Genomic DNA, 56666 nt, shown 5'->3' with positions numbered 1-56666 from the left:
AGCGCATCTGCATCGAGCGCATGGCCGCGTACCAGGCGGTGCCGCGCTCGAGCTTGTCCGCTCCGAACTTGGCGCGGATCGCGCGCTTTGCGCGCCATCCGGTCAGAACCATGTCGAGGATCACGAGCAGGATGAAGCCCCACAGGGCGATGAACGCGTAGTACTGGATGTAGGTGTTCTGGATGAAGGTCAGCAGGATCACCACGATCATGGCGGGCATCACGAACTCGGCGAGGTGCCATCCGCCGTCGACGTAGTCGCGCAGGAACTTGCGCTGCGGCCCCTTGTCGCGCGGGGGGAGGTAGCGCTCGTCGCCCTTGGCCATCCCTGCGCGGGCCTGGTCGCGCTTCGCCGCGAGTTCCGCGCGGGCGCGCTGCTTGGCTTCCTTCGTGTCGGCCACGAGCGGGCGTCGACGAAGGGCCTCCCGCTCGGCGCGCGTCGGCGTCGCGCGTCCCTTTCCGGCACCGACCGCGGCGGAATCCTCGTCGCTCGGCACGGGTGCGGGGGAGTTGGCCACGATGTTTCCTTGCAGGTCGGCGGTGTTGTACTCGCCCATAAGATTACCCGCATGCACGCATCGGAAGTCCCCGCCTCCCCACTCCGTTCCGCCGTCGAGGACGGGATCGCCCCGGCTCTCGCCGACCTCGGCGCCCTCGTGCGCATCCCGGGCATCGCGTGGCCGGCGTTCGATCAGACGCAGCTGGAGCGCAGCGCCAGCGCCGTCGCGAGCCTGGCCGAGGGTACGGGAGTGTTCGACCAGGTGCAGATCCTGCGGGCTGCCGTCCCCGGCACCGACGAGGTGGGGCAGCCCGCCGTTCTCGCGACCCGCGCCGCTCGCGGCGGCGCGCCGACCGTGCTTCTCTACGCGCACCACGACGTCCAGCCCCCGGGCGATGACGCACTCTGGGAGTCTCCGCCGTTCGAACCGACCGTGCGCGACGGACGGCTGTACGGGCGTGGTGCTGCGGACGACAAGGCCGGCATCATGGCGCACATCGCGGCGCTCCGTGCGCTGCGCGAGAGCACCGAGGGTGAGCTCGAGCTGGGGGTCGTCCTGTTCGTCGAGGGCGAGGAGGAGTACGGGTCGCGCTCGTTCGCGCAGTTCCTCTCCGACAACAGGGACGCGCTCCGCGCCGACGTGATCGTCGTTGCGGACTCGGGTAACTGGGATTCGGACACCCCGGCGCTGACCGTTTCGCTCCGTGGGAACGCGCGATTCACGATGCGCGTGCGAACCCTCGACCACGCATCGCACTCCGGCATGTTCGGCGGTGCGGTGCCCGACGCGATGCTCGCGACGATCAAGCTCCTCGCCACCCTCTGGGATGCCGACGGGACCGTCGCCGTCGAGGGCATGACGGCGCGAGAAGCGGAGACTCCGGAGTACACGGAGCAGACTCTGCGTGACGAGGCGGGACTGCTCCCGGGCGTCTCACCCGCCGGATCCGGAGACATCCTGTCTCGCATCTGGAATCGCCCCGCGATCACAGTCATCGGTACGGACTTCACGAGTGTCGAGGCCGCCTCGAACACGCTGACCCCCGAGGTCTCGGTCGTGATCAGTGCCCGCGTCGCACCGGGCCAGAAAGCCGCCGACGCGTACGCCGCTCTCGAGTCGCACCTCCGCGCGAACGCGCCGTTCAGCGCCGAGCTGAGCTTCTCCGACGTGGACTTGGGGGACGGGTTCCTCGTGGACACGTCCGGGTGGGCCGTCGCGGCGGTGCGAGAGGCCTTCGCGGAGGGATACGGCGTCGATCCCGTCGACATCGGGGTCGGCGGAAGCATCCCCTTCATCTCCGATCTCGTGCGCGAGTTCCCCGAGGCGCAGATTCTGGTCACGGGTGTCGAAGACCCGCATTCGCGGGCGCACAGCCCGAACGAATCCCTACACCTGGAGACCTTCCGTCACGCGATCTTGAGCGAAGCGTTGCTGTTGCGCGCCCTCGATGACCGAGGCCGCGGGTAGACTCGGGCCAGGAGGACTGACAATGACAGACACCACGATCGTTCCCACCGAAACGACCACCGAGGCTCGCCCGCACGGCGTCAACCTCACCGAGGCCGCGGCCTCGAAGGTCAAGAGCCTGCTCGAGCAGGAAGGCCGCGATGACCTGCGTCTTCGCGTTGCCGTCCAGCCCGGCGGATGCTCCGGACTCATCTACCAGCTCTACTTCGACGAGCGCTACCTCGATGGCGACGAGACCGTCGACTTCGACGGCGTCGAGGTCATCGTCGACAGCATGAGCATCCCTTATCTCGACGGCGCAGCCATCGACTTCAAGGACACGATCTCGGAGCAGGGCTTCACGATCGACAACCCCAACGCTGCCGGCAGTTGCGCCTGCGGCGACAGCTTCCACTAGACCCGCGAGCGCACCACGATCGGTGCGCAGGCTGGGCGAGTGTCCTGAATCGCATGTGAGCTTGCCCTAGACTTGGCGAGAGTCACACCCGCGTCCGAAAGGTGAATCGTGCGCTTGAAACGCCGCCTCCGCTGGGCCGCTATCCCGGTCGGGATCTCGGCAGCATTCCTCCTTGCAGGATGCACGACCGCCGAGTTGAACGGGTATCTCCCGGGCTTCACGGACGATGGGGTGCAGGCGACGGACCGCACCGAGATGGTGTCGGGGCTCTGGGTCAACTCCTGGATCGTCCTGCTCGTCGTGGGCGTGGTCACGTGGGGCCTCACGCTCTTCGCGATGGTGGCCTACCGCCGTCGTAAGGGCCAGACCGGACTTCCGGTGCAGCTCCGGTACAACATGCCGATCGAGATCTTCTACACGCTCGTGCCGTTCGTCCTGGTCCTGGGCCTGTTCGCGTTCACGGCGCGCGACCAGACGATCCTCGAGACGCAGTACGAAGATCCGGATGTGTCGATCACGGCCATCGGCAAGCAGTGGGCCTGGGATTTCCAGTACAACGGCGAAGAAGAGGACAATTCGGACGCGGTCTGGACGATGGGTGTCCAGGCGGTGCCCGCGGCCAACGGCGACGTGGACCAGGCGACGCTGCCGACGCTGGTTCTTCCGGTCAACAAGACCGTGCAGATCGAGCTCCTCTCGCGCGATGTCATTCACTCGTTCTGGGTCATCGACTTCCTGTACAAGAAGGACATGTACCCGGGGCACGAGAACTACTGGTCCTTCACGCCGACGCGTGAGGGAACCTTCTCCGGTAAGTGCGCCGAACTCTGTGGCGAATACCACTCGGCGATGCTCTTCAACGTCGAGGTCGTCAGCGAAGCGGAGTACGAGACATACGTCGACTCCCTGCGCGAGGCAGGTCAGACCGGTGACATCACGACCGACTACGACCGCAACAGCAACCTGCCCGGCACGGGTGCGAATACAGCCGACGTCGTCGGTACCGAGGAAGGCTGATCACCGTGGCCACGATTCTCCCACTCCAGGAATCCGGACGAACGACGACGCTCCCGCCGCGCCAGGCGGCGCTGCTCAGCTCGTCCCGGGTGGAGCAGAAGGGCAACATCGTCGTCAAGTGGATCACCTCCACTGACCACAAGACGATCGGGTACATGTACCTGATCGCCTCGTTCATCTTCTTCCTCCTCGGCGGCGTGATGGCCCTGATCATCCGCGCCGAGCTCTTCGCGCCGGGCATGCAGGTCATCCCGACGAAGGAGCAGTACAACCAGCTGTTCACGATGCACGGCACGATCATGCTGCTGATGTTCGCGACGCCGCTGTTCGCGGGTTTCGCGAACGTCATCATGCCGCTGCAGATCGGTGCTCCCGACGTCGCGTTCCCGCGTCTGAACGCCTTCGCGTTCTGGCTCTTCCTCTTCGGTTCGACCATCGCGGTCTCCGGCTTCCTCACCCCGCAGGGGGCGGCATCGTTCGGATGGTTCGCGTATCAACCCCTCGCTAGCACGACCTTCTCGCCAGGGGTCGGCGGTAATCTCTGGATGCTCGGGCTGGGAATGAGCGGCTTCGGCACCATTCTCGGCGCGGTGAACTTCATCACGACCGTCATCACGATGCGCGCTCCCGGTATGACGATGTGGCGCATGCCGATCTTCACCTGGAACACGCTCGTGACGAGCCTGCTCATTCTGATGGCCTTCCCGGTGCTCGCCGCGGCGATCCTTGCGGCCGGTGCGGACCGCGTCCTTGGCGCCCACATCTACGACCCCGAGAACGGCGGAGTGCTGCTGTGGCAGCACCTGTTCTGGTTCTTCGGTCACCCCGAGGTGTACATCATCGCGCTGCCGTTCTTCGGCATCGTCTCGGAGATCTTCCCCGTCTTCTCACGCAAGCCGATCTTCGGCTACAAGACGCTCGTCTACGCGACGATCGCGATCGCCGCGCTCTCGGTCGCCGTCTGGGCTCACCACATGTATGTGACGGGCTCGGTCCTTCTGCCGTTCTTCGCTCTGATGACGATGTTGATCGCGGTGCCGACGGGCGTGAAGATCTTCAACTGGATCGGCACGATGTGGCGGGGGTCCGTGACTTTCGAGACCCCCATGGCATTCGCGCTCGGCTTCCTGATCTCGTTCGTCTTCGGAGGTCTGACGGGAGTCATCCTCGCTTCGCCCCCGCTCGACTTCCACCTCTCGGACTCGTATTTCGTCGTGGCGCACTTCCACTACGTGGTCTTCGGCACGGTCGTGTTCGCGATGTTCGCCGGGTTCTACTTCTGGTGGCCGAAGTTCACGGGCCGCATGTTGAACGAGCGTCTCGGCTATGTGCACTTCTGGCTGCTGTTCATCGGCTTCCACATGACATTCCTGATCCAGCATTGGCTCGGTGTCGACGGGATGCCGCGTCGTTACGCCGACTACGCCCAAGAAGATGGTTGGACGTGGCAGAACCAGGTCTCGACCGTCGGTGCAATGATCCTCGCGTTGTCTATGCTGCCGTTCCTTCTGAACGTGTGGATCACCGCGCGGAAGGCGCCGAAGGTCACGGTGAACGACCCGTGGGGGTACGGCGGCTCGCTCGAGTGGGCCACGTCGTGCCCGCCGCCGCGCCACAACTTCACGTCGATTCCCCGTATCCGTAGCGAGCGCCCAGCTTTCGACCTCAACCACCCGGAGGCGGGCGTCCCCGTCGGGGTGGGTCCGGCGAAGGACGCGCCCGATGCTCCTGCGGTCGATCTGGCCGATGGAGAGGTGAAGTAGCATGCGCTCGAACGTCGGACTCTGGTGGCTGCTCTCGGGATTCTTCTTCCTCGTAGGGGCCATATACATCGCGTGGAGCATCGTCGCTCACCCCGAGCGCCCGTGGTACAACGGCATCGAGTGGGTCGGCGCGGTCGCGTTGGTCTTCAGCGCGCTGATGGCAGCGCTGATCGCCTGGTATCTGCAGCGGGTACACAAGTCTCAGGGCGGCGAGCTTCCCGAAGACATCCTGACCTCGGACGTCGATGACGGCGATCCTGAGCTCGGTGAATTCAGCCCGTGGTCCTGGTGGCCCATCGTGCTCGCTTTCTCAGCGAGCGTCGCGATCATCGGTCTCGCCCTCGGCTCGTGGCTGGTGCCGATCGGATTCGGCATCTTCCTCGTCGCGATCGTCGGCTGGGTCTACGAGTACTACCGGGGTTACTTCGCCCACTGATCCCGCTCCACCTGTCGAATGCCGGGCTCTTCCTCGCCCATGTCGGTGATTCACGCGCATACCTCTGCGGGACGGGGCGCTCACGCGACGGCGTCGCTCCACGGTGATCCTCGCGACGGTGATGCCGACACGGTGACCGGCGTCGAGGCGCGGCCCGGTGACCGCTGGCTGCTGTGCAGCGACGGGATCTCCGACTGCCTTCCCGACGACGCTATCGCCTGAGCCGTCTCGTGGTCAGTCGCGCCGGACGACCATCGTGAGCGGATCGAACGTGCGGGGGAGCGGACCGTCGTCGTTCTCCGTCGGCTGTCCCTCGCGCACCCAGTATTCGTAGCCGCCGATCATCTCGCGCACGTCGTAGCCGAGCTGCGCGAAGGCGAGCGCGCCCTTGCTGCCGGCGTTGCACCCGGGGCTCCAGCAGTAGACGACGACCGGGACCGCAGGGTCGAACTCGTTTCGACGGTGCGGGATCTCGCGATACGGCACGTGTACGGCGCCGACGATCCGCCCCTGAGCCCACGCCTCTTCACCGCGGACGTCGACGAGCACGAAGTCATCGCCGGTGCGCTGAGCGGCGTAGACGTCGGACGGATCGGTCTCGTGGGCCAGGCGGGACGAGAAGTACGCGATCGCATCGGTCATCCTCCGACTGTAGGGGTCGGGAAAGGTGGGCACGAGATGTCTCTCTGCCAACGACCACACGAACTCCGCCGTGTCTCCGACCCGGACGACGGATGCCCCGGCCCACCCGTGAAGGGTGTGCCGGGGCATCCGAGCAGTGCGGACGTCAGTCCTCGTTCGGCTTGCTGTCCTTCTTCGGCGCCTCGTCGGAGTCGCGCGCGACGATCGTCGACGGGCGGACGGCGGTCTCGGGGACGTGCCCCGAGGTGTCGGCGTACAGCGGGGCCTCGGGGTGTCCGGCGCGATCGTGCGCTCCCTGGATCTCGGCCATCTCTTCGTCCTCGATGTGTTCGAGGGCGTGGTGCTGGTGGGCGACCGCCGCGTCGATCTCGGACTGGGTGAGGGGCGCGAAGCGGTCCTCGAAGAACCAGCGCGAGATGGAGGAGCGGACGTTCTGATGCCAGGGAATGCGTCCCTGAGCGTTCGGGCGAACGACCAGCGGCTCGAAGGTCTCGTACGACGTGAGCTTCCAGCGCTCGTACTCGTCGACCGGCTGGTGCACCTCGATGAACTCGCCACCCGGCAGCCGGACGATGCGTCCGGACTCGTAGCCGTGGAGGGCGATCTCGCGGTCCTTGCGCTGAAGCGCGATGCAGATGCGCTTCGTGACGAAGTAGGCGATGATCGGCGCGATGATGAGCATCGCCTGCAGTGTGTGGATGACGCCCTCCATCGACACCCAGAAATGGGTCGCGATGATGTCCGAGGATGCCGCAGCCCACAGGACCGCGTAGAACGTCACGCCGGCCGCACCGATCGCGGTGCGCGTCGCGGCGTTGCGCGGACGCTGAGCGATGTGGTGCTCACGCTTGTCGCCCGTGACCCACGCCTCGATGAAGGGGTAGATCAGGACGAGGAGGATGAACAGTCCGATGACCGCGAGCGGCAGGATGATGTTCCACGACCACGTGTGGCCCCAGAAGACGGACTCGAGGTGTGGCGGCACGAGGCGCAGACCGCCGTCCGCGAATCCGATGTACCAGTCGGGCTGGGTTCCGGCCGAGACGGGGGAGGGGTCGTAAGGACCGTAGTTCCAGATCGGGTTGATCTGCACGAATGAGGCGATCAGGACGATGACGCCGAACGTGATGAAGAAGAACCCGCCCATCTTGGACATGTACACGGGAACCATCGGGTATCCGACGACGTTCTCGTTCGTGCGTCCGGGGCCCGCGAACTGCGTGTGCTTGTTGATGATCATCAACAACAGGTGGACGGCGATCAGAGCCACCACCAGCGCGGGCAGGATCAGGATGTGCAGCACGTACAGACGGCCGACGATGGCGGTGCCCGGGAACTCGCCCCCGAACAGCAGGAACGACGTCCAGGTGCCGATCAGGGGGATGCCCTTGATCATTCCGTCGATGATGCGCAAGCCGTTGCCCGAGAGCAGGTCGTCCGGCAGCGAGTAGCCGGTGAAGCCCTCGGCCATGGCGAGGATGAAGAGGATGAATCCGACGACCCAGTTCAGTTCGCGCGGCTTGCGGAACGCACCCGTGAAGAACACGCGCAGCATGTGCACGCCGATACCGGCCACGAAGACCAGCGCGGCCCAGTGGTGGATCTGGCGGACCAGCAGACCGCCGCGCAGGTCGAACGAGATGTGCAGCGTCGACTCCATGGCCGCCGACATCGGGATGCCACGCATCGGCGCCCACGCGCCGGTGTAGTGGGTCTCGACCATCGATGCCTGGAAGAAGAACGTCAGGAACGTTCCCGAGAGCAGGACGACGACGAAGCTCCAGAGCGCGATCTCTCCGAGCATGAACGACCAGTGATCGGGGAAGATCTTCCGGCCGAGCTCCTTGACGAGACCCGATACGCTCGTGCGCTCGTCGATGTAGTTGGCCGCTCCGCCGACGAAACGTCCGCCGAGAGGGGCCTTCTTTTCCTCAGTTGCGGTTGAGGTACTCAATGGCGCTCCCAGAAGCTCGGGCCGACGGGTTCATGGAAGTCGCTCTGTGCGATGAGGTAGCCCTCGTCGTCCACCGCGATCGGCAGCTGCGGCAGCGGACGGGCTGCCGGGCCGAAGATGACCGCGGCACCGTTCGCCACGTCGAACTGCGACTGGTGGCACGGGCAGAGCAGGTGGTGGGTGTGCTGCTCGTACAGAGCAACGGGGCATCCGACGTGTGTGCACACCTTGGAGTACGCGACGATGCCGTCGTACGACCAGGAAGCGCGCTCGGCGGTCTGCGTGAGTTCTTCGGGCTCCATGCGCATCAGCAGCACGATCGCCTTCGCCTTCTGTTCGAGGTATCCCTCGTCGTGGCCGAGATCGGCGAGCGGCTCGGGAATCACGTGGAAAGCGGAACCGAGCGTGACCTCGGATGCCTTGATCGGCGTGCCGGAGGGGTCGCGGGCGAGGCGCATGCCCTTCTCCCACATCGTGTGGCTGAGCAGCTCGACGGGGTTCTCGCCCTCGGGCGCGAGCCCGCGGAACAGGACGATGCCCGGGGCGACGGATGCGATGAGCGCGCCGATCAGCGAGTTGCGGATCATCGTGCGGCGTCCGAAGCCGGACTCCTCATTCGCCGTGGCGAGCGCCTCGACGGCCGCGGCACGCGTTGACTCTTTGCCGCGCGTGAGGTGGCGGGCCTCGATGTGCTCCTTGTCCGACATGACGGCCTTGGACCAGTGGATGGCCCCGATGCCGATGGCGAGGAGCGCGAGCGCGATGCCGATGCCGATGAAGAGGTTGTTGTTGCGGATCGCTCCGACCGTGCCGTCCTCGATCGGGAACAGCATGTAGGCCGCGACGGCCCAGATGCTCCCCGCGATCGACAGGTAGAACAGCGAGTAGACGGTGCGTACGGCTTGCCGCATCTTTGCGGGGTCCTGGTCCGTCACGCGCGCGCGATGCGGCGGAAGGCCCGGGTTGCGTACGGGATCGCTCACGGCGACCGCGAGCCCTGACGGAGGTTGGGGCCCCCGATCGTGCTCCGCTGCCTCGATCTCGTTTGCCATGCTGCTCCTCGTGCTAAAAGTTCTCGATGCGTGCGCGGGTCAGTTGGACTTCGCGGTGATCCACACGGTCAGCGCGACGAGCCCGCCGATGCCGAAGATCCAGATGAACAGGCCCTCCGAAACGGGGCCGAGCGAGCCGAGGGTGAGGCCACCGGCGCCGGCGTTGTTCTCCATGTACAGCAGGGAGGAGATGATGTCGCGCTTGTCTTCGGGCGACAGGTTCATGTCGTTGAAGACCGGCATGTTCTGCGGGCCCGTGACCATCGCCGCGTAGATGTGACGCGGGTCCACGCCCTCGAGGGAGGGTGCGTACTTGCCCTCGGTGAGCGCGCCCCCGGCCGCGGCGACGTTGTGGCACATGGCGCAGTTGACGCGGAACAGCTCGGCGCCGTGCGCGACGTCGCCCTCGCCGTCCAGCACGCGTCCCGAGGCGATCTCGGGTCCGGGAGCCACCGACTGGACGTACGCCGACAGCGCGGCGATCTGGTCTTCGGTGAACTGGACCGGCTTCTGCGGAGCCTGCGGGCCCTGCATCTGCAACGGCATACGACCCGTGGCGACCTGGAAGTCGACCGCCATGGCGCCGACACCGTACAGGCTGGGTCCGTCCTGGGTGCCCTGCAGGTCGAGACCGTGGCAGGTGGCGCAGTTGGCCTGGAACAGCTTCTTGCCGTCTTCGACGGTGAGCGTCTGGGCGGCGGCGGTGTCGTTCGTCGACGCCATCGCGGCGGATGCTCCCGCGTACAGTCCGCCCGTCAGGACGAGACCGAGGCCGATGAGAGCGGCGGCGGCAAGAGGGCTGCGTCGACCGGAGCGACGCTTCTTCTCACGAGGCATTCGGGTGTAGCTCCGCTCTATTTCAGGAAGTAGATCACGATGAACAGGGCGATCCACACGACGTCGACGAAGTGCCAGTAGTACGACACGACGATCGCGCTCGTGGCCTCTTTGTGTCCGAAATTCTTGACGGCGTATGCGCGCCCGATCACGAGCAGGAAGGCGATGAGGCCGCCCGTCACGTGCAGGGCGTGGAAGCCGGTGGTGATGTAGAAGGCGGAAGCGTAGGAGTTCGCCTGGATCGGCATCCCCTCGGCCACGAGCTGTGCGTACTCCCACACCTGACCCGATACGAAGATCGCGCCGAGGGCGAAGGTGAGGAAGAACCACTCGACCATGCCCCAGCGCTGCCAGAACGTGTTCTTCTTCAGCGTGTACGGCTGATTGCGCTCGGCGGCGAACACGCCCATCTGGCACGTCACGGAGGACAGCACCAGGATGATCGTGTTACCGAGAGCGAAGGGCACATTCAGCAGCTGGGTCTCTTGCGCCCACAGGTCGGGCGAAGTGTTCCGAAGCGTGAAGTAGATCGCGAAGAGCCCGGCGAAGAACATGACCTCGCTACCGAGCCACACGATCGTGCCAACGGCGACAGGATCCGGACGTTTGATCGTCCTCACTGCCGGGGCATATGTCGCAGAGGTGGTCACAGGTCCATTATGTCCGATCGTGAGGGCGAACGATCGCACACGGACCCATTCGCCACCCCGGGTCCCGACTTAGGATCTCCTAAGAAAGTGCACGGCGGGGGCTGTGTGAGTGACCGTCATGCGCCGTCGTTAGGATCGCAGTCATGACGGATGCGACGACCTGGCCGGACCTCATCGCGGCGCTGCTGGCCGGGCGGGACCTGAGTGTGTCCGAGGCCACGTGGGCCATGGGCAGGGTGATGGCGGGCGAGACGACACCGTCACAACTGGCGGGTTTCCTCGTGGCGCTCCGGGCGAAGGGCGAAACGGTCGACGAGGTCGTCGGATTCCGTGACGCCGTCCTCGACGCGGCCACTCCGCTCGACATCGACCCCGATGCCCTCGACATCGTGGGCACGGGCGGAGATCGTTTCGGAACCGTTAACGTTTCGACGATGGCTTCGATCGTGGCCGCCGCATCCGGCGTTCCGGTCATCAAACACGGCAACCGGGCGGCGAGTTCTTCGTCGGGTTCGTCGGACGTGCTCGGCGCCCTCGGCGTGTCGCTGACCCTCGCGCCCCAGGCGGTCGTCGAAACGCTGAGGCGGGCGGGAATCACCTTCGTGTTCGCCTCAGCTTTCCACCCGGGCTTCCGCCACGCCGGTCCCACGCGTGCCGAGCTCGGCGTGCCGACCGTCTTCAATATCCTGGGTCCGCTCTGCAACCCGGCACGGGCCGAGGCGAACGCCGTGGGCGTCGCGCAGCTGGATCGAGTGCCGCTGATCACCGGGGTCTTCCAGACTCGCGGCGCGACCGCACTCGTCTTCCGTGGCGACGACGGGCTGGACGAGCTCACTACCACCGGCCACAGTCGCATCTGGGAAGTGAGTCGCGGCGACATCCACGAACACGACCTGGACCCGCGCGACCTGGGCATCCCGCGCGCCTCGATCGCCGACTTGAAGGGTGGCGATCCCGCGCACAACGCCGAGGTCGTGCATCGCGTTCTCGCGGGAGAGCCGGGGCCCGTCCGGGACATCGTTCTGCTCAATGCCGCGGCGGGCCTCGTGTCGTACCGCCTGTCCCACGACGCGAGTCAGGTTCAGCGACCGATCGTCGAGCGTCTCGCCGAGGAGCGGGAACTCGCGGCCGGTGCCATCGATTCCGGTGCGGCGCGAGACCTTCTGGCGCGCTGGGGCGAGGTCTCGCGCGAGCTCAGCTAGGGCGCCCGGGGAGCGTCGCCGACCCGGCGTAGGGTGATCGCGTGGACCCCGTCGCCGCGTTGAACGAGATCGCGACCCTGCTCGAGCGGGAGCGTGCGTCGCGGTACCGCTCGAAGGCGTTCCGCTCCGCCGCGGACGCTGCCGCCTCGCTGCCCGAAGAGGTCCTGCGCGATCCGGCGCGGCTGCGGCGGGTGAAGGGCATCGGCGACTCCTCGCTCGCCGTCATCGGCCAGGCCGTGGCCGGGCAGGTTCCGGACTATCTCGCAGAGCTGCGGGCGCGCTACGACGTTCCCGCCGCGGGGAAGCTGCGGGCGGCACTACGTGGCGACCTGCACGCGCACAGCGATTGGTCGGACGGTCTCGCCTCGATCGATCTGATGGTGCAGGCCGCGCGAGACCTCGGGCACGAGTACCTCGCGCTGACCGATCACTCACCCCGGTTGCGCGTGGCGAATGGTCTGTCTCCCGAGCGGCTCCGGGAGCAGCTGAGGGTCGTCGCGGGGATGTCGGGGGGCGGATTCACGCTCCTGTCCGGCATCGAGGTCGACATCCTCGACGACGGCGCTCTCGACCAAGAGCCCGACCTGCTCGACGAACTGGACATCGTCGTCGCTTCGGCCCATTCCAAGCTGCGGATGGAGTCGCCCGCGATGACGCGGCGGCTGGTGGCCGCGGCATCCGATCCGCGTGTGGACGTGCTCGGCCATGTGACCGGACGACTCGTGGAAGGCGCGCGGGGGACGCGACCGCCCTCGACATTCGATGCGCGTGCGGTGTTCGAGGCGTGCGCGGCGAGCGGCATCGCGGTCGAGATCAACTCGCGCCCCGAACGGCAGGATCCGCCCGACGATCTCCTCGCCCTCGCGATGGAGATCGGATGCCTGTTCTCGATCGACTCCGATGCCCACGCGCCGGGGCAGCTGTCGCTGCTCGACTACGGTGCCGCGCGGGCGGAAGCTGCGGGCGTCCCGGAGGAGCGCATCGTCACGACCTGGAGCCTCGAACGGCTGCGTGAGTGGACGCGCCGGGCGCGTTAGCTCTCTGCGGCGCTGGGGTCCTGTGGTGCGGGGTCCTGCGGTGCGGGGGGTGCGGGGATGCTGCTCCGCCTCGCTCCCTAGACTGAAGGGGTGACAGGGCCCGCTGCATCCGCTGCCCGCGGCGCCGTCCCCTGGCTCGTGATCTCGGGTGTGCTCGTCGCGGCTCTCAGCCTGCGGGGCCCGATCATCGCCCCGACACCGGTGCTGCGCGACATCCAGGACGACCTCGGCATCGGCGCTGCCAGTGCGGGGCTGTTGACGACGGTGCCCATACTCACCTTCGCCGTGCTCACGCCGGTCGCCGCACTCGTGATCCGGCGTGCGGGCGCCGAGCTGGCACTGCTGCTGACGTTGATCGGCGTGGTGTTAGGCACGCTCGTTCGCGCGATTCCCGGATTCGGGTGGATGCTCGCGGGCTCGCTCGTCATCGGCGCGGCGATCACCATCGGCAATGTCGTCGTGCCCGTCATCATTCGTCGTGACGTCCCGCCGCGGCAGGTCAGCGCGGTCACCGCGGCGTATGTGTCGATGCTGAACGCGGGCTCGCTTCTCACCGCGCTCGCAACGGCGCCGCTCGCTGCGGCGCTGGGGTGGCCGCTCGCTCTTCTCACCTGGATCGTGGTGAGTCTGGCGGGAATCGTGCTGTGGGTCGTCCATCTGCGTCGAGCGCGTGGGGCGGACGCGTATTCGGGTGAGCCGACGGTCGTCACCGGGAGCGCTGCCGCACGAACCGCGCCCGACATCTCAGCGCTGACCGGGCCGTTACCGGTCGCCGGTGGGCGCCGCCGAGGCATCCTTCGGCGCCCCATCGTCTGGCTGCTCGCCCTCACGTTCGCCTGCCAAGCGGCGATGTACTACGGGTTGACGACGTGGCTTCCCACGATTCTCGGCGACGACCTCGGCGTCGACCGAACCACGGCGGGCACGATGGCATCGCTGTTCCATGGTGTCGCTATCGTGGGCGCGTTCGTCGTGCCGCTGCTCGCCCGACGGTTCGCGCCGCTCGTTCCGGCCCTGGTGATCTGCGCGTGCTGGCTGATCCTGACCGCGGGGATGCTCTTCGCGCCCGCGCACTACATCGTGTGGGCGACGTTCGGTGCGGTCGCGCACTCGGGGGGATTCGTCGTGATCTTCTCGACGCTCGTCGCGGTTGCCCGATCCGACGGTGAGGCCGCCGGGATGTCGGCGTTCGTCCAGGGCGCGGGCTACGGTGTCGCGGCGCTCGCGGCCCCCGCGATGGGCGCTCTGCACGAACTGAACGACGGATGGACCGGGGCACTCGTGCTGCTTCTCGCCCTGTCGATCGCGTATGGCGTGCTGATGCTCGCCGCGATGCTGCGGCTGCCGAGCGGCCGCCGCGCCTGAAACCCGCGAGCGCGCGCCTCAGCCGTTCGTGACGGCCGTGCGCGCGGCGAGGGCGCGGTCCATCGCGGTCCCGAGCGACCATTCCTCGGCCAGACGGCGCGCCTCGGCCTCGGTCTCCGGCATGAGCGGTCCGAGGGCTCCGGCATTGACGGCCGCGGCGAGCAGAGCGCCCTCGTCTCGATCCAGGTCGAGGTCGCGCACCACCTCGACGACCTTCGGCGCCACGGCCAGGTAGGGCAGCGCCGCGAGGATCTTGGCGCGCACGCCCGCGGACATGCCCTCTCCGTCCTCGGCGGCCGCGACGATCCCGGCCAGGTCGCCGTGGGCGGCGAGGAGGGTCGCCGCGGTCTTGTCGCCCACCCCGGGAACGCCCGGCAGGCCGTCCGAGGCATCCCCGCGCATGACCGCGAAGCCGACGTACTGCGCCGGAAGCACGCCGTACTTTGCGACGACGACGGCGTCGGTGACGATCTCGAGCTTGCTCATGCCCCGCGCCGTATAGACGACCCGGACATCCGTCTCGTCATCGACGAGCTGAAAAAGGTCGCGGTCTCCGGTCACGATGTCGACCGGAACGGACGCCTGGGCGGCGAGCGATCCGATGATGTCGTCGGCCTCGTGCTCGGCGCGACCCACGATCGGGATGCCGAGAACCCCGAGGGCCTCGCGGATCAGGGGGATCTGCGCTTCGAGCGGATCGGGCACCTCTTCGACATCCGAGCCGCCCGGCACGATCTCGGCGACGCGATGCGCCTTGTAGCTCGGGATCAGATCGACTCGCCATTGGGGGCGCCAGTCGTCGTCCCAGCACGCGACGAGGTGCGTCGGCCGGTACGTCGTGACGAGCTTCGCGATCATGTCGAGCAGGCCGCGGACCGCGTTGACCGGGGTCCCGTTCGGAGCCTTGACCGTGTCGGGAACCCCGTAGAAGGCTCGGAAATAGAGCGAGGCGGTGTCGAGCAACATCAGGCGCTGGGTCACCCGTTCAGTCTGGCATTCCGGCCAGGGGTGCGCGCCCCCGGGTTACCGTGGTCGGAGATGCTCGGGAGGTATCGACGGAGATGAACACGACGACGAGATCGACGCGCGGGATGCGCGGCCGGGCCATCCGCGCCGCTGCGATGCTCGCTGTCGCCTGCGGAGCGCTTGCCGGGTGTGCCGCCGGGCCGGTTGCACCGTCGACGCCGTCCGTGGCAGCTACCTCGCCGCGAAGCTCGGACGCCCCGTCCGGTCCGCGCGACGTCGTCACCGGACTCGCCGCGCCGTGGTCGGTCGTGCTCGTCGGCGATTCGGCGCTCGTCTCCGAGCGGGACGCGGCCCGGATTCTGGAGTTCACGCCGGGTGGAGACATCCGCGAGGTCGCCGCTGTGGAGGGCGTGGTGACGGGCGGCGAGGGTGGACTGCTCGGTCTGGCAGTTTCCCCGGACGAGAGCGCGCTGTACGCGTATTCGACCGCGGCCGACGGGAATCGCGTCGAACGCTACGCGCTCGAGGGCGGCTCCGGCGCTCTGAGCCTCGGGGTGCCCGAGACGATCGTCGACGGCCTGCCCAGAGCGGGAATCCATAACGGCGGGCGCATCGCGTTCGGCCCGGATGATGCCCTGTACATCGCGACCGGTGACGCGGGTGTGCCCGGCTCGGCGCAGGACCCGGACAGCCTCGCGGGCAAGATCCTGCGGCTCGAGGCCGACGGCGCGATTCCCGCCGACAATCCCGTCGCGGGGTCGCCGGTGTACAGCCTCGGTCACCGGAACGTCCAGGGGATCGGATGGTCGGACGACGGTCGGATGTTCGCGAGCGAGTTCGGTCAGGACGCGGTGGACGAGCTGAACGTGATCGAGCCCGGCGCCAACTACGGGTGGCCCGAGGTGGAGGGGTCCGGCGGTGCCGATCGCGGGTTCGTGGATCCGGTGCAGGAGTGGGCGACGGATGCCGCGAGCCCGAGCGGACTCGCGGTGATCGGCGACACGATCTACATCGCGAACCTGCGCGGGCGCGTCCTGCGGGCCGTGCCCGTGGATGACCCGTCCACGGCGAAGGAGTACCTGAGCGGGGAGGTCGGGCGGTTGCGGGCCGTGCTCGAGGGTTCCGACGGCGAGGTGTGGGTCGTCACGAACAACACGGACGGGCGCGGCGATCCCGCTCCGGGCGACGACCGGGTGATCGCGATCGATCCCGCCACTATCCCGTCATAGGGGCGGATCCCGGAATGCGGGCGAGGACCGTGAGGCGCCGCTGCCGCATCGCGAGGAACAGCGGGAACGTGAACGCGAAGGCGGTCAGGCCCGACAGCACGATGTAGAGCCAGGCTCGGCGCATCCCGAGCCTGCGCGCCTCGACCACGATGAAGACGCACCCCGCGACCGCCACGACGAGCAGGTCGACCGTGATCGACGACACGGCGGGGCCACTCGTGACGAGGTCGCCGAGATAGTCGCGGAGCTGGATGATCGCGAGGGCGTTGAAGGTCCAGGTGCCGACGAGGCCCGCGATCGCGAGCGCGAGATAGGCGAGGGGGAGCGGAGTCCAGTCACGGTTCATGCGTCGATCATCCGCCAGGCGAGGGGCCTTGCGGCGGCGACTCGGCCTCCGAACGGTCGCGACATGCCGTTCCATGCGTGTGTGGAACGGCGAGTCGCGACCGTTCGGGGCGGAGCCAAGGGTCTCGGCGTCAGGCGAGCAGAGCCACGCCCATCGCCGCCGTCGACGCTCCCATCGCGATCAGCTGCGCGCGCTCCAGGACCGATGCGCGCGCCGCGCCGCCGTGCGGTGCACGGGTCGCGATCACCGAGACGAGTCCGAAGAGCAGAGCGGATGCCGCGGCGACCAGTCCGAACGATGGCCCCGAACCATGGTGCCCGGCGCCTGGACCCGGGGTCGAGGCATCCGGAATCATCGCGAGCACGAGCGCCGCCATCACGACCAGGCCGAGCGTTGCGTGCACGGTCATGACCGTCGAGGGCACGAGCGCAGCACCGGGCCCGCGCTCGACACGTGAGCGCGCCGCACGGCCGCGCAGCGCCGCCAACGCGATCGCCGCGACGATCAGCAGGGCCGCCCACAGGATCGGGGCGACGACACCCCACAGCACGACGTCGAGCATCGCGACGAGCATCAGAACGGATGCGGCGAGCTCGGGCGCCCGCGCCCGGCGGCGATCGGCGGCTATGCAGCACGCCCCGATCGCCGCCGGTGCGAGCGCACCGAGGTGGAGGAGCTCACCCACGAAGCGACCGGCTCAGCGAGAGGCGTGGTCGTCGTGCGCGCCGTGCGCCGTGGCCTCGTGCGCGTGCCCCGCGTCATGCGCCGAGTGCGATGCGTGATCGGCGTGCCCCGCATCCATCGAGCAGTGTTCGGTCATGGCCGGGGCCGGCACGTTCAGCGTGGGGTTGCGCTCGAAGAAGTTGTACGGCTTGAGCGTGAACTTGGCGTAGTCCATCGGCATGACGGGCCAGTCCTCGTTGCGCGGGAAGTGCGTGAGCCCGAACGTGTGCCACAGCACGACGTCCTCGCCGACGAGAGGGTCGTCGCCCGCGATGTACGCGGTGATGCCGTCGCCGCCCGGGTTCTGGTTGACGAAGTCGCCCGCCGCGTACCGCTCGGCGGGGTCGTACTTGGTCACGAACAGGTTCTTCGTGGCGAACTCCGCGCGCCGGGCGATCGAGGACGAGCCATCCGCCAGGAGCGTCGGCGTCTCGGTCGGGAACAGCACGTACGACGTCGGCTGCCCGAGCTCGGTGGTCTTCTCGGTCGACGCGATCTGCCAGACGCGGTTCACGGCGCCGTCGGCGACGCGCCCCGAGACGGCCTCGGAGGCGATCGGCGTGACCTTCTTCGTGAAGGCGTTGCCCGCGGGGTTGGTCTCGGAGACGGGCAGGCGCACCGCATCGATCTCGTTGACGACGTTCGACAGGCCGTCGACCGTCATGTCGAGGCGCGCCGAGAACAGGTGCTGGTGGTACGGGGCACCGAGCCCCGGCGCGACCTGCGATGCGAACGGGTAGGCCGTGCCATCCGCCGCATCACCCGGGAAGGACGACGTGAAGAGGATGCCGGTGAGCTTGGCCTCGCACTCGATCGTGCCGTCGAGGTAGAGGTACCAGTAGAAGCCGTAGTCGTAGTTGCCGACCGTGGTGAAGAACGAGATCACGAGGCGGCGGGAGCGACGGACCTCGTGCGATCCGGTGAAGATGTCGGTGTGCTTCCAGAGCGTTCCGAAGTCCTCTTCGTGCATGCAGATGCCGTTGTCGATCGTGCGCGGCAACCCCAGTTCGTCGGGGAGGACGGCGTCGAAGTACTGGATCTCGCCGACGCAGTCGCAGCCGAGCGCGAGGGAGTTCGTGTAGCGGCCGAACATGTACTCGCCGGTGTCGAAGTAGTTCTGCCAGAACCGGTTGGGGTGCGGGTCGGCATAGGGCACGAGCATCTCGTTGATCGACCCGCGGTACATCACCGGCCGATCCACGCCCTTGTCGGCGAACGAGAGTTCGCGCAGGATCAGGCCCTCGCGCATGTCGAAGCCGATCCGCAGCTTCCAGTTGCCCCACGTCACGTGCTCTCCGTCGACCGTGAAGCTCGGTCCCTCGGGCTGCGTGATGACGATGGGCTTGAGGGTGTCGAGCGGCGGTCCCTGCAGCTCCGGGTCGTCGAAGTTGCCGTGCGTCTCGGGAACCGCGAACCCGGGGGTGTCGATGATCTCGATCACCCGGCGGTCGGCGGTGTCGATGTAGGCGGTCAGGCCGTCTACGGGGTGGGCCCAGGGGTGGTCGGCCGGGTGGTCCATGCGGAAGACGAACGATCGGACGATGCGGCGCCCCTCTTCCGCGGCATACCCGTAGTGGCCCGCCGAGAGCGGCACGGCCACGACCTGATCGATCGTGAGGCCGCGGGCGGCGAGCGCGGCGATCCATCCCTCGTCCTCGGCGAGGATGAGACCGACGTCCTCGAACTCGGCGTCGAGGATCGGCAGCTGGCCCTTCGACCCGTCGAGCACGGTGCTCGAGAGCGTCTCGCCCGTCGTGATCGAGACGATCGAGTCGGTCGAGCGCCCCGTCGCCATGTCGAGCAGCTGCACGCGCGCGCGGCGATCCGGGAGGGACGCCTCGCCCGCCTCCCAGCCGAGCACCTCGCCCTTCGTGGGCTCTTCGAGCCCGACGTAGGCGAAGCGCGTGGTCGTCGTGAAGTCCGCGCGGCCGAGCACGATCGTGCGGACGGCCTCGATCTCGGCGACCGAGAGGGACGACAGCGGGTGGGCGGGCGCGTCGGGCGCGGAGTAGGCGACGGATGTCTGGATGTCGGTGATGCTCATGAGTGTCTCCTCGGTGGGGCAGGTCGCTTCGACGTGCTCGGCGACCGGATGGTTGTCTCGGGTCAGCCGGCGATCGAGTCGGTCAGCTTGGTGTACGCGGCGGGGCGGCTCTTCTTGATCCACCACGCCTGCACGAAGCCGAGCGCCGGGAAGAGCGCGATCAGGGCCAGCAGGAACCAGCTCACGGCCCCGAATGCGGGCGCGCCGGTGCCGTCGACATCGCCGACCATGATCGGGAAGTACGCGACGATGAGGGCGGCCGAGGCGATCAGCCCGAGCAGACCGAGCGCGGGAAAGATGATCGTGTTCCAGGGACGACGGTCCTTGCGGGTCCTGGCGAAGTAGACGATCACCGCGACCGAGGTCACCGCCATCAGGATCGCGATGGCGAGCGTGGCGACGCCGGCGAACCAGGTGAAAACCTGCAGCACGGGATCGAGGTTCAGCACCGCGAACAGCGCGATGAGCAGCACGGCCGTCACCGTCTGCACGATCGAGGACACGTGGGGCGAGAGGTGCTTCGTGTGGACCACGCCCAGGCGATCGGGAAGGACTCCCGCGTTCGACATGGAGTGCTGGTAGCGCGTGATGACGTTGTGGAACGAGAGCACGCAGGCGAACATCGCCGTGATGAGCAGGATGTTGACACCGATCTCTCCCACGACTCCGAGGTAGCGGGCCATGGTCGTGATGATGAACGTGCCCGGGTCTTCCGCGATGACGCCCATCACCCCGTCGGGACCCCAGGCCATGACGAGCGCCCACGCGGCGAGCGTGGAGAAGACGCCGATGCCGATGACGGCGGTGTACGTCGCACGCGGGATCGTCTTGCCCGGGTCGCGCGCCTCGTCGCGGAAGATCGCGGTCGCCTCGAAGCCGATGAACGCCGCGATGGCGAACATCATGCCGATGCCCGGGGATCCGCTCACGACGTTGGCGGGCTCGAAAGGTGCCAGGCTCAGCCCGTCCTCGCCGCCGGTGATGACGACGGCGATGACGAGCGCCAGGACGATGCCCACTTCCGCGACCAGCAGCACGCCGAGGATCTTGCTCGACAGGTCGATGTGGCGATAGCCGAGGACTCCGACCAGCGCGATGACGGCGAGCGAGTAGACCCACCACGACAGCAGGGGCCCACCGACCGAGTGCACCGTGACCGAGAGGATGTAACCGATGTATCCGTACACCGCGACCTGGACGGCCGTGTAGGTCAGCATCGCGATCCACGCACTCGCGAGGCCCGCCGAACGCCCGAGTCCGTACCCGACGTACGTGAAGAACGCGCCGGGCTTGGGGACGTGGGCCGTCATCGTGGCCAGGCCGACGGCGAAGAAGAGCAGCACGATCGCGCTGATCGCGTAGAGGGCCGGGAATCCGACGCCGTTGCCGATCAGAATGCCGAGCGGCGTGGCCCCGCCGACCACGGTCAGGGGCGACGCCGCGGCGACGACCATGAACACGATGGCGGTGGCGCCGAGCGAGCCCTTGAGCGCCCGCTTCGCGGGAGCGTCGACTCCGGGGGTTTCGAGTTTGGTCATGTGATGTCCGATCTGTGGGGGATCTCTGGAGGGCAGGGTTCGCGGGAGGGCAGGGTTCGCTGAAGGGTAAGGATCTCCGGGGGTGCGCGGATTGACCCGAGCCTGTCGTCCGCCGGTTGCCCGGGCGTCTCGGCGGTGTGAAACCTCTCGGCCGCCGTGTGAGACGTCCGCACGGCGGTGTCTCATTCGGCGACACACGGCCGAAACACGCGGGACGTGCCGCGGCAACGGGCTCTGCGTACCGTGAGCCCGAACGAGGAGGAGTGACATGACGGCACTCGATCGGGCGATCGCCCGCCCGTCGCCCGTGCGCGGATTCGGAGCGCGCTCACCCCTCGACGGCCTCGATAGGCGGAGCGTCTCGTTCGCCGACGTGCTGGCGCAGTCCGTCGCGGCCGTCGCCCCGTCCGCGGCCGCGACGACGGTCGTGGTGCTCGTCGCGGGGGTTGCCGGCGTCGCGACCGTCCCCGCGATGCTCACGGCCGGTCTGCTCGCCCTCATGGTCGCTTCGACGATCAACCAGTTCACGAAACGCATGGCCGCCGCGGGATCGCTCTACACCTTCGTCTCGAAAGGGCTGGGATCGGGCGCCGCGCTCGCCGCGGGCGCGGCGATCGTCATCGGGTACGGCTTCATCGCGGTCTTCGCCCTCTTGGGCGGCGCTCACTACCTGACGATGTTGATCCGCGGCTTCTGGCCGGAGTTCGGGGGAGTCTGGGGCGTCGCGGCCGTGCTCGTGGCCGAGGTGGCGGTGCTGACGCTCGTGTTGGTGCGAGGCATCCGCGTCTCTTCGCGGGTCGCGCTCGTCGTCGAGCTCGTCTCGGTCGTCATCATCGTCGTGCTTCTCGTCGTGCTGCTGGTGCAGATCGGTCCCGTGGATGTCTCGGCCGTGGTGCCGACCGAGGGTTTCTCGGTCGCCGGGTTCGCCGCCGGGGCCGTGCTGGCGCTCACCGCGCTGGTCGGGTTCGAGAGTGCCGCGACACTCGGGGTGGAGGCGCGCGCGCCGCTCCGCAACATCCCGCGGGCCATCGTGGCCACGGTTCTCTTCGCCGGGGGGCTCTACCTGCTGGCGGCGTATACGCAGGTCGCGGGTTTCCACTCGCTCGGGCGCGAGCTGGGGGACGGCGACTCTCCGATCAACGTCCTCGCCAGCGCCTACGGTGTCGCCGAACTGGGAATCCTGATCGACCTCGGAATCGCTGCCTCGTTCCTCGCGTGCGCGATCGCCTCGACGACCGCCCTGACGCGCGTGCTGTTCTCGCTCGGCCGTGACGGGATCGCCCCGCGGGCCCTCGGCAGCGTGCATCCGCGATATCGCACACCGATCGGTGCGATCCGGGTCGCGGTGCCGATCGTCGCGATCGCTCCGATCGCCGCGGTGCTTGCGGGGGTCGGGGTGTGGGAGGCCATGGAGGCCGTCATCGCGGTCTCGGCGGCGGGCTACATCGGGGCCTACGTGCTGGTCTGTGTGGCTGCGCCGGTCTTCCTCCATCGAATCGGCGAACTGACCTTCCGGACCGGCCTCGTCGCCATCGCGTCTGCGCTGGTCCTGGCGGCGGGACTCATCGCCTACCTGGTGTTCGTGGGCGTGGAGGGCAATCCCGGCGCACCGCTCGCGCTCATCGTCGCGGTGGCCGCCGCGTTGATCGTGGCGTGGCGCAGACGGCGGGGCGAAGCATCCCTCGCGGGAATCGGCGCCTACGACGAGCCGGTCGCCTCGGAAGTGCTCGGCGGCATCGCGCGGAGAACACCGGATGCCTGAGTCACGGGTTCGCGCGGATGCCCCGGCCGTCGGGGACATCTCGGCGCGTCAGCCCCGTGCGATCCACAGCGCCCTGACCGTGCTCGAGGCCGTGGCCGAGCTCGGTGCCGGAGCGACCGCCCGTGAGATCTCGCAGGCGCTGGGGCTGCCGAAGGCGACGACGTATCGCCTGGTCAACCTGCTCGTGCAGGACGGTTTCCTCGTCCGCACCCCCGACCTGTCCGGCTTCGCGCTCGGCGCGAAGGTCGTGCACCTCGCGTCTGTCGCGGCTCCCGTGCGGCTGCCTGCCGCGGCCCGGGAACTGCTCGCCGCGGCGCGCGACCAGGTCCGCGGGGGAGTCCACGTCGTGCTGTATCCGGAGGGTCGCGTGACCCTGGTCGACGCGGATCCGGACTTTCCGTTCAGCGATCCGGTGCGGCTCGCCCGTGATCCCTCCCGGTTCGCCCTGGGTCGGCTGCTGCTGGCCGAGGGCGCCAGCGGCGGCGCGCGGGTCGGCAGCGCGGGGCTCGGCCACGGAGTCGATCCGGAGCGCCTCGATACCGCCGCGGCAGACCTGCGACGCTTCGGCGTGACGCGTCAGATCGGCGAGCTCGTGGCGGGATTCGGATGCCTCGCGCTCCCCATCCGCGACGCCGGCGGCACGCTCGCGGGCGCCTTGGGCTTTTCGGGCCCCGCACACCGGGTTGCCGAGCCATCCGCAGTCATTCGCCTCCTCGAGCCGACCGCGACGCGCCTCGCGCCGCTCCTCACCTGACACTCGGGCGCGAACGGTCGCGCCACGCCGTTATATGCGCGTGTGAAACGGCGAGTCGCGTCCGTTCGCGGTGGTCGCGGCCGCTCGCGGGGCTCAGGCGAGAAGTCGGCCGCTCGCGTCGAGGACGAGGCCGCGCGGCATGATGCCCGCGAGTGTCGCCGCCACCGCGTTCGTGCCGCCCGAGACGATGCTCGGCGGAGTGCGGCGGCGATCGAGCGCGCGCAGGGCGTTCGCGACCACCTGCGCCGGGGTCTGCACGCGCCCGCGGGCCATGTCCTCGGCCTGCGCGATCTCGAAGAACTCGGTGGCGGTAGCACCCGGGCTGATCGCCAGCACCCGCAGCCCCGACGCCCGGGTCTCGTAGGCGATCGCCTCGGTGAAGCTCAGGACGAAGGCCTTCGATGCTCCGTACACGGCCATGTGTGGGGTCGGCTGGTACGCGACGACGCTCGAGACGTTGACGAGCGCTCCGCGACCACTCGCGACGAGCGCAGGCAGGAAGGCGTGGGTCAGGGCGACGAGCGTCGTGACGTTCACCTGGATCATCGTGGCCACTCGTGCGGGATCTGCGTCGATGAAATCCCCGCGCATGCCGAAGCCGGCGTTGTTGATCAGGGTGTCGATCCGGATGCCCCGCGCCTCCAGTTCGTCGCGCAGTTCGGTCGCCGCCTCGGTGCGTGCCAGATCCATCGCGATCGGTGTGGCCGTGATGCCGTGGCGATCACTCAGCTCGCTCGCGAGCTCGATCAGGCGGTCCTCACGGCGTGCGATGAGCACGACGTCCGCCCCGCGGGCGGCGAGGGCGTCGGCGAAGGCGGCGCCGATACCGGAGCTCGCGCCGGTGATCAGGGCGGTGGTGGCGGTGAAGTCGATGGGCATGATCGCCACACTAGGTGCCGCCGGATGTGCGGGGGCCGAGTCTGCGTGCGCGGGTCCGAGCCGCTAGTGCGCGGGGCGCACTAGCGTTGTCGGATGCGTCGCCCCACGCCCGACCCCGTTGCTCCGGGACAGGAATCCGTCTGGGACTACCCGCGCCCGCCGCGGGTGGAGCGCGTTGATGCCGCGGTCACGATCGACCTGGGCGGCATCCGGATCGTCGAGACCCGGGATGTCGTCCGCGTGCTCGAGACGAGTCACCCACCGGTCTACTACCTGCCCCTCGCGGACTTCACCGAGGGTGCACTCGCGCCGGCCGCCGGCTCGTCGTTCTGCGAGTGGAAGGGCGCCGCTCGATACCTCGACGTGCGCGGCGGCGACCGCGTGGTGGCGGGCGCCGCCTGGAACTACCCGCATCCGTCGACCGGTTTCGAGCTGCTGGCCGACCGCGTGGCGGTCCACCCGGGCGAGATGGATGCCTGCACGGTCGCCGGCGAGCGCGTCGAGCCGCAGCCGGGTGGCTTCTACGGCGGATGGATCACGGCCGCCATCGCGGGTCCGTTCAAGGGTGTGCCGGGGTCGAACGGCTGGTAGGCCACGCTGGTCGCGCCGACCGGCTCGGCGACCGTTAGCGTGGGGGCATGAGCACCCAGGTGGACAAGGCCCAGACCCTCGAGCGACTGCATGCCGCCCCCGAGATCCTTCGGGTGGTGAACGTCTGGGACGCCGTCTCGGCGCGGGCGATCGCCGCCCTTCCCGAGACGAAGGCCCTGGCCACCGCCGGTCACTCGATCGCCGCGACGTTCGGCTAAGAGGACGGCGAGAACATCCCCCTCGAGGTGATGCTCGACATGGTGGGGCGCATCGTCGCGGCGACGGACCTACCCGTCAGCTCCGACCTCGACGCGGGCTACGGCGATGCGGGCGAGACGACGCGGCGTGCGATCGGCGTGGGTGTCGTCGGCGCGAACGTCGAGGACAGGCTGCGCCCGCTCGACGAGTCCGTCGCGAACGTGCGGGCCATCGTCGCCGCCGGAGAGGCGGAGGGCGTGCCGTTCGTCCTGAATGCACGGACGGATGCCTTCGTGCGCGGCGGCGGTCGCCCGCGCGAGGAGTCGATCGCGGACGCGATCGAGCGGGGGCGCGCCTACCTCGACGCCGGCGCGAGCCTGGTGTTCGTCCCGGGGATCCTCGATGCCGACACGACCCGCGAACTCGTCGCGGGCCTGGGCGCGGGCAAGCTGAGCGTCATCGGATTGCCCGGTGCGCTCCCGGCCGCCGAGTACGAAGCACTCGGGGTGGCTCGCATTTCGTACGGGCCGATGACGCAGCGGGTCGCTGTGACCGCGCTGCAGGACCTCGCGATCGACCTGTACGCGGACGGCGTCATCCCCGCCTCGGTGCGCGCGCTCAACTGATCGCGGAATAGGGCGGCCCGGGCCTCGGTTCTGATGGGCGTGGAGGCGTCGTCCGTGGGCCCAGACAGGCAGGTGGACGTCGGCGCGCCCATCGCCGTCGACGTCGTCGTGATCGGTGCCGGTCAGGCCGGACTTTCGGCGGCCTACCACCTGCGACGACGCGGTCTCGTGCCGCTCGATGGTGCCGGATCGGGTGCGCGGACGTTCGTGGTGCTGGATGCCAACCCCGGACCCGGCGGAGCCTGGCAGCATCGCTGGGAGTCGCTCCGGATGGGCACGGTCAACGGAATTCACGAACTCCCCGGATATCCCGTTCCACCGGCGGATCCGACGTCGGCGAGCCGAGACATCCTTCCGGCGTACTTCGCCGAGCACGAGGAACGTTTCGATCTGCGCGTGCACCGGCCCGAACAGGTTCGGGCGATCGAGCGTGAGGACGACGATCAGCGTGGGCGTCTGCGCGTGGAGACGGACCGCGCGACCTACGACTCGCGCTACGTCATCAACGCGACCGGCACGTGGACGAAGCCGTTCTGGCCGCGCTATCCGGGTCAGGAAAGGTTCCGGGGGCGGCAGCTGCACGTCGCGGACTACGTCGCGGCCGACGAGTTCGCCGGTCAGCGGGTCGTGATCGTCGGTGCCGGGGTTTCGGCGATCCAACTGCTCGACGAGATCTCGCGCGTCGCCGAGACGTTCTGGGTGACGCGGCGCGAGCCGGAGTGGATCGACGACGACTTCGACATCGCGGCGCGCGTCGCGGCGATCGCGGGCGTCGACGAACGGGTCCGCCAGGGGCTCGTGCCGGGCAGTGTCATCTCGGTGACCGGGATGCACTGGACACCGTGGGCGCGCGCGGCACAGGCGCGCGGTGTGCTGGTGCGGCATCCGATGTTCACGTCGATGGAAGAGCACGGGGTGCGGATGCCGGATGGTTCGTTCGTCGCCGCCGATGCGATCCTCTGGGCGACGGGCTTCCGCGCCGCGCTCGACCACCTCGCGCCGCTGCGCATCCGTGTGGCGGGTGGTGGCATCCGTGTCGAGGACAGCCGGGCGACCGACGAACCGCGCCTGTTCCTGATCGGGTACGGACCGTCGGCGTCCACGATCGGCGCCAACCGGGCCGGACGCGCCGCGGTTGCGCAGATCGTCGCGGAATTGAACGCGGCGCCGCCGGCGCTCTACGCGGCGCGTGACAGCGTCGCGTGAATGCGCTGCAGGTCTTCGAGGAGCGAGCCGATCAGGATCCAATGATCCGGCGACGGCATCGTGATGGCGAGCGGAGCGGTGAGTGCGGGAACCATCCCCTCGCCCGTCACGTCCGGAGCACCCGCGTCGGTGCCGACTCGCAGCTCGAGGCGCACGTCGTGGGCGGCCCGGCGCAGCTGGTCGGCGATGGCCCGGACGGTGGGCTCTTCGGCGATGGTCGGGTCGTAGTGGTCGGAGAACGCGCGCGTCATCCCGATCACCTGCGTCACGATGGGACCGAGGCGATCGAGCACTGTGCTGAGGGCCGCCAACTCGTCGCGATGTCGGCGGGCACGGGGGTTGAGGGTCAGCGAGTCGCGCCCCGCGATGATCGCCTTCTCGGCGGCATCACGCATGGGCCGCATGAGCCGAGCCGTGAGCAACAGCTCCTCGACACCCGCGCGCGGCATCCCTGCAGGAGACGGCGGATTCTCGAGGGCGGCCGCGAGGCGCTCGAGCGAGGCAGCGACCTCCTCACCCAGTGCATCGACGGCGCGATGTGCGGGGGCGACGGCCACCGGGGGGACGAGGATGACGTTCACGATGATGCCGATCGCCGCTCCGATGACCGTCTCGAGAACGCGGTCGAACGCGTATCCCGGTGTCGCTGCGCCGAGGGAGAGCACCAGGAGCGCACTGATCGCAACCTGATTCGCGGTGCCCGCGGTGGCGCGCGCCAGCCACGCGACGATGAGCGCGACGACGATCGACACGAGGATCACCCAGGTGTCCTCGCCGAAGGCGATCCCGAGCACCGACGCGATGACCACCCCGACGATCACCCCGACGCTGCGTTCGATCGCCTTGCTGAACGACTGGTTGAGGCTGGGTTGCACGACCAGCAGCGCAGCGATCGCCGCGAAGACCGGGGGCGGACCCTGCACGATCGCGTCCGCGATCAGCCACGCCCCGACGGTCGCGATCGCCGACTTCGCGACCTGCAGGAGGGGCACCCGGTGCGGGGCCCGGATGGCGGATGTCACGCGCATCCCCCACGGTATGCCGGTAGCGGCCCGGCGACCACGGGGCGCGCATAGGCTGGGTCGTTCCGAACGCTCGAGGAGGATCGTATGTCCCGGATTCTGATCATCGGCGGCCACGGCAGAGTCGCCCGCCTGCTCACACCGCTCCTCGTCGCCCGCGGGGACGACGTCTCGGCCGTCGTCCGCAACGTCGACCACACGGCCGATGTCGAGTCGGATGGCGCGACCGCCGTGGTCGCGGACGTCACGCAACTCGATCGCGAAGCACTCGCCGGGCTCCTCGCCGGGCACGACGCCGTGGTCTGGTCCGCGGGGGCCGGCGGGGGAGACGCCGCCCGGACCTACGCGATCGATCGCGACGCGGCCATCCGTTCGATGGATGCGGCGCAGTCAGCGGGGGCAGTGCGCTACGTGATGGTGTCGTACTTCGGGGCCGGATCCGAGCACGGCGTGCCGGCGGACGACGCGTTCTTCGCCTACGCCGAGGCCAAGGCGGCCGCCGACGAGCACCTGCGCGCAACGGGGCTGGACTGGACCATCCTCGGTCCGAGCGGACTCACGCTCGACCCGCCGACGGGACGGATCGACGTGGGCGGCGCGGAATCGCGGACGGTCGCCCGCGCGGACGTCGCGGCCGTCATCGCCGCCGTCCTGGACGAGCCGTCGACGATCCGGCGCACGATCGAGTTCAACACCGGCGAGACCCCGATCGCCGAGGCCGTCCGCGCCTGAGGGCTTCGGGCGGGCGCGAGGCCGTCAGGGGGTGCGGGTGAGCATCGCCGCCGAATTCGCGGCGATCCACTCCATGAGCGGCAGCATCCGCTCCATCAGCTCACGACCGAGTTCCGTCAGCGCGTACTCGACGCGGGGCGGGACCTCGGGGTACGACTGGCGATGCACGAGCCCGTCGGCCTCGAGTGTGCGGAGCGTGGACGCGAGCATCTTCTCGCTGATGCCGTCGACCTCGCGTCGCAGCACGCCCCATCGTCGTGTCCCGTCGCTGAGTGCCAGTAGCACCAGCACGCCCCACTTGCTCATCACGTGGTCGAGCACGGTGCGCGTGGGGCATCCGTCGGTGAAGACGGCGTCTCCCGCCACGTCCCGGATATCGGCAAGACTTACGCTCATGTGAGTAACTTACCGAAAAGTGGGTACCTGGCGGCTGGAATGCATTGAGTCGGGGCGGTGGTTGGCGAAGGAGACACTCGTCGTTCTGAAAGGACTCTCCATGAAATACCTGGTCACCGCCGCAGGCGGAAACCTCGGTCGCCTCGCCGTCGAGGCACTGGTCGCGAGCGGCATCGCACCCTCGGACATCGTCGCCGGTGCGCGCTCGCCCGAGAAGGTCGCCGACTTCGCCGAGCGGGGCATCTCGACGGTCGAGATCGACTACGACCGGCCCGCCACGATCGCGACCGCGCTGCAGGGTGTCGATCGCGTCCTGCTCATCTCGGGGTCCGTTCCCGGGGCACGCGTCGCGGGGCACGAGAACGTGGTCCGTGCCGCACACGCCGCCGGTGTCGATCGTCTCGTGTACACGAGCGCACCGCAGGCGACGACCTTCGACTACGCGCTCGGCGCCGACCATCGGGCAACCGAGGAGATGATCGCCGCATCCGGCATCCCCGCCGTGATCGTTCGCAACAACTGGTACCACGAGAACTATGCGGCGGATGTGGCGCGAGCGGCAGAGACGGGCGTCGTCGCGTCATCCGTGGGCGGCGCGCGCGTCGCGAGCGCGAGCCGCGCCGACTACGCCGCGGGGGCTGTGGCGGTTCTCGTCGAGGACGGCCACGTGGGCCAGGTGTACGAATTCTCGGGTGATGTCGCCTGGACGTTCGACGACTTCGCCGCCGCCGCATCCGAGGCCCTCGGCCGCGAGGTGGTCTACGAGCGACTGACGAGCGAGCAGCTCGCCGCCGGTCTCGCCGCCGCGGGCTTGGACGAGGGCACGGTCGGGTTCGTCGTGGGCCTCGACCAGGCGATCGCGGCCGGGGTCCTGTCGCAGGCGGACGGGGTGCTCTCGAACCTCCTGGGTCGGCCGACGACGCCGTTGGTCGATGGCGTGCGCGCGCTCCGCGTCTGATCGGACGGCCCTCGCTGTCGTCCTTCGACCTATCGTTGAAGGATGACGGCGGGGGCCGCGGTGTCGGGACCGCACGAGGGGGAACGACCCGACTACGGCGGGTACATCCGCGCGCGGCACGAAGAGATCGCGGCGCGTCTGAGTCTGATCGAGTCGCAGCTGACGGGTATCCGCGACGCTCGTGAGGAGTGGACGGATGACGAGCACGACCCCGAGGGGTCGACGCTGATCACCGAATGGTCGCGCGCCGAGGGGCTTCGGGGCGAGTACCTCACGGAGCTGGCCGAGCTCGAAAGGGCGGGCGAGCGACTGCGTGCGGGGGAGTACGGCCGGTGCGCCCGGTGCGGCGAGCGGATCGTCGACGGACGTCTGCGTCTGAGGCCGGCCGCAACGATGTGCGTGCCGTGCCTGGGCGCGTCGCGCTGAGCCTCGCTACACTCGCACCCAAAGCCACCTCGTCGGAGACTGTCGCCGCGGGGCGGAGTCCGGGGCCGCCGAAGGCAGGGACCGCAGTGGGGACTGAGAACAGAGCGCTGGTGGGCGACGCCCTCGAGCTCGTCGTCGTGGGCGTGGGGCCGTATCTCGATCGGGTGTTGCTCGATCACGCCGCGGCATACGATCCGCACGACACCGGGGGCATCGGGGACGACGATCGTATCGATCGCGACCTCGTGAGCATGCTGAGGGTGCTCGCCTGCGCCCCCGCAGACGATGGGAACGATGCGTCGGTCAACGCCATCGCGGGGTACGCCCGTGAGTTGCAGGCCGTGTGGGACGCGTGGGCTCGCATCCGACCGTTCGACGCGGCCGAGACCTATCGTGCGCTCGACACCGCCGCGCGCCTGCTTCTCGCGACGGGCGCGGAGGACGAGGCCGCCACGTTGCGTGGACTCGCGACCGTGCCCCTGGCCCTGTTCGCCGCGCGGGCGCTGGCCGAGTACGTCGTGGAAGAGGCCGCCGGGGCGTCGGAATCCGGTCTCGAGCCGGAAGGCGACAGCGGTCATCCGGACGAGGATCCGGGCGCGGAGATGGTGCAACCCGTGCGCCTGCGCGCCGTGAACCATGCGCGCCATGCCGAACGGGTCGAGGATGCCCGTGCGCCCGCGTCCATCCGTGCGCTGCGCGTCATCGACCCGGCCCTGCCGCTCGTGACCTGGTCGGAACTCAGCGACACCATCACCGCGCTCCTGGCGACAGGTCGCCTCGATCCGGAGGTGCTCGCGGGGTTCACGCGAAGGAGCCTCGACGAGCGGGCACGTGCGGCCGTCGAGGGTGCCGCGACGCGGGGTCTCACGATCAGGCCCGAGCATGTCGCCTGGGTCGTCTCGGTCCTGCGCGCGCGTTATGCCGGCACCGCGCGTGTCACCCGCGCCGCCGCGACCTCGCTCGTCGCCGAGTACATCGCGGAACTGGCACCCCGAGCGGGTGTCGACCCGCGGCGCGTGCGACAGGACATGATGGCCTGGGTGGACGTCGAGCGCGCCTGACCGGCCGCAGTCCTGGCACACTTACCGGGGACATGTCTCGCGATTCGCCCCGTGCGAACCGGAAGGCCTGCGCGACCCGGAAAGGAACACGACGGTGGCCGACTGGCTGGTGCTCATCGCCCTCGGGCTGACCGTTGCGTTCACGACGATCCCCATCGTGACGACGATCGTCGTCGTCCTGTCGGCCCGCGAGTCGCGTCCCGGATGGCTGATCACGATCGGGTACGCGGCCGCCCTGCTCCTGATCATGGCGCTCTTCGCGGGAGCCCTGCATGCCGTGCGGCTGCCGAAGTTCGGCGACAAGACACTGATCGGGTGGATCGAGATCGTCGCCGGTGTGCTCATGGTCGTGCTCGGCGTCATTCAGATAGCGCGGCGGCGAACCGCCCCGCGGTCGTCACCGCTCGTACGGGGAGTGCGTAACCTCACCCCGACGCTGACGGTCGCGCTCGGCGCGAGCTTCGCGATCCACCCCGAGGCGCTGCTCATCACCGCCACGGCCGCGACGCGTGTGCGCCACGCGGACCCGCCGTTCCTCGTGTTGGTCTTCATGCTGGCGGTCTTCGTGATCGCATCGGTGTCCACGGTGGCCGCGATCACGGTGCTCTTCACGTTCGCCCGCGGCGGCGTACGCGCACGCATGGAACGGATCCAGGACTGGATCGAACGCGACTCCGGATTCGTGATGTCGATCGTGCTCGTGCTCGTCGGCGTCTTCGTGCTGCTTCTCGGCACCGGCACCCTCGGGTGGTTCGGCATCCACCTGTAGTCGGTTCGCGGGCATACTGCGGGCGTCGGCAGCGTTCTGATACCCTTGAATGTCACTTCTGTGACGTTCTCGCCGTGCGTGCACGGCAACAAGAAATCCGCTTCGCCCGACCCCGGGCATCCGTTCGTCCACATGGCGTCCGGACAGGGTCGGAGCCCGACCATACAACCAACAAGGACAACCCACTACATGACTACCGCAACGACCGCCACGGCTCCCAAGCAGGTCGCGATCAACGACATCGGATCTGCTGAAGACTTCCTGGCCGCGGTCGAGAAGACCCTCAAGTTCTTCAACGACGGAGACCTCATCGAAGGCACCGTCGTGAAGATCGACCGCGACGAGGTCCTCCTCGACGTCGGGTACAAGACCGAGGGTGTCATCCCCTCGCGCGAACTTTCCATCAAGCACGACGTCGACCCCAACGAGGTCGTCAAGCTCGGCGACGCTGTCGAGGCTCTCGTTCTCCAGAAGGAGGACAAGGAAGGCCGTCTCATCCTGTCCAAGAAGCGCGCTCAGTACGAGCGCGCTTGGGGTGACGTGGAGAAGATCAAGGAGAACGACGGTGTCGTCACCGGTCAGGTGATCGAGGTCGTCAAGGGTGGCCTGATCGTCGACATCGGACTCCGCGGCTTCCTGCCCGCGTCGCTCATCGACCTGCGTCGCGTCCGCGACCTCACGCCGTTCCTCGGCCAGGAGATCGAGGCGAAGATCCTCGAGCTCGACAAGAACCGCAACAACGTCGTCCTGAGCCGCCGCGCGCTGCTCGAGCAGACGCAGTCGGAGTCGCGCACGAACTTCCTCAACGCGCTGCACAAGGGCCAGGTCCGCAAGGGCGTCGTCTCGTCGATCGTCAACTTCGGTGCGTTCGTCGACCTCGGTGGCGTGGACGGCCTCGTGCACGTCTCCGAACTCTCGTGGAAGCACATCGAGCACGCCAGCGAGGTCGTCGAGGTCGGCCAGGAGGTCACCGTCGAGATCCTCGAGGTCGATCTCGACCGCGAGCGCGTCTCCCTGTCGCTCAAGGCGACGCAGGAGGACCCCTGGCAGGTCTTCGCCCGGACGCACGCGATCGGTCAGGTCGCGCCGGGTAAGGTCACCAAGCTCGTTCCGTTCGGTGCGTTCGTCCGCGTCGCGGACGGCATCGAGGGCCTCGTGCACATCTCGGAGCTGTCGGGCAAGCACGTCGAGCTCGCCGAGCAGGTCGTCTCGGTCGGCGAAGAGGTGTTCGTCAAGGTCATCGACATCGACCTCGAGCGTCGCCGCATCTCGCTGTCGCTCAAGCAGGCCAACGACTCGATCGACCCGTTCGGTACCGAGTTCGACCCGGCTCTGTACGGTATGGCGACCGAGTACGACGAGAACGGGGAGTACAAGTACCCCGAGGGCTTCGACGTCGAGACGCAGGCCTGGAAGGAAGGCTTCGACGCCGAGCGCGAGAAGTGGGAGCAGGAGTACGCCGCTGCCCAGGCGCGCTGGGAGCACCACAAGGCCCTCGTCGCCAAGGCCGCCGAGGCCGAGGCCGCAGCGCCCGAGGCATCCGCGTCGTCGTCGTTCTCGAGCGAGTCGGCCGGAGCGGGCACGCTCGCCGATGACGAGTCGCTCGCGGCTCTTCGTGAGAAGCTCGCGGGCCGCTAAGCCGCGAATCCGCAACGACCGACAGGGGTCGGGGTCTTCGGACCTCGGCCCCTGTGGCGTTGCCGAGGGAAACAGGGGCGCGAGCGGTCGCGACCCGCCGTTCACTCGCCGTGCACACGACGAATCGCGACCGTTCGCGGGCGCGGCGCGGCCCGCGTACTCTGTGTCAGGCGCGGGGCACCTCGACGCGCGGCCGCACGGCGACATGCGTGATGTGGACGTCCGACGGCGCGTCCACGACGTGGCGCACCTCGCGCGCGACCGATTCCGGACGGATGTAGCGCTCGGGAACATAGGTTCCCCCGGCATCCGCCACCATGGTGCGCTGCATGGCCGTGTCGGTCGGTCCCGGTGCGACGGTGACGACGCGGACGCGGTGTCGCGCTTCGTCCAGTCGCAGGACATCGGCGATGGCGCGGAGCGCGAACTTCGAGGCGGTGTAGATCGCGCTTCCGGCCGTGGGCCGGGTTCCGGAACCGGATCCGATGAAGATCACGGTGCCTGCGCTGCGACGGATGAGCGGCAGCGTCGCCCGCGTCAGAAGCGCGGGCGAGACGACGTTGATGCTCAGCTGTCGCTCCCAATCGTCGGCCGTCGCCTGCTCGACCGAGCGGACATCGGCGATCGCGGCCGCGTGGACGAGCACGTCGAGCCGATCGAACTGTGCCGCCAGGCTGTCGATCGCGTTCGCATCCGTCAGCTCGACGATCCGTGTTTCGGCTCCGGTATCGGCGGCCAGCCGCGCGAGCGCTTGCTCGTCGCGGCCGACGGCGACGACCCGGTGGGTGTTCGCCAGATCTCGCACGATCGCGCCACCGATGCCTCCCGAAGCGCCCGTGACCAGGGCGACGGGACGGCGATCGGATGCGGGGGCGGAATGTGAACTCATGAAACCTGTATACGCGGCCCGGGCGGCCGATCGCGAACCGCCGCGGGCGCTATCGTGATGCCATGACCGATGCGGCCCCGCTTCCGCCCGGAGTTGCCGATACGGCCGCTGCTGACGCACCTCGACGCGCCCCCTGGGTGCTGTCGTCGCTGATCCTCGCCGCGCTGGTGTGCAACATCAACCTGGCGGCGGCGAACATCGCGCTGCCGGACATCGGCGACGCGTTCGGCGCCGGTCAGACATCCCTCAATCTCGTCGCCCTCGGCTGCTCGCTCGGCCTCGCGATGTCGGTGCTCTACCTCGGCGCGCTGGCGGACCGGTACGGCCGCAAGCAGCTGTTGATGCTCGGCCTCGCGCTCACGGTCGTGGCGAGCCTCTTCTCCGCGTTCGCCCCCTCGGTCGAGCTGCTCATCGCGGCGCGGATCTTCACGGGCATCGCGGCCGGCATGGCCTACCCCACGACGCTCTCGCTCATCACCGCGCTCTGGACCAATGGGCCGAAGCGCACGGGCGCCATCGCGCTCTGGTCGAGCGTCAGCGCGATGGCCACGGTCGTCGGCTCCGTGCTCGCCGGGCTGCTGCTGCAGGCGTTCTGGTGGGGTTCGGCATTCCTTCTCGCGCTGCCCATCGCGGCCACGGCTCTCGTCCTCGTCGCGATCCTGGTGCCCGCGCACGTGAAGGAGTCGAGTGATCCCGTCGACCACCGTGGGGGAGTGCTCGCGACGTTCGCGATCGCCGCGCTCGTCCTGGGCATCAGCATGGTGTTCGCGCCGGGGCAGGTGCTCGTGGGCGCCGTCCTGCTTCTCTCGGCGCTGATCTTGCTGGTGTTGTTCGGGTGGCGCCAGGCGGTCACGGCTCATCCGCTCTACGACCTGCGGGTCGCGCGCCGCAGACTCTTCTGGGTGCCCGCTACGGCTGGCACGATCGTGTTCGGATCGCTCATGGGCGCGATGTTCGTGGGTCAGCAGTTTCTGCAGAACATCCTCGGATACGACACGCTCGAGGCGGGTCTCGCGGTCGTTCCCGCGGCCGTGGGTCTTCTGGTCGTCGCGCCGATCTCGGCCCGGTTGGTCACGGCCCGCGGCTCCCGCGTGACGATGCTCGTCGGGTACGCGCTCGTCTTCGTCGGGTTCGTCACGATGCTGTTCTGGCGTGAGCAGACGCCGTATCCGCTGATAGGGTTCGGGTTCCTCGTCATCGGTGCCGGCGCAGCGTTCGCGATGACACCGGCCTCGCGGGCGCTCACCGAGAGCACACCCGTGCGCCGGGTCGGGATGGCCTCGGCGACGTCCGATCTGCAGCGCGACCTCGGCGGGTCCATCATGCAGGCGCTTCTCGGGGCGATCCTCGCGACCGGTTTCGCCGCCGCATTCGCTCGCTCGATCGCCGCGAGCCCCCAGGCCTCGCAGATCAGCGACAGCGTGACGACCGCACTTCAGGCATCCTTCGCTTCCGCGCTGCACGTGGCCGACCAGTACCCGCAGTACAAGGACGAGATCCTGGCCGCGGCCAGTCACAGCCTGGTCTCCGGCGCCCTCTTCGCATACCTCGTGGGTGCTATCGCGATCGCGCTGGGCGCGGGTCTCGTCGCTTTCTTCCTGCCTCCGCACAGCCGTGAGCGTGAGCTGGTCTCGCTCTACGAGACGCAGGATGCGTCGGGGAGGACCGAGCCTACGGTGCCCGAGCGCGGGTAACGGTCTGCGTGGCTCGCACCTCGTCGGGCCTCGGCACGGTAAGTTTCAGAAATGACCTCCGACGCTGCTCTCGCGCGTCGCTCCCGCCTTCACGGCAGTATCCGCGAACGCACGGTGGTGCAGAACCAGGTTCTGCTCGGCAGCATCGTGCTGCTCGGTTCGCTGTTCATCCTCGCGCTGCAGCAGGCGCAGAATTTCGATGCGTTCGTCCTGGGCCTGGGCGTCGCGTTCGCGGCAACGGGTGCGGCCCTGGTCGTCCCGTGGAACAAGTTCCCGCCGTACATGACGGCCGTGATCCCGGCGATCGACATCTTCGCGATCGCCATCCTGCGCTACGCGTCACCCGAATCCGGTCTGGGACTCCTGTGGGCGTTTCCGGCCATGTGGATCGCGTACATGTACGGGGTCACGGGCACCATCCTCGCGGTCGCCAGCATCTCGGCCCTGTTCTGGCTCTTGCTGGCGATCAGCCCGAGCCAGGAGATCACGGCCACGACGTTGCTGTTGCCCATCTCGGTCGGTGCGGTCGCCACGATCGCGTACCTCGCGGCCCGGCGCTCGTCGGCTCAACGGGAGCTGCTCGACAAACAGTCCCGCAATCTCGAGCGATCGGTCGAGCGCGCGCGTCGGCAGGAAGACATCGTCACGGATGCGCTGGACGCGGTCGACTTCGGCGTGATCCGGATCTCTCCCGACGGTTCGCTCGCCGTCACCAACGAGGCACACGCGCGGCTGCAGCGCGCACGATCGCGGGGCGCGGAAGCGGCGGCCTTCGGCGCGGACGGTGTCACGCGCCTGCTCGCGGACGAGATGCCTCTCGCGCGGGCCCGTGCGGGCGAGCTGTTCGAGAACGAACTGGTCTGGTACGGCGAGCCGGGAGACGACAAGCGCCGCGCGCTCAGCATGACGGCCCGCCGCATCCAGGACGTCAATGGACAGGATGCCGGCACGATCGTCATCTCGCGCGACGTCACGACCGAAGAGCTCGCACTTCGCGCACGCGAGGATCTCGTCGCATCCGTCTCGCACGAACTGCGCACGCCGCTGACATCGATCATCGGATATCTCGACCTGGCGCTCGACGAGGAGTCGCTCGCACCGACCGCCCGCCGGAGCCTCGAGGTCGCCGAACGCAACGCCAGTCGGCTGCTCGAGCTCGTTTCCGACATCCTCACGGCCTCGGCCGAGTCGCGGCAGGGTGTGGACCTGTCCGTGACGCCTCAGATGTGCGACCTGTCGGAGGTGGTCATGGCGTCGATCGAGGCCGTCATCCCGCCGGCGGGCGAACGGCGCATCACGATCGACGCGTCGGGTGTGGAGTCCGCTCCGGCATTCGCCGACCCGCACCGCATCCGTCAGGTCATGGACAACCTGCTCTCGAACGCGGTGAAGTACAACGACGACGGTGGCCACATCGAGGTGGGGCTGACATCCGACGGGCTGCACGCCTGGATCGTGGTGCGAGACGACGGCCCCGGAATCAGCGAGCAGGAGCTGCCGCGCCTCTTCGAACGCTTCTTCCGGGCGGATGCCGTCCGAAAGACGACCACCCACGGCAGCGGGCTCGGACTCGCGATCACCCGCGACATCGTCCGTGCATCCGGCGGCGAGATCACCGTCCAGACACGATCCGGCGAGGGCGCGACCTTCATCGTGCGACTGCCCGCCACCGACCCCCGGGGAGAAGCCTGATGGTCTTCGACATGTTCTCGATCTCGCTCTGCACCGCCGTCGTCGTCATCGTGGCGGGGGTCCAGTTCGTGCTGGACACGGTGCTGCGACGCGACACCGGGGCCGGACGTATTTGGTCTCTCGCTTTCATCGCGGCGATCCTGACCACGCTGTGCTACCTGGCCTGGGTTGCATCCGACCAGGCCGGCATCGCGATCGCGCTCGGAAATGCCGCCTTCGTCGTCGGCACCGGCTGTCTGTGGCTCGGGTCGCGGAGCTACAACGGACGATCCCTGAGCGTGTCGGCGTGGATCGTCGCGGGCGCTGCCGCGGCGGTGCTGGTCGCGTCCCTGGTCGACGGCCCGAACGGGGGGGCCTGGGCGGGCGCGCTCGTGATGTTCATCGCCCTCGCCGTGCTCGCGGGCCTGGGCGCGGTCGAGTCCCGGCGATCGGCCATGGGGCGGAGCGCTTCCACCGTTGCGCTGACGCTCGTCCTGGGGGTGCAGTGCGCGTACTACGTCGCGCGATCCGTCGTGTTCGTGACCGTGGGTCCGGCCGACCCGTTCTTCCTGACCTGGTTCGGGACGATCACCACATCGTTCCTGACGATCATCCTGACGATCGTCGCTGTCGTATCCATGTCGGTCCTGCGGTCGGGTCAGGCGCGCCTGCGCGGGCGCGGCGACAGCACGACGCTGTTGCTCGATGCCGACGGTCTCTACGACGACGATTCGTTCACCAAACTGTTCGGCGACCTGACCCAGCGTGCCGCGGCGTTCAGCGAACGCATCGCGGTGATCTCGGTGCGTCTCGACGACCTGCCCCAAATCGCAACCGCGTTCGGCACGGTCGATGCTCAAGACATCGCCCACGCCTGGCGGGTCGGTTCGCGTCGATACGCCCCCACCTCGGCGATCGTCGGCTACGCGGGTGCCTCGGGCATCGTCATCGCGCTGCAGCCGTCATCGATCGGCGATGCGCGGCGTGTCGCGAGCCGGATCCACCGCCGCCTGCTCGACGATTTCGGGTCGATGGGGACATCCGTGGTCCCCGTGCTCGGCGTCGGAATAGCCGTCAGTGACATCGCGGGTTACGACTCCGAGGCACTCTTCACGGCGGCGAACGACGCCGCGGTGCGCTCGGCCTCGAGTCCGGATGCCTCGGTCATGATCGCGGGCGCCGTCTGACCAGCTGAATCCGATCGGGGATCCGCTCCGATGCAGAGCTTCGGGCGCGGTGCGTCTTTCAGGCGGAGGTCAGACGGTAGCCGACGCCCCGGATCGTCTCGATCCAGCGCGGGCTGGCCGCCGATTCGCCCAGCTTGCGGCGCAGATTGGCCACGTGCACTTCGATCGCGCGCACATCGTGCTCGCTCACGAAACCGCTTCCGCCCGCGTAACGCTCACCACGGAGCATGAGGGCGAGGTCGTCCTTGCCGACGACCCGCCGACCCGCCGACAGCAGGTCGGCCATGATGTCGAACTCGCTACGGGTGAGCTCGACGTCCGAGCCGTCCACGGTGGCGATACGCATCTCGGGGTGCAGGCGCAGACCCCGGTGCTCGTACCATCCGTCCGAATCGTCCGGCTCGGGAGGGGACGGGGGATTCGCGGTCGACGCGGCGGAGACGGCGGAGGGCGCGGATTCGATCGGGACGACCGTCGCGTGCGTGGTCGAGCGGGGCCGCCGCATCATGGCCTCGATCCGAGCGCGCAACTCGCGCGGGCGGAACGGCTTGGTGACGTAGTCGTCGGCGCCGGCCTGCAGCCCCTGAAGGGTGTCGATCTCGTCGGCGCGTGCCGTGAGCATGACGATGTAGGTATCGCTGACCTCGCGGATGCGCTTCGCGGTTTCGAATCCGTCGATGCCGGGCATGCTGACATCCAACGTCGTCACCACGGGCTGGTATTCGCGGATGAGGTCGAGACCCTCGACGCCCGAAGACGCCGCGTAGACCAGGAAGCCCGCCTGCTCGAGCACCTGCGAGACGAGCGCGCGTATGTCTGTATCGTCCTCGATCACGACGGCGACACCAGAGTTCGACACGAACATCCCTCCCCGCCAGGCACGCGTATGAGCGGGCGCGCTGACTTCGGCGATGATATCCCAGAAGACTCTTCTGAATGCTTCCCCAGGCACTCTTGTTCCTAACTCTTGCCGTCTGGCTGTGGTGTTTGCGGTCACGGATGCGGGTCACGCCGCGCAATTACCGACCCCGTACATACGGGCCCGCCGCCGTCCATTTCCTGCGCTCGACGTCTCCCCAGACGTGTTTCTCTTGCCCGTTGCGGTGAATCCGATAGGACTTCACGGAACGAGCGGTTGCGAGCGACATGGATGGACGGCTGGCGCCGGCACCGATGTATCGAATGGCGAGATCCCCCCGGCTCTCGCCCTTCTTTGTCTTGCTGTCCGAGAATCCGACGTCCCCCGCGTCTCGTTCCCGTCCTCTGTCGCGTCTCGCGTGCTGTGCTGCAGGCCACCCGCTCGGTGCGACAGATATGACGTTAGAGGTCGTGCCTCAAGACGGGCTCAGCCCTTGCTCAGGGTCGTGTTCAGGTCGCGTCTTGAGCCGATCCTGAGGTTCACGGGGTCGCTTTCCGACGTTGCTGCCAGGCGTGGCATGCTCGATCCATGCCACTCATCGCCCTCACCGGCGGCATCGCCGCGGGAAAGTCGACGATCGCCCGCCGGCTCGCCGAGCACGGTGCCGTCGTCGTCGACGCGGACGCGCTGGTGCGCGAGGTCCAGCAGTCCGGATCTCCCGTGCTCGCCCGCATCGCCGAGGAGTTCGGCACGGACGTCATCCGTGCGGACGGAACGCTCGATCGCGCCGCGCTCGGGGCCGTCGTGTTCGGAGACGACGCCCAGATCGCGCGCCTGAACGAGATCGTGCATCCGGCGGTCCGTGCTCTCTCCCACGCCCGGTTCGCCGAGGCCCGTGCCGCCGATCCGGACGCGGTCATCGTCTACGACGTCCCCCTCCTCGTCGAGGCGCGCGGCAGCGATCCCTGGGATCTCGTGGTCGTTGCGCACGCGCCCGCGTCGCTCCGCGTTCAGCGCCTGCGAGAGGAGCGGGGCCTGGGCGAGACGGAGGCCGCGGCGCGCATCGCCGCGCAGGTCAGCGACGACGAGCGCCTGGCGATCGCGGACGTGGTGATCGACACGTCCGGACCGATCGAACAGACGCTCGCGCAGGCCGACGAGCTGTGGAACCGGCTGACCACCCCCGATCGGAGCTGATCCGGTGCGGGCCGCGCGTCCGGCGCGTGCGCGGTGCGCGAACACCGGGCCCGGTGTCGGAACCCCCGCATAGGCTCGAAGCATGCAGACCACGCGCAGCGTGCGGCCCTTCGAGGTCGTCAGCGAGTATCAGCCCTCGGGCGACCAGCCGACCGCGATCGCGGACCTGGCTCAGCGCATCAACGCGGGTGAGACCGACGTCGTGCTGCTCGGTGCGACGGGTACCGGCAAGTCGGCCACGACAGCGTGGCTCATCGAGCAGGTCCAGCGCCCGACGCTCATCCTGGCCCACAACAAGACGCTCGCCGCGCAGCTCGCGAACGAGTTCCGTGAGCTCATGCCGAACAACGCGGTCGAGTACTTCGTCTCGTACTACGACTACTACCAGCCCGAGGCATACGTGCCGCAGACCGATACGTTCATCGAGAAAGACAGCTCGATCAACTCCGAGGTCGAGCGCCTGCGGCACTCGACGACCAACTCGCTCCTGTCGCGGCGCGATGTCGTCGTGGTGTCGACCGTCTCGTGCATCTATGGCCTCGGTGCCCCCGAGGAGTACCTGCGCGCCATGGTGGCCCTGCAGGTGGGGGAGCGGTACGACCGCGATGCGCTGATCCGCAAGTTCATCTCGATGCAGTACAACCGCAACGACGTCGACTTCTCGCGCGGCAACTTCCGCGTGCGCGGCGACACGATCGAGATCATCCCGGTGTACGAGGAGTACGCGATCCGCATCGAGCTCTTCGGCGACGAGATCGAGGCGTTGTACCGGCTGCATCCGCTCACGGGCGACGTTCTCGAGAAGCTCGATGCCGTCCCGATCTTCCCGGCCTCCCACTATGTCGCGGGCACCGATGTCATGCAGCGCGCGATCGGCACGATTGAGACCGAGCTCGAGCAGCGGCTGAAAGAGCTCGAGGGTCAGGGCAAGCTGCTCGAGGCGCAGCGGTTGCGCATGCGTACCACCTTCGATCTCGAGATGATGCAGCAGCTCGGCTTCTGCTCGGGAATCGAGAACTACTCGCGGCACATCGATGCGCGCGCGCCGGGCGAGGCGCCCCATTGTCTGCTCGACTTCTTCCCCGACGACTTCCTCGTCGTGATCGACGAGTCGCACGTCACCGTGCCGCAGATCGGCGCGATGTACGAGGGGGACGCCTCTCGTAAGCGCACACTCGTCGACCACGGATTCCGTCTGCCGAGCGCGATGGACAACCGCCCGCTCCGGTGGGACGAGTTCAAGAACCGCGTCGGTCAGACGGTGTACCTCTCGGCGACCCCGGGTCGTTACGAGATGGGCATCGCCGACGGCGTCGTCGAGCAGATCATCCGCCCGACGGGTCTCGTCGACCCCCAGATCATCGTGAAGCCCGCCAAGGGACAGATCGATGACCTGCTCGAGCAGATCCGCCTCCGTGTCGAACGTGACGAGCGCGTGCTCGTCACGACCCTGACGAAGAAGATGTCGGAAGAGTTGACGGACTTCCTGGGCGAACACGGAGTGCGGGTCCGTTATCTGCACTCGGATGTCGACACCCTCCGACGCGTCGAGCTGCTGACCGAGCTGCGGGCCGGCGTGTACGACGTGCTCGTGGGCATCAACCTGCTGCGTGAGGGCCTCGACCTGCCCGAAGTGTCGCTCGTCTCGATCCTCGATGCCGACAAGGAGGGGTTCCTGCGTTCCGGGACATCCCTGATCCAGACGATCGGTCGCGCGGCTCGAAACGTCTCCGGTGAGGTGCACATGTACGCCGATACGATGACCGACTCGATGAGAAAGGCGATCGACGAGACGGATCGCCGCCGTGAGAAGCAGGTGGCGTACAACCTCGAGCACGGCATCGACCCCACCCCGCTGCGCAAGCGCATCGCGGACATCACGGAGGTGCTGGCGCGCGAGGGCGCAGACACGGCCGAGATGCTCTCGAAGCGCGAGGCCGGTCGCGGAGCGTCCCAGGGTAGGGGCAAGGCGCCCACGCCACGGTCGCTCAGCACGAAGGGACACCAGGGGATCGCGGCCGAGGGAGCGAACCAGCTCGAGGCGACGATCGGCGATCTGAGCGCGCAGATGCTGGCGGCCGCCTCCGAACTCAAGTTCGAACTCGCCGCCCGGCTACGAGACGAGGTGCAAGACCTCAAGCGCGAGCTTCGGGCGATGGAGCGGGCCGGGCACGCCTGATCCGCTGAGCCGTCTGCCTCGGGGTGACGTTCCCGAGCCGCCGCGACACGACTGCCCATCGCACGATGGCGCCACTCATTGACGTCCGCGGTTTCGATGCACGCAGCCGATGCGGATTCGTGTATCCGTCGCGGGAGAGAGATCCCGGGCGCGGCGTATTACGGGCAGTGCAGCAGCGGCTTCGGTCCGGTGCGGTCGATCGTGTGGGCGTCCATGGGGGCACGGCAGATCGGGCACGGCGCCGGTCTGACGGGTTGTGCCGCGTCGTCATCGTAGGGTCCTACCGCGGCGGGACCGGCGACTCGGATCAACGACGCGTTGAACCACTGGTACAGGCCGCCCGCTTCCCGGATGCGCTGGCGCAACGGGATCTTGTGTGTCATGACAATTAGTGTACTAACTAATTGCTAGTCTGGCCTGATGCACAGCAAAGATGACCTCTTGCGCCTCGACAACCAGGTGTGTTTCGCCATCGTGACCGCGGCGCGGAACGTCGTGTCGATCTACCGGCCGATCCTCGAACCGCTCGGGCTGACGCATCCGCAATACCTGGTCATGCTGGCGCTCTGGGAGGACGCACCGTGGTCACTCGGTGCACTCGCGGAAGAGCTCGCACTCGAGCCGGCGAGCCTGTCGCCCCTGATCAAGCGGCTCGAGGCGGATGGTCTCGTGACCAGGCGGCGATCGACGTCCGACGAGCGGGTGCTGCTCATCGATCTCACGGACGAGGGGCGTGAGCTGCGAGAGCTCGCTCTCCAGGTCCCGGGGCGCGTGATGGAGGCCGTCGGTCTCGAGGTGGGAGAAGTCGAGGCGCTGCGCGATGCCCTGGCTCCCTTCGCCGGGCGCGCGGGCCGGCTGTGACGAGGAGCGTATGCGCTCGGTGTCTCCGCTGACCGCGAACCGCGAAGCCGGTGTCGGTGGCCGCTCCTACACTTGACGGGTGCCTATCGTCCCCGTTGCCGCGCCCTCGAAACTGAGCGTCAGAGGCGCTCGGGTTCACAACCTCAAGAACGTCGACCTCGAGATTCCACGCGATGCGCTGGTGGTGTTCACGGGCCTGAGCGGATCGGGAAAGTCGAGCCTGGCGTTCGACACGATCTTCGCCGAAGGGCAGCGCCGCTACGTCGAGTCGTTGAGCGCCTATGCGCGGCAGTTCCTGGGGCAGGTCGACCGCCCGGATGTCGACTTCATCGAGGGGCTGAGCCCGGCCGTCAGCATCGATCAGAAGTCGACCAACCGCAACCCGCGATCGACCGTGGGCACCATCACCGAGATCTACGACTACATGCGTCTGCTGTGGGCACGCATCGGTGTCCCGCACTGCCCCGTCTGCGGTGAGGTCATCCAGCGCCAGACGGTCCAGCAGGTCGCCGATCAGCTCGTCGAACTCCCCGAGGGCACGCGCTATCAGATCGTCGCGCCCATCGTGAGTCAGAAGAAGGGTGAGTTCGTCGACCTGTTCCGCGAACTCGGAGCCAAGGGCTACTCGCGCGCGATCGTCGATGGTGAGCTGATCCAGCTCGCCGAACCGCCGACTCTCAAGAAGAGTTACAAGCACGACATCGCCGTCGTGGTCGACCGACTGGTGGCGGGTCCCGACATCCTCGGTCGCGTCACCGACTCGGTCGAGACGGCGCTGGGCCTCGCCGGCGGCGTGATGCAGGTCAACTTCGTCGACGAAGAGGGTGATGCCGCATGGCAGAGCTTCTCCGAGAAGCTTTCCTGCCCCAACGGACACCCCCTGCAGCTCACCGAGATCGAGCCGCGCACCTTTTCGTTCAACGCACCGTTCGGTGCGTGCCCGGAGTGCTCGGGGCTCGGCACCCGCATGGCCGTGGACGTCGAGCTCCTGCTCGGCGACGAATCCGCGTCGATCCGCGAGGGCGTCATCGTGCCCTGGACGACGCAGGGCAAGGGGCTCTTCCAGTACTACGAGCGGCTGCTCGAGGGGCTCGCTCGCGACCTCGATTTCTCGCTCGACACCCCGTGGCGGAAGTTGCCCGAGTCGGTCCGCGAGGCGGTTCTGCGTGGCGAGGACTACAAGGTCACCGTCAAATGGAAGAACCGGTACGGGCGCGAGATGCGCTACGCCTCGGGGTTCGAGGGCGTCGTGCCCTACATCGAACGTCAGTGGCTGCAGGCCGAGTCCGACACCCAGCGCGGTCGGTGGGGCGAGTTCCTGCGCGAGGTTCCATGTCCGGTCTGTGAGGGCACACGCCTGAAGCCCGAGGTGCTCGCCGTCAAGGTGCACGGTCACTCGATCGCCGAGGTAACCGGGCTCAGCCTGTCGGACGCACGCGAGTTCATGCAGACCCTGCAGCTCACGGAACGCGAGGCGAAGATCGCGGCGCAGGTCTTGCGTGAGATCCGGGTGCGCCTGGACTTCTTGCTGCAGGTCGGACTCACCTATCTCAACCTCGGCCGTTCGGCAGGCTCCCTCTCCGGTGGCGAGGCACAGCGCATCCGCCTCGCGACGCAGATCGGTTCGGGGCTGACCGGCGTGCTCTACGTCCTGGACGAGCCCTCGATCGGATTGCATCAGCGCGACAACCGGCGCCTCGTCCGCACCCTCGAGACGCTGCGCGACCTCGGCAACACCCTGATCGTCGTCGAGCACGACGAAGAGACGATCCAGGCCGCCGATTGGGTCGTCGACATCGGACCGCTCGCGGGTGTGCACGGAGGAACCGTGGTCCACTCCGGGCCCTACGAGGCTCTGCTCTCGGACGAGAATTCGCTGACGGGCGACTATCTGGCCGGCCGCCGTGAGATCCCGACACCGACCAAGCGTCGCAAGTTCGACAAGAATCGCAAGATCACGGTCGTCGGCGCCCGTGAGAACAATCTGCGAAACGTCAGCGCGGACTTCCCGCTCGGGGTGCTCACGGCCGTCACCGGGGTGAGCGGCTCGGGCAAGTCCTCGCTCGTCAACGACATCCTCTACCAGGTGTTGGCGTCGCGCCTGAACGGCGCCCGCACCGTTCCCGGCAAGCACACGCGCGTCACCGGCCTGGACGATCTCGACAAGGTCGTGCACGTCGACCAGAACCCGATCGGCCGCACACCGCGTTCCAATCCGGCCACCTACACCGGAGTGTTCGACCGCGTCCGCACGCTCTTCAGCGAGACGCCCGAGGCGAAGGTACGCGGCTACCAGCCGGGACGCTTCAGCTTCAACGTCAAGGGCGGGCGCTGCGACGCGTGCTCGGGCGACGGAACGATCAAGATCGAGATGAACTTCCTGCCCGACGTCTACGTCGACTGCGAGGTGTGTCACGGCAAGCGCTACAACCGCGACACGCTAGCGGTGCACTACAAGGGCAAGAACATCGCCGAGGTCCTCGAGATGTCGATCGAGGAGGCGGCCGAGTTCTTCGAGCCGATCCAGGCGATCCACCGCTACCTGAAGACGTTGGTGGACGTGGGACTCGGATATGTCCGGCTCGGCCAGTCGGCAACGACGCTCAGCGGGGGAGAGGCGCAGCGCGTCAAGCTCGCCACCGAACTCCAGCGCCGCAGCAACGGACGCAGCATCTACGTGCTCGATGAACCCACCACGGGACTGCACTTCGAGGATGTCCGTCGCCTGCTCGAGGTGCTCGGTGGGCTCGTCGACAAGGGCAACACCGTCATCGTGATCGAGCACAACCTGGATGTCATCAAGTCGGCCGACTGGGTCATCGACCTCGGCCCCGAGGGTGGCTCGGGCGGTGGCCAGATCGTCGCGACGGGAACGCCCGAGCAGGTGGCACGCAACGAGAACAGCTTCACCGGTGCCTTCCTGGCGGAGGTGCTGGGTCAGCGCGAGCAGCGCAAGGCGGGGTAGCCGTGGCCGCTGCGTCATCCCGGCCCCAGCTGCCGTATCGTCCCCGTGCCGGTGAGATCCCGACCAACCCCGGTGTATACCGATTCCGCGATTCTTCCGGGCGCGTTCTCTACGTGGGCAAGGCGAAGAGCCTGCGCTCCCGTCTGAGCAACTACTTCGCCCCGCTGCACACGCTCCACGAGCGCACGCGCCGCATGGTGACGACCGCGTCCTCCGTGGAGTGGACGGTCGTGGGCAGCGATGTCGAGGCACTCCAGCTGGAGTACATGTGGATCAAGGAATTCGATCCGCCCTTCAACGTGCGCTACCGCGACGACAAGTCCTACCCGTTCATGGCGATCACGCTCGGTGACGAGGCTCCCCGCGTCGTCGTCACCCGCAACCGCCGGATCAAGGGAGCGAAGTACTTCGGCCCCTATCCGAAGATCTGGGCAGTGCACGACACGATCGACCTGATGATCAAGGTCTTCCCCATCCGGACGTGCAGCGACTCCAGCTATCGGAAAGCGATGCAGACCGGCCGACCCTGTTTCCCGGGGCAGATCGGCAAGTGCGGTGGGCCGTGTTCGATGAAGGTGACGATCGAAGAGCATCGCGCGATCGTGGACGACTTCGTCGCGTTCATGTCGGGGGGCGACCAGCGGTTCCGCACCCAGTTGTCGGCTCGCATGCGCGAGGCTTCGGCGGCCATGGATTACGAGAGCGCGGCCACGTATCGAGACAAGCTCGCCGCCGTCGACGCCGTGCTGTCACGCAGCGCGCTCGTCCTCGGCGAAGACGTCGATGCGGACCTGTTCGGTATCGCCGAGGACGAACTCGCCGCGACCGTCCAGCACTTCGTCATCCGGGGCGGCCGTATCCGCGGTGTGCGGGCATCGACGATCGAGAAGGAACTCGACATCGAGGGCGGGGACCTGGTCGATCAGGTCCTGCAACGCGCGTACGGCGACGCCGCGGCAGCGGACATCCCGCGTCGCGTCTTCATTCCGGTTCTGCCCCCGGATGCGACGGAACTCGAGGAGTGGCTTCGCGAGAGGCGCGGTCGTCCGGTGACCGTGCAAACGGCGCAGCGGGGGCGCAAGGCCGATCTGCAGCGCACGGCCAATCTCAACGCCCAGCAGGCGCTCATGTTGCACAAGACGCGACGCACCAGCGACTACATCGCCCGCAGCCAAGCCCTCACGGACCTGCAAGAAGCGCTCGGGCTGGCCGAAGCGCCCCTGCGGATCGAGTGCTTCGATGTGTCGCACCTGAGCGGCTCGAACGTCGTGGCATCGATGGTGGTCTTCGAGGATGGATTACCCCGCAAAGACCAGTACCGCTCGTTCTCGATCGCCGAGACGACCGATGACACGGACTCCATCCATCAGGTCCTCACGCGCCGACTCGCCTATCTCGACCGCCCGGAGGAACCCGAGGTCGAGGGTACGGTGCGCAAGCGACCACGTTTCGCCTACCCTCCGCAGCTTCTCGTGGTCGACGGGGGGCGACCTCAGGTCGAGGCGGCCGCGCGGGCTCTCGCGGACACCGGCCACGAAGAGATCGCGCTGTGCGGAATCGCGAAGCGGTTGGAAGAGGTCTGGCTGCCCGGCGACGAGTACCCCGTCATCCTGCCGCGCACGAGTGAGGCGCTCTATCTGCTGCAGCGCCTGCGCGACGAGGCGCACCGGTTCGCGATCACGCACCAGCGTTCCCGTCGCCGGAAGGACATCCAGAGCGTCCTCGCCGAGATCCCCGGCCTCGGTGCCGAGAGGATCCGCGTGTTGCTGCGGCACTTCGGATCGGTCGCCGCACTGAGGCGTGCCAGCGCGGAGGAGATCACCGAGGTGAAGGGCATCGGTCCCAAGCTCGCGGCGACGATCCAGACGCGCCTGCGAGACGCAGCCGAGGTGGCGGCGGCCGCGGAGGGCGCGAACCTTCCGCCCCTCGCCGAGTCAGTAGGCTAGGAGCCGGGCTGATGGGGACTGGAGCGATGACGGACACGGGCGGCGGAGCGGGGGAGGTCCTCGTGGTGACCGGTATGTCCGGCGCCGGAAGATCCACGGTCGGCAACGCGCTCGAAGACCTCGACTGGTACGTCGTCGACAACCTGCCGCCGCAGATGCTGCGGCCCTTGCTCGACATCACCGGTCTCGCCGCCGGCGCTCTGCCCCGGGTGGCGGCCGTCGTGGATGTGCGGGGCAGGGGTCTGTTCGAGGACCTTCCCGATGTGATGGACGCTCTGCGTAAGGGTCGTCAGGTGCGTCTCATGTTCCTCGACGCCTCGGACGAGGTGCTCGTCCGTCGTTTCGAAGCGGTCCGGCGCCCGCACCCCCTGCAGGGGGAAGGAACCATCCTCGATGGAATCCAGCGCGAACGTCGACGCCTGGCGCCCATCCGCGAGAGTGCCGATCTGATCATCGACACCAGCGCGTACAACATCCATCAGCTCGCGACGACCGTATCCGAGCTGTTCCTCGAGGAGAGTTCGGCCCGCCACACCATCACGGTGCAGAGTTTCGGGTTCAAATACGGCGTGCCGCCCGACGCCGACCTGGTCGCCGACATGCGGTTTCTGCCGAACCCGTTCTGGAACGAGGAGCTCCGCCACCTCACCGGACAGGATGGGCGCGTCCGCGACTTCGTGCTCGCGCAAGAGGGTGCGATGGAGTTCTTGGATGCGTACGCCCAGTCTCTGGCGCCCGTTCTGGCCGGGTATCAACGCGAGAACAAGCGCCACTCCACGGTCGCCGTCGGGTGCACCGGCGGCAAGCACCGTTCCGTCGCGATGGCGGAGCAGCTGGCCGCTCGGCTGTCTACCGTGCCCGGAGTCGCCGTGCGCGTGAAGCATCGCGATCTCGGTCGCGAGTAGGCTAGGCGGGTTCACGTCCGACCCGATCCGAGGAGCGCAGGTTGCCACTCACCGCCGATGTCAAGGCCGAACTGGTAGCCATCCGCGACCCACGTGCGACGGCGCGCGTTGCCGAGGTGACGTCGCTGCTGCGTTTCTCCGGCGGTCTGCACTCGATCGCGAACAGGATCGCCATCGAGGCGGAACTCGACTCCGAGGTTCTCGCGCGCCGCACGGCTCGTGACCTGGTCGAGCTCTACGGCGTCCGTCCCGAGCTCGGGCATGTGCAGGCATCGTCGTCGCGCCAAGAGGGTCACTTCGTCGTCCGGGTCATCGACGGCGGTGAGACGCTGGCGCGCCAGACGGGCCTTCTCGATCAGCGTCGTCGTCCCGTTCGCGGGCTGCCGAACAAGCTGACGACCGGGTCCCGCGACGACCTCGCGGCCATCTGGCGCGGGGCGTTTCTGGCCGCGGGTACGCTGACGGATCCCGGTCGCTCGGCCGCGCTCGAGGTGACCTGCCCCTCGTCCGAGGCCGCCATGGCGCTCGTCGGGGCGGCGCATCGTTTGGGCGTGGCCGCGAAGGCCCGTGAGGTTCGCGGAGTGCACCGCGTCGTGGTGCGCGACGGCGAGGCGATCCGCGCCATCCTGCAGGCGATGGGAGCCCAGCGTGCCGCTGCCGAGTGGGAGCAGCTCCGCCAGCGCCGTGAGGTGCGCGCCGGTGTGAACCGTCTGGTCAATTTCGATGACGCCAATCTGCGCCGTTCAGCCCAGGCCGCCGTTGCCGCGTGTGCGCGTGTCGAGCGGGCCCTCGAGATCTTGGGGCCCGGAATCCCCGACCATCTGCGCGAGGCGGGAGAGCTGCGCCTGGCCCACCGCGAGGCGAGCCTCGATGAGCTCGGCCACCACGCCGATCCGCCGCTGACGAAGGATGCCGTCGCGGGACGCATCCGACGTCTGCTCGCGATGGCCGACAAGCGTGCCGAGGACGAGGGCATCCCCGGCACAGAGGCGGGTATCCCGGCTGACGTCGACGCCTGATCGAAGCGCCATCGGTGCGGCGGGCGCCCGTACAGATGCCCGGATCGGGAAGCAAGGCCCTGGTCTCGGTGTTGCCCATCGATAGGATGAGAACGTCATCCGCGCCGCGCGAAGCGTGGCACCGACAGGAGGAAATACGACTATGGCGACTTACACGCTGCCCGAACTTCCCTACGACTACGCCGCTCTCGAGCCGCACATCAGTGCCTCGATCATGCAGCTGCACCACGACAAGCACCACCAGGCCTACGTGACCGGTGCCAATACGGCGCTGGAGCAGTTGGCGGAGGCGCGTGACAAGGGTGACTTCGCCTTCGTGAACAAGCTCGAGAAGGATCTCGCCTTCAACCTCGGTGGACACACGAACCACTCGATCTTCTGGACCAACCTCTCGCCGAACGGCGGAGACAAGCCCACCGGCGAGCTCGCGGCCGCGATGGACGACCACTTCGGTTCGTTCGACAAGTTCGCCGCCCACTTCACCGCCGCCGCCCTCGGTGTGCAGGGTTCCGGCTGGGCCGGCCTGTTCTGGGATTCGATCGGCCAGAACCTGATCATCCAGCAGTTCTTCGACCAGCAGTCGCAGTTCGCCGCGGGCACCGTCCCGCTCCTGCTGCTGGACGTCTGGGAGCACGCCTATTACCTGGATTACAAGAACGTCCGCGCCGACTATGTGAAGGCGTTCTGGAACATCGCGAATTGGGCTGACGTTCAGACCCGCTTCGAGACCGCCCGCGAGAAGACTGCGGGTCTGCTGGTAATGTCGTGACGGAGGCGAGGACGCCGCTGAGCCCTTGCTGAGTCGAGGGATCCGGCGTCCTCCTTCATCCGAAAAGCGCGTATCCGCGCACCTAAAGGCGCCGCCCCGCGCCACGAGAATCGGGAGACACCGTGTCTGTCAAGATCGGCATCAACGGCTTCGGCCGTATCGGACGCAACTACCTTCGCGCGGCGCTCGCGCAGGGCGCTGACCTGGAAATCGTGGCGGTGAACGACCTCACCGACAACAAGAGCCTCGCGCACCTGCTCAAGTACGACTCGGTCGGCGGCCCGCTCGCGGAGGACGTGTCTTACGACGCCGACTCCATCACGGTCGGTGGCAAGAAGATCCGCGTCTTCGAAGAGCGTGACCCGGCGAACCTGCCCTGGGGCGAGCTCGGCGTGGACATCGTGATCGAGTCGACCGGTCGCTTCACGAAGGCCGAGGACGCCAAGAAGCACATCGCCGGTGGCGCGAAGAAGGTCCTGATCTCGGCGCCCGCCACGGGCGACGACGCGACCATCGTCATGGGCGTCAACGAAGAGACCTACAACCCCGAGACCGACGTCATCATCTCGAACGCGTCGTGCACGACCAACTGCCTCGCGCCCCTCGCGAAGGTCTTCAACGATGCGTTCGGCATCGAGCGCGGCTTCATGATGACCGCTCACGCCTACACGGCCGACCAGAACCTGCAGGATGGCCCTCACAGCGATCTGCGCCGTGCACGCGGTGCCGCGATCAACATCGTCCCCGCCTCGACCGGTGCCGCCAAGGCCATCGGCCTCGTGCTGCCGGAGCTGCAGGGCAAGCTCAGCGGCTCGTCGTACCGCGTTCCGGTTCCCACCGGCTCGATCGTCGACCTGACGATCGTCACGCCCACCGAGGGCCTCACCGTCGACCAGATCAACGCCGTCTACAAGACGGCTGCGGCCGAGGGGCGCCTGAAGGGGATTCTCGAGTACACCGAGGACCCGATCGTGTCGAGCGACATCCAGGGCAACCCGCACTCGTCGATCTTCGACGCCGAGCTCACCAACGTCAGCGGCAACCTCGTGAAGGTTTCCAGCTGGTACGACAACGAGTGGGGCTACTCGAACCGCCTCGTCGACCTCACCGAGTACGTCGGCGAACGTCTGTAGGTTCCGCTGATGCCCCTGCGCACTCTCGATTCGCTGGGGTCGCTCGTCGGCACGCGTGTCATCGTCCGCTGTGATCTGAACGTCCCCCTCCGGGACGGTCAGATCACGGACGATGGCCGCGTGCGTGCGTCGCTGCCGACCCTGAACGCCCTGATCCAGCGCGGTGCCCGCGTCGTGGTCTGCTCCCACCTCGGTCGTCCCGATGGTGCTCCCGACCCGAAGTACAGCCTCGAGCCGGTAGCGCAGCGACTGTCGGAACTGCTCGCCAAGCCTGTCGCGTTCGCACGTGACACGGTGGGTGAGTCCGCCCGGGAGGCCGTGGCGGCCCTCGAGGACGGCGATGTCGCGGTTCTCGAGAATCTGCGCTTCGAGCCGGGCGAGACGTCGAAGGATGCCACGGAGCGCCGCGCATTCGCGGAACGCCTGGCGGCGCTCGGTGACGCGCTCGTCTCGGACGGTTTCGGTGTCGTGCACCGCAAGCAGGCGAGCGTGTACGAGCTCGCCGAGCTGGTGCCGTCCGCTGCGGGCCTGCTGATCCAGGCCGAGCTCGATGTGCTCGACCGGCTGACGGAGAACCCTGAGCGTCCCTACACGGTGGTGCTCGGTGGGTCGAAGGTCAGTGACAAGCTGGGCGTGATATCGCACCTGCTCCCGCGCGTCGACCGCATCCTGGTGGGTGGAGGCATGGTCTTCACCTTCCTCGCGGCGGAGGGTTTGAAGGTTGCGTCGAGCCTGCTCGAGACCGATCAGCTCGACATCGTGCGCGAGTACGTGCAGCGGGCCAGGGATACGGGCGTCGAGCTCGTGCTGCCCACGGACATCGTCGTCGCGTCGAAGTTCGGCGCGGATGCCGAGCATGTCGTGACGGCGGCCGACGCGATGGAGGACACCCCGTTCGGCGCCTCCGGCCTGGGTCTGGACATCGGCCCGGAGTCCGCGGCCCGATTCGCCGAACTCATTCGTGACAGCAAGACCGTCTTCTGGAACGGCCCGATGGGCGTGTTCGAAATGCCGGCCTTCGCCGCCGGCACGAAGACCGTTGCCAAAGCGCTCACCGAGGTCGATGGCTTGAGCGTGGTCGGCGGCGGAGACTCCGCTGCCGCCGTCCGTCAGCTCGGATTCTCGGACGACCAGTTCGGTCATATCTCGACGGGCGGCGGAGCCAGCCTGGAATTCCTCGAGGGTAAGAAGCTCCCCGGACTGGAGGTCCTCGGATGGGAACAGTGACGCAGAACGCCGCGCGTCAGGGGCGTACACCGCTGATCGCCGGCAACTGGAAGATGAACCTCGATTACCAGCAGGCGATCGCACTCGTGCAGAAGCTCGACTGGGCGTTGAAGGATGCCAAGCACGACGCGGGCTCAGTCGAGGTCGCCGTGTTCCCGCCCTTCACCGATCTGCGGAGTGTGCAGACGCTGATCTCTGCCGACAAGATCGAGTTCTCGCTCGGTGCCCAGGACCTGTCGGTGCACGACTCCGGCGCCTACACGGGAGAGATCTCGGGCCAGTTTCTGAAGAAGCTCGGCTGCAGGTATGTCCTGATCGGACACTCGGAGCGACGTCAGTACCACGCCGAGGGTGACGATGTCGTGGCGGCGAAGGTCAAGGCGGCCCTCAAGCACGGTCTCGTCCCCGTGATCTGCGTCGGTGAGACAGCCGAGGATCTCGAAAACCACGGTGCGAGCGCCGTCCCGGTCGCACAGCTGAAGGCGGCTCTGGCCGATATCGCGGCCGGCACCGAGGTTGTTGTGGCGTACGAGCCGGTCTGGGCCATCGGTTCGGGCCAGGCGGCGACGCCCGATCAGGCCCAGCAGGTCTGCGAGAAGCTGCGCGCGGTTGTCGCAGAAACGCTCGGCGACGACGCGGCAGCGGCAACGCGCATCCTCTACGGCGGCTCGGTTGCCGCGGGCAACATCGCGGGCTTCATGCGTGAGCCCGATGTCGATGGGGCGCTCGTGGGAGGCGCGAGTCTGAAGGTCGACGACTTCGCCGCCATCATCCGTTACCAGAAGCACGTGGGCGTCTAGGCTCTCCGCCTATACTTGAGGACGTTGCGCCCGCCCGACGGGTGCTCTGAAAGGCTTTACCGGTGCAGATTATCGAATTCGTGATGCAGGTGATCCTCGGCATCACGAGCCTCTTGCTCACCCTGTTGATCCTGCTCCACAAGGGACGTGGTGGCGGGCTCTCCGACATGTTCGGCGGCGGCATGACGTCGTCCCTCGGGTCGTCGGGGCTCGCCGAGCGGAACCTCAACCGATTCACCATCGTGCTCGCCCTGACGTGGTTCGTTGCGATCGTCGCACTCGGCCTCATCACCAAGTTCCAGGGGATCTGACATGGCTACTGGCGGAAACGCGATCCGCGGCACCCGGGTGGGTGCGGGCCCGATGGGCGAACAGGACCACGGATACCACGCGGAGCGCGTCGCCGTCCCCTATTGGGACGCGCTCGGCAACGAGACGGTTCGCTACTTCGCCGCAGGCGTGCCCGAGGACGAGATCCCGGACACGATCGACAGCCCGCACTCGGGTCTCCCGGCCGGGCGCGACAAGGCCAACCCGCCGTCACTCGCGAAGGCTGAACCGTACAAGACGCACCTGGCCTACGTGAAGGAGCGTCGCACGGACGAAGAGGCCGCCGCGCTCCTCGACGACGCCCTGCGCGCCCTGCGCGAGCGTCGCGGCCTCGGCTGAGTCCGCTCGGTGCCTCACGAACTCAGTCGGGATCGATGAGTTCCGCGGGTACTTCGGCCGCGGCGTCCGCGTCGACGAAGAACAGTGTGCGGTGACGGCCTTTTGCGCCAGCGGCCGGGACGCTCATGTAGCTGGCTCCGGCGAGGGCGAGACCGAGTGCGGCCGCCTTCTCGGACCCCGTGAGGACCAGCCATACGCGCTGTGATGCATTGATGACCGGGCGCGTCAGCGTTACGCGCACCGGTGGAGCCTTGGGGGAGTCGTACACGGCCACGGCCGCCCGGTCGGTGACCCCGATCTCGGGACGGTCGGGGAACAGTGATGCGATGTGCGCATCCGGTCCGACTCCGAGCAGGCAGATGTCGAAGCTCGGCCACGCGCCGGCCGTGGGATCGTCCGACGACGCGAAGCCTGCGAGCTCGGCGGAGTACGCCTCTGCGGCGGCCTCCGCCGATTCCGACCGATCGGACGCGAGGACCTCGTGCACGTTCTTGCTCGGTATGGACAGGCGCGT

At 68.1% G+C, this 56666-nt stretch carries 53 protein-coding genes and 1 pseudogene (2 of these 54 cut by a window edge); 36 read left to right on the top strand and 18 right to left on the bottom strand.

Annotation, left to right across the window (positions count from 1 at the left end; translation table 11 throughout):
• Window positions 1–517 carry the 5' portion of a DUF3043 domain-containing protein gene (locus CGU35_RS08545; RefSeq protein WP_232711196.1) on the bottom strand. Its footprint begins 53 nt before the window's first position, so only the first 517 of its 570 coding nucleotides appear in the window; it begins with the start codon at window positions 515–517; its stop codon lies beyond the left edge, outside the window.
• 51 nt (window positions 518–568) lie between these two features.
• Here CGU35_RS08545 and CGU35_RS08540 point away from each other — a divergent pair, with 51 nt between their 5' ends.
• The 5 genes from CGU35_RS08540 (at window position 569) to CGU35_RS08520 (ending at window position 5579) form a co-directional block, all read left to right on the top strand.
• Complete coding sequence (locus tag CGU35_RS08540; protein WP_100811068.1) at window positions 569–1966, top strand: dipeptidase; 1398 nt, start codon at window positions 569–571, stop codon at window positions 1964–1966.
• Window positions 1967–1988: 22 nt separating this feature from the next.
• Complete coding sequence (gene erpA, locus CGU35_RS08535) at window positions 1989–2363, top strand: iron-sulfur cluster insertion protein ErpA (protein ID WP_100811067.1); 375 nt, start codon at window positions 1989–1991, stop codon at window positions 2361–2363.
• A gap of 108 nt (window positions 2364–2471) precedes the next feature.
• Window positions 2472–3380: an aa3-type cytochrome oxidase subunit II gene (ctaC, locus tag CGU35_RS08530; protein WP_100811066.1), complete on the top strand. Its 909-nt coding sequence runs from the start codon at window positions 2472–2474 to the stop codon at window positions 3378–3380.
• Window positions 3381–3385: 5 nt separating this feature from the next.
• Entirely contained in the window at window positions 3386–5143 is a 1758-nt protein-coding gene (gene ctaD / locus CGU35_RS08525; protein ID WP_181003347.1) for an aa3-type cytochrome oxidase subunit I, read from the top strand.
• Window position 5144: 1 nt separating this feature from the next.
• Window positions 5145–5579: a cytochrome c oxidase subunit 4 gene (locus CGU35_RS08520; RefSeq protein WP_100811065.1), complete on the top strand. Its 435-nt coding sequence runs from the start codon at window positions 5145–5147 to the stop codon at window positions 5577–5579.
• Window positions 5580–5813: 234 nt separating this feature from the next.
• Here the strand turns inward: CGU35_RS08520 and CGU35_RS08510 are convergent, their stop codons facing one another.
• The 5 genes from CGU35_RS08510 to ctaE form a co-directional block, all read right to left on the bottom strand.
• Window positions 5814–6221 (bottom strand): rhodanese-like domain-containing protein, encoded by a 408-nt coding sequence (locus CGU35_RS08510; protein ID WP_100811373.1) that lies wholly within the window; start codon window positions 6219–6221, stop codon window positions 5814–5816.
• A gap of 145 nt (window positions 6222–6366) precedes the next feature.
• Window positions 6367–8175 (bottom strand): cytochrome bc1 complex cytochrome b subunit, encoded by a 1809-nt coding sequence (qcrB, locus tag CGU35_RS08505; RefSeq protein ID WP_100811063.1) that lies wholly within the window; start codon window positions 8173–8175, stop codon window positions 6367–6369.
• Window positions 8172–9227, bottom strand: a complete 1056-nt coding sequence (gene qcrA, locus CGU35_RS08500; RefSeq protein WP_100811062.1) for a cytochrome bc1 complex Rieske iron-sulfur subunit — start codon at window positions 9225–9227, stop codon at window positions 8172–8174. The genes qcrB and qcrA overlap by 4 nt, the downstream gene beginning before the upstream one ends.
• Before the next feature lie 39 nt (window positions 9228–9266).
• Window positions 9267–10064 (bottom strand): cytochrome bc1 complex diheme cytochrome c subunit, encoded by a 798-nt coding sequence (gene qcrC, locus CGU35_RS08495; protein WP_100811061.1) that lies wholly within the window; start codon window positions 10062–10064, stop codon window positions 9267–9269.
• 17 nt (window positions 10065–10081) lie between these two features.
• Window positions 10082–10714, bottom strand: coding sequence for an aa3-type cytochrome oxidase subunit III (gene ctaE / locus CGU35_RS08490; protein WP_100811060.1), 633 nt, complete (start codon window positions 10712–10714; stop codon window positions 10082–10084).
• Between the two features lie 143 nt (window positions 10715–10857).
• Here ctaE and trpD point away from each other — a divergent pair, with 143 nt between their 5' ends.
• From trpD to CGU35_RS08475, 3 genes are all read left to right on the top strand, one after another.
• Window positions 10858–11916, top strand: coding sequence for an anthranilate phosphoribosyltransferase (trpD, locus tag CGU35_RS08485; RefSeq protein ID WP_100811059.1), 1059 nt, complete (start codon window positions 10858–10860; stop codon window positions 11914–11916).
• A 41-nt stretch (window positions 11917–11957) separates the two neighbouring features.
• Window positions 11958–12953: a PHP domain-containing protein gene (locus CGU35_RS08480; protein WP_100811058.1), complete on the top strand. Its 996-nt coding sequence runs from the start codon at window positions 11958–11960 to the stop codon at window positions 12951–12953.
• 90 nt (window positions 12954–13043) lie between these two features.
• Window positions 13044–14318 carry an MFS transporter gene (locus CGU35_RS08475; protein WP_100811057.1) on the top strand — a complete coding sequence of 425 codons (1275 nt, stop codon included), beginning with the start codon at window positions 13044–13046 and terminating at the stop codon, window positions 14316–14318.
• 18 nt (window positions 14319–14336) lie between these two features.
• Here the strand turns inward: CGU35_RS08475 and CGU35_RS08470 are convergent, their stop codons facing one another.
• Window positions 14337–15299 (bottom strand): 5'-3' exonuclease, encoded by a 963-nt coding sequence (locus CGU35_RS08470; protein WP_100811056.1) that lies wholly within the window; start codon window positions 15297–15299, stop codon window positions 14337–14339.
• A 209-nt stretch (window positions 15300–15508) separates the two neighbouring features.
• Between CGU35_RS08470 and CGU35_RS08465 the strand changes: the two genes are divergently transcribed.
• Window positions 15509–16513 (top strand): PQQ-dependent sugar dehydrogenase, encoded by a 1005-nt coding sequence (locus CGU35_RS08465; protein WP_232711195.1) that lies wholly within the window; start codon window positions 15509–15511, stop codon window positions 16511–16513.
• Here CGU35_RS08465 and CGU35_RS08460 read toward each other — a convergent pair.
• From CGU35_RS08460 to CGU35_RS08445, 4 genes are all read right to left on the bottom strand, one after another.
• On the bottom strand, window positions 16500–16859 hold the full coding sequence (locus tag CGU35_RS08460) for a DUF2834 domain-containing protein (protein ID WP_100811054.1): 360 nt from the start codon (window positions 16857–16859) through the stop codon (window positions 16500–16502). The genes CGU35_RS08465 and CGU35_RS08460 overlap by 14 nt on opposite strands.
• 130 nt (window positions 16860–16989) lie before the next feature.
• Window positions 16990–17544: a hypothetical protein gene (locus tag CGU35_RS08455; protein WP_100811053.1), complete on the bottom strand. Its 555-nt coding sequence runs from the start codon at window positions 17542–17544 to the stop codon at window positions 16990–16992.
• 12 nt (window positions 17545–17556) lie between these two features.
• The gene (locus CGU35_RS08450; protein WP_100811052.1) at window positions 17557–19626 is read right to left on the bottom strand and encodes a primary-amine oxidase; all 2070 of its coding nucleotides are present in this window, start codon (window positions 19624–19626) and stop codon (window positions 17557–17559) included.
• A 62-nt stretch (window positions 19627–19688) separates the two neighbouring features.
• Complete coding sequence (locus tag CGU35_RS08445) at window positions 19689–21164, bottom strand: APC family permease (RefSeq protein ID WP_100811051.1); 1476 nt, start codon at window positions 21162–21164, stop codon at window positions 19689–19691.
• Window positions 21165–21432: 268 nt separating this feature from the next.
• Between CGU35_RS08445 and CGU35_RS08440 the strand changes: the two genes are divergently transcribed.
• Both CGU35_RS08440 and CGU35_RS08435 read left to right on the top strand, forming a co-directional pair.
• On the top strand, window positions 21433–22926 hold the full coding sequence (locus tag CGU35_RS08440) for an APC family permease (RefSeq protein ID WP_100811050.1): 1494 nt from the start codon (window positions 21433–21435) through the stop codon (window positions 22924–22926).
• The gene (locus CGU35_RS08435; protein WP_100811049.1) at window positions 22919–23680 is read left to right on the top strand and encodes a helix-turn-helix domain-containing protein; all 762 of its coding nucleotides are present in this window, start codon (window positions 22919–22921) and stop codon (window positions 23678–23680) included. Before CGU35_RS08440 ends, CGU35_RS08435 begins: the two co-directional genes overlap by 8 nt.
• 93 nt (window positions 23681–23773) lie before the next feature.
• Here CGU35_RS08435 and CGU35_RS08430 read toward each other — a convergent pair whose 3' ends face one another.
• Complete coding sequence (locus tag CGU35_RS08430) at window positions 23774–24559, bottom strand: SDR family NAD(P)-dependent oxidoreductase (protein ID WP_100811372.1); 786 nt, start codon at window positions 24557–24559, stop codon at window positions 23774–23776.
• A gap of 93 nt (window positions 24560–24652) precedes the next feature.
• Here CGU35_RS08430 and CGU35_RS08425 point away from each other — a divergent pair, with 93 nt between their 5' ends.
• The 3 genes and pseudogenes from CGU35_RS08425 (at window position 24653) to CGU35_RS08415 (ending at window position 27180) form a co-directional block, all read left to right on the top strand.
• Window positions 24653–25150 carry a DUF427 domain-containing protein gene (locus tag CGU35_RS08425; RefSeq protein ID WP_100811048.1) on the top strand — a complete coding sequence of 166 codons (498 nt, stop codon included), beginning with the start codon at window positions 24653–24655 and terminating at the stop codon, window positions 25148–25150.
• A 47-nt stretch (window positions 25151–25197) separates the two neighbouring features.
• Window positions 25198–25974, top strand: a pseudogene (locus tag CGU35_RS08420) (isocitrate lyase/PEP mutase family protein).
• A gap of 54 nt (window positions 25975–26028) precedes the next feature.
• Window positions 26029–27180, top strand: a complete 1152-nt coding sequence (locus CGU35_RS08415) for an NAD(P)-binding domain-containing protein (protein ID WP_232711194.1) — start codon at window positions 26029–26031, stop codon at window positions 27178–27180.
• Here CGU35_RS08415 and CGU35_RS08410 read toward each other — a convergent pair.
• Window positions 27153–28208 (bottom strand): FUSC family protein, encoded by a 1056-nt coding sequence (locus CGU35_RS08410; protein ID WP_100811046.1) that lies wholly within the window; start codon window positions 28206–28208, stop codon window positions 27153–27155. The genes CGU35_RS08415 and CGU35_RS08410 overlap by 28 nt on opposite strands.
• Before the next feature lie 81 nt (window positions 28209–28289).
• Between CGU35_RS08410 and CGU35_RS08405 the strand changes: the two genes are divergently transcribed.
• On the top strand, window positions 28290–28934 hold the full coding sequence (locus CGU35_RS08405) for an NAD(P)H-binding protein (protein WP_100811045.1): 645 nt from the start codon (window positions 28290–28292) through the stop codon (window positions 28932–28934).
• Between the two features lie 24 nt (window positions 28935–28958).
• On the opposite strand, the gene CGU35_RS08400 is transcribed toward CGU35_RS08405, so the two are convergent.
• Window positions 28959–29330 (bottom strand): winged helix-turn-helix transcriptional regulator, encoded by a 372-nt coding sequence (locus CGU35_RS08400; protein ID WP_100811044.1) that lies wholly within the window; start codon window positions 29328–29330, stop codon window positions 28959–28961.
• 100 nt (window positions 29331–29430) lie between these two features.
• Between CGU35_RS08400 and CGU35_RS08395 the strand changes: the two genes are divergently transcribed.
• The 5 genes from CGU35_RS08395 to rpsA all read left to right on the top strand — a co-directional run bounded on the left by CGU35_RS08395 (window position 29431) and on the right by rpsA (window position 34182).
• Complete coding sequence (locus tag CGU35_RS08395; protein WP_100811371.1) at window positions 29431–30288, top strand: SDR family oxidoreductase; 858 nt, start codon at window positions 29431–29433, stop codon at window positions 30286–30288.
• Between the two features lie 42 nt (window positions 30289–30330).
• On the top strand, window positions 30331–30714 hold the full coding sequence (locus CGU35_RS08390) for a TraR/DksA family transcriptional regulator (RefSeq protein ID WP_100811043.1): 384 nt from the start codon (window positions 30331–30333) through the stop codon (window positions 30712–30714).
• A 110-nt stretch (window positions 30715–30824) separates the two neighbouring features.
• Complete coding sequence (locus CGU35_RS08385) at window positions 30825–31775, top strand: hypothetical protein (protein ID WP_100811042.1); 951 nt, start codon at window positions 30825–30827, stop codon at window positions 31773–31775.
• A gap of 94 nt (window positions 31776–31869) precedes the next feature.
• Window positions 31870–32544, top strand: a complete 675-nt coding sequence (locus CGU35_RS08380; protein ID WP_157813919.1) for a GAP family protein — start codon at window positions 31870–31872, stop codon at window positions 32542–32544.
• Window positions 32545–32733: 189 nt separating this feature from the next.
• Complete coding sequence (gene rpsA / locus CGU35_RS08375) at window positions 32734–34182, top strand: 30S ribosomal protein S1 (protein WP_100811040.1); 1449 nt, start codon at window positions 32734–32736, stop codon at window positions 34180–34182.
• 166 nt (window positions 34183–34348) lie between these two features.
• On the opposite strand, the gene CGU35_RS08370 is transcribed toward rpsA, so the two are convergent.
• Window positions 34349–35071 (bottom strand): SDR family oxidoreductase, encoded by a 723-nt coding sequence (locus CGU35_RS08370; RefSeq protein WP_100811039.1) that lies wholly within the window; start codon window positions 35069–35071, stop codon window positions 34349–34351.
• 62 nt (window positions 35072–35133) lie between these two features.
• Here CGU35_RS08370 and CGU35_RS08365 point away from each other — a divergent pair, with 62 nt between their 5' ends.
• From CGU35_RS08365 to CGU35_RS08355, 3 genes are read left to right on the top strand one after another with little or no spacing between them, the layout of a single operon-like run.
• Window positions 35134–36765 carry an MFS transporter gene (locus tag CGU35_RS08365; RefSeq protein WP_100811038.1) on the top strand — a complete coding sequence of 544 codons (1632 nt, stop codon included), beginning with the start codon at window positions 35134–35136 and terminating at the stop codon, window positions 36763–36765.
• Window positions 36766–36816: 51 nt separating this feature from the next.
• Complete coding sequence (locus CGU35_RS08360; RefSeq protein ID WP_100811037.1) at window positions 36817–38457, top strand: sensor histidine kinase; 1641 nt, start codon at window positions 36817–36819, stop codon at window positions 38455–38457.
• Entirely contained in the window at window positions 38457–39623 is a 1167-nt protein-coding gene (locus CGU35_RS08355) for a hypothetical protein (RefSeq protein WP_100811036.1), read from the top strand. Before CGU35_RS08360 ends, CGU35_RS08355 begins: the two co-directional genes overlap by 1 nt.
• 58 nt (window positions 39624–39681) lie before the next feature.
• Here CGU35_RS08355 and CGU35_RS08350 read toward each other — a convergent pair whose 3' ends face one another.
• Complete coding sequence (locus CGU35_RS08350; protein WP_100811035.1) at window positions 39682–40488, bottom strand: response regulator transcription factor; 807 nt, start codon at window positions 40486–40488, stop codon at window positions 39682–39684.
• A 582-nt stretch (window positions 40489–41070) separates the two neighbouring features.
• On the opposite strand from CGU35_RS08350, the gene coaE reads away from it, so the two are divergent.
• Window positions 41071–41679: a dephospho-CoA kinase gene (gene coaE, locus CGU35_RS08345; RefSeq protein ID WP_100811034.1), complete on the top strand. Its 609-nt coding sequence runs from the start codon at window positions 41071–41073 to the stop codon at window positions 41677–41679.
• An 82-nt stretch (window positions 41680–41761) separates the two neighbouring features.
• Window positions 41762–43858: an excinuclease ABC subunit UvrB gene (gene uvrB, locus CGU35_RS08340; RefSeq protein ID WP_100811033.1), complete on the top strand. Its 2097-nt coding sequence runs from the start codon at window positions 41762–41764 to the stop codon at window positions 43856–43858.
• Window positions 43859–44016: 158 nt separating this feature from the next.
• Here the strand turns inward: uvrB and CGU35_RS08335 are convergent, their stop codons facing one another.
• On the bottom strand, window positions 44017–44241 hold the full coding sequence (locus tag CGU35_RS08335) for a hypothetical protein (RefSeq protein ID WP_100811032.1): 225 nt from the start codon (window positions 44239–44241) through the stop codon (window positions 44017–44019).
• Between the two features lie 37 nt (window positions 44242–44278).
• Between CGU35_RS08335 and CGU35_RS08330 the strand changes: the two genes are divergently transcribed.
• From CGU35_RS08330 to CGU35_RS08280, 11 genes are all read left to right on the top strand, one after another.
• Window positions 44279–44719 (top strand): MarR family winged helix-turn-helix transcriptional regulator, encoded by a 441-nt coding sequence (locus CGU35_RS08330; protein WP_100811031.1) that lies wholly within the window; start codon window positions 44279–44281, stop codon window positions 44717–44719.
• A gap of 79 nt (window positions 44720–44798) precedes the next feature.
• Entirely contained in the window at window positions 44799–47684 is a 2886-nt protein-coding gene (uvrA, locus tag CGU35_RS08325) for an excinuclease ABC subunit UvrA (RefSeq protein ID WP_100811030.1), read from the top strand.
• Window positions 47685–47686: 2 nt separating this feature from the next.
• A complete protein-coding gene (gene uvrC / locus CGU35_RS08320) occupies window positions 47687–49630 on the top strand; it encodes an excinuclease ABC subunit UvrC (RefSeq protein WP_232711192.1) in 1944 nt (647 codons plus the stop codon).
• A gap of 26 nt (window positions 49631–49656) precedes the next feature.
• Entirely contained in the window at window positions 49657–50535 is an 879-nt protein-coding gene (gene rapZ / locus CGU35_RS08315) for an RNase adapter RapZ (protein ID WP_100811029.1), read from the top strand.
• A 41-nt stretch (window positions 50536–50576) separates the two neighbouring features.
• A complete protein-coding gene (gene whiA / locus CGU35_RS08310) occupies window positions 50577–51554 on the top strand; it encodes a DNA-binding protein WhiA (RefSeq protein ID WP_100811028.1) in 978 nt (325 codons plus the stop codon).
• A 142-nt stretch (window positions 51555–51696) separates the two neighbouring features.
• On the top strand, window positions 51697–52323 hold the full coding sequence (locus CGU35_RS08305; RefSeq protein WP_100811027.1) for a superoxide dismutase: 627 nt from the start codon (window positions 51697–51699) through the stop codon (window positions 52321–52323).
• 122 nt (window positions 52324–52445) lie between these two features.
• A complete protein-coding gene (gap, locus tag CGU35_RS08300) occupies window positions 52446–53456 on the top strand; it encodes a type I glyceraldehyde-3-phosphate dehydrogenase (protein ID WP_100811026.1) in 1011 nt (336 codons plus the stop codon).
• A 9-nt stretch (window positions 53457–53465) separates the two neighbouring features.
• A complete protein-coding gene (locus CGU35_RS08295) occupies window positions 53466–54683 on the top strand; it encodes a phosphoglycerate kinase (RefSeq protein WP_100811025.1) in 1218 nt (405 codons plus the stop codon).
• The gene (gene tpiA / locus CGU35_RS08290) at window positions 54671–55483 is read left to right on the top strand and encodes a triose-phosphate isomerase (RefSeq protein WP_100811024.1); all 813 of its coding nucleotides are present in this window, start codon (window positions 54671–54673) and stop codon (window positions 55481–55483) included. The genes CGU35_RS08295 and tpiA overlap by 13 nt, the downstream gene beginning before the upstream one ends.
• A gap of 83 nt (window positions 55484–55566) precedes the next feature.
• The gene (secG, locus tag CGU35_RS08285) at window positions 55567–55794 is read left to right on the top strand and encodes a preprotein translocase subunit SecG (protein WP_374935760.1); all 228 of its coding nucleotides are present in this window, start codon (window positions 55567–55569) and stop codon (window positions 55792–55794) included.
• 1 nt (window position 55795) lies between these two features.
• Complete coding sequence (locus tag CGU35_RS08280) at window positions 55796–56152, top strand: RNA polymerase-binding protein RbpA (protein WP_100811022.1); 357 nt, start codon at window positions 55796–55798, stop codon at window positions 56150–56152.
• Window positions 56153–56174: 22 nt separating this feature from the next.
• On the opposite strand, the gene pgl is transcribed toward CGU35_RS08280, so the two are convergent.
• Window positions 56175–56666 carry the 3' portion of a 6-phosphogluconolactonase gene (gene pgl / locus CGU35_RS08275; protein WP_100811021.1) on the bottom strand. It continues 300 nt past the right edge of the window, so 492 of the gene's 792 nt are visible here — the last part of the coding sequence; its start codon lies beyond the right edge, outside the window; its stop codon occupies window positions 56175–56177.

The sequence above is a fragment of the Microbacterium sp. BR1 genome, from assembly GCF_002812725.1.
Classification (GTDB): Bacteria; Actinomycetota; Actinomycetes; order Actinomycetales; family Microbacteriaceae; genus Microbacterium.
Note: the sequence above shows the minus strand (reverse complement) of the source record. Positions and strands in the feature narration are given on the sequence as shown.

Bases quoted from the DNA above. Each gene is read 5' to 3' on its own strand.
- CGU35_RS08540 (WP_100811068.1), top strand. From the start codon at position 569: ATGCACGCATCGGAAGTCCCCGCCTCCCCACTCCGTTCCGCCGTCGAG.
- erpA (WP_100811067.1), top strand. From the start codon at position 1,989: ATGACAGACACCACGATCGTTCCCACCGAAACGACCACCGAGGCTCGC.
- CGU35_RS08520 (WP_100811065.1), top strand. From the start codon at position 5,145: ATGCGCTCGAACGTCGGACTCTGGTGGCTGCTCTCGGGATTCTTCTTC.
- CGU35_RS08510 (WP_100811373.1), bottom strand. From the start codon at position 6,221: ATGACCGATGCGATCGCGTACTTCTCGTCCCGCCTGGCCCACGAGACC.
- qcrA (WP_100811062.1), bottom strand. From the start codon at position 9,227: ATGGCAAACGAGATCGAGGCAGCGGAGCACGATCGGGGGCCCCAACCT.
- qcrC (WP_100811061.1), bottom strand. From the start codon at position 10,064: ATGCCTCGTGAGAAGAAGCGTCGCTCCGGTCGACGCAGCCCTCTTGCC.
- trpD (WP_100811059.1), top strand. From the start codon at position 10,858: ATGACGGATGCGACGACCTGGCCGGACCTCATCGCGGCGCTGCTGGCC.
- CGU35_RS08460 (WP_100811054.1), bottom strand. From the start codon at position 16,859: ATGAACCGTGACTGGACTCCGCTCCCCCTCGCCTATCTCGCGCTCGCG.
- CGU35_RS08450 (WP_100811052.1), bottom strand. From the start codon at position 19,626: ATGAGCATCACCGACATCCAGACATCCGTCGCCTACTCCGCGCCCGAC.
- CGU35_RS08445 (WP_100811051.1), bottom strand. From the start codon at position 21,164: ATGACCAAACTCGAAACCCCCGGAGTCGACGCTCCCGCGAAGCGGGCG.
- CGU35_RS08440 (WP_100811050.1), top strand. From the start codon at position 21,433: ATGACGGCACTCGATCGGGCGATCGCCCGCCCGTCGCCCGTGCGCGGA.
- CGU35_RS08435 (WP_100811049.1), top strand. From the start codon at position 22,919: ATGCCTGAGTCACGGGTTCGCGCGGATGCCCCGGCCGTCGGGGACATC.
- CGU35_RS08430 (WP_100811372.1), bottom strand. From the start codon at position 24,559: ATGCCCATCGACTTCACCGCCACCACCGCCCTGATCACCGGCGCGAGC.
- CGU35_RS08425 (WP_100811048.1), top strand. From the start codon at position 24,653: ATGCGTCGCCCCACGCCCGACCCCGTTGCTCCGGGACAGGAATCCGTC.
- CGU35_RS08410 (WP_100811046.1), bottom strand. From the start codon at position 28,208: ATGCGCGTGACATCCGCCATCCGGGCCCCGCACCGGGTGCCCCTCCTG.
- CGU35_RS08405 (WP_100811045.1), top strand. From the start codon at position 28,290: ATGTCCCGGATTCTGATCATCGGCGGCCACGGCAGAGTCGCCCGCCTG.
- CGU35_RS08400 (WP_100811044.1), bottom strand. From the start codon at position 29,330: ATGAGCGTAAGTCTTGCCGATATCCGGGACGTGGCGGGAGACGCCGTC.
- CGU35_RS08395 (WP_100811371.1), top strand. From the start codon at position 29,431: ATGAAATACCTGGTCACCGCCGCAGGCGGAAACCTCGGTCGCCTCGCC.
- CGU35_RS08390 (WP_100811043.1), top strand. From the start codon at position 30,331: ATGACGGCGGGGGCCGCGGTGTCGGGACCGCACGAGGGGGAACGACCC.
- rpsA (WP_100811040.1), top strand. From the start codon at position 32,734: ATGACTACCGCAACGACCGCCACGGCTCCCAAGCAGGTCGCGATCAAC.
- CGU35_RS08370 (WP_100811039.1), bottom strand. From the start codon at position 35,071: ATGAGTTCACATTCCGCCCCCGCATCCGATCGCCGTCCCGTCGCCCTG.
- CGU35_RS08365 (WP_100811038.1), top strand. From the start codon at position 35,134: ATGACCGATGCGGCCCCGCTTCCGCCCGGAGTTGCCGATACGGCCGCT.
- CGU35_RS08360 (WP_100811037.1), top strand. From the start codon at position 36,817: ATGACCTCCGACGCTGCTCTCGCGCGTCGCTCCCGCCTTCACGGCAGT.
- CGU35_RS08355 (WP_100811036.1), top strand. From the start codon at position 38,457: ATGGTCTTCGACATGTTCTCGATCTCGCTCTGCACCGCCGTCGTCGTC.
- CGU35_RS08350 (WP_100811035.1), bottom strand. From the start codon at position 40,488: ATGTTCGTGTCGAACTCTGGTGTCGCCGTCGTGATCGAGGACGATACA.
- coaE (WP_100811034.1), top strand. From the start codon at position 41,071: ATGCCACTCATCGCCCTCACCGGCGGCATCGCCGCGGGAAAGTCGACG.
- uvrB (WP_100811033.1), top strand. From the start codon at position 41,762: ATGCAGACCACGCGCAGCGTGCGGCCCTTCGAGGTCGTCAGCGAGTAT.
- CGU35_RS08335 (WP_100811032.1), bottom strand. From the start codon at position 44,241: ATGACACACAAGATCCCGTTGCGCCAGCGCATCCGGGAAGCGGGCGGC.
- CGU35_RS08330 (WP_100811031.1), top strand. From the start codon at position 44,279: ATGCACAGCAAAGATGACCTCTTGCGCCTCGACAACCAGGTGTGTTTC.
- rapZ (WP_100811029.1), top strand. From the start codon at position 49,657: ATGACGGACACGGGCGGCGGAGCGGGGGAGGTCCTCGTGGTGACCGGT.
- CGU35_RS08305 (WP_100811027.1), top strand. From the start codon at position 51,697: ATGGCGACTTACACGCTGCCCGAACTTCCCTACGACTACGCCGCTCTC.
- CGU35_RS08295 (WP_100811025.1), top strand. From the start codon at position 53,466: ATGCCCCTGCGCACTCTCGATTCGCTGGGGTCGCTCGTCGGCACGCGT.
- tpiA (WP_100811024.1), top strand. From the start codon at position 54,671: ATGGGAACAGTGACGCAGAACGCCGCGCGTCAGGGGCGTACACCGCTG.
- secG (WP_374935760.1), top strand. From the start codon at position 55,567: ATGCAGGTGATCCTCGGCATCACGAGCCTCTTGCTCACCCTGTTGATC.
- CGU35_RS08280 (WP_100811022.1), top strand. From the start codon at position 55,796: ATGGCTACTGGCGGAAACGCGATCCGCGGCACCCGGGTGGGTGCGGGC.